This is a genomic window from Streptomyces sp. NPDC054757 (assembly GCF_053612185.1).
Genome location: NZ_JBSHBW010000048.1, coordinates 1 through 44,657, shown reverse-complemented (window position 1 = coordinate 44,657; position 44,657 = coordinate 1). Strand labels below are relative to the sequence as shown.

The 44,657-nt window shown below is 68.8% G+C and carries 43 protein-coding genes and 3 pseudogenes; 18 read left to right on the top strand and 28 right to left on the bottom strand.

Translation table 11 applies throughout. The annotated features are described in order from the left end of the window. Positions 1 to 161: 161 nt before the first annotated feature. The 8 genes from ACWGKJ_RS33625 to ACWGKJ_RS33590 all read right to left on the bottom strand — a co-directional run bounded on the left by ACWGKJ_RS33625 (position 162) and on the right by ACWGKJ_RS33590 (position 6,853). Complete coding sequence (locus tag ACWGKJ_RS33625) at positions 162 to 458, bottom strand: DUF4229 domain-containing protein (protein ID WP_385028414.1); 297 nt, start codon at positions 456 to 458, stop codon at positions 162 to 164. A gap of 169 nt (positions 459 to 627) precedes the next feature. Further along, complete coding sequence (locus ACWGKJ_RS33620; protein WP_385028411.1) at positions 628 to 1,152, bottom strand: GNAT family N-acetyltransferase; 525 nt, start codon at positions 1,150 to 1,152, stop codon at positions 628 to 630. Between the two features lie 79 nt (positions 1,153 to 1,231). Beyond that, complete coding sequence (gene mqnE, locus ACWGKJ_RS33615) at positions 1,232 to 2,410, bottom strand: aminofutalosine synthase MqnE (protein WP_385028408.1); 1,179 nt, start codon at positions 2,408 to 2,410, stop codon at positions 1,232 to 1,234. 138 nt (positions 2,411 to 2,548) lie between these two features. Further along, positions 2,549 to 3,004: an Lrp/AsnC family transcriptional regulator gene (locus ACWGKJ_RS33610; RefSeq protein ID WP_385028423.1), complete on the bottom strand. Its 456-nt coding sequence runs from the start codon at positions 3,002 to 3,004 to the stop codon at positions 2,549 to 2,551. A gap of 120 nt (positions 3,005 to 3,124) precedes the next feature. Continuing rightward, the gene (locus tag ACWGKJ_RS33605; RefSeq protein WP_385028405.1) at positions 3,125 to 3,838 is read right to left on the bottom strand and encodes a UbiX family flavin prenyltransferase; all 714 of its coding nucleotides are present in this window, start codon (positions 3,836 to 3,838) and stop codon (positions 3,125 to 3,127) included. A 50-nt stretch (positions 3,839 to 3,888) separates the two neighbouring features. Continuing rightward, complete coding sequence (locus tag ACWGKJ_RS33600; RefSeq protein ID WP_385028402.1) at positions 3,889 to 4,452, bottom strand: Uma2 family endonuclease; 564 nt, start codon at positions 4,450 to 4,452, stop codon at positions 3,889 to 3,891. Between the two features lie 44 nt (positions 4,453 to 4,496). Further along, positions 4,497 to 5,399, bottom strand: coding sequence for a menaquinone biosynthesis prenyltransferase MqnP (gene mqnP, locus ACWGKJ_RS33595; protein ID WP_385028399.1), 903 nt, complete (start codon positions 5,397 to 5,399; stop codon positions 4,497 to 4,499). Next, positions 5,396 to 6,853, bottom strand: a complete 1,458-nt coding sequence (locus ACWGKJ_RS33590; protein ID WP_385028396.1) for a menaquinone biosynthesis decarboxylase — start codon at positions 6,851 to 6,853, stop codon at positions 5,396 to 5,398. The genes mqnP and ACWGKJ_RS33590 overlap by 4 nt, the downstream gene beginning before the upstream one ends. Positions 6,854 to 7,020: 167 nt before the next feature. Between ACWGKJ_RS33590 and ACWGKJ_RS33585 the strand changes: the two genes are divergently transcribed. The 4 genes from ACWGKJ_RS33585 to ACWGKJ_RS33570 all read left to right on the top strand — a co-directional run bounded on the left by ACWGKJ_RS33585 (position 7,021) and on the right by ACWGKJ_RS33570 (position 11,745). Next, positions 7,021 to 7,413, top strand: coding sequence for a PLDc N-terminal domain-containing protein (locus ACWGKJ_RS33585; RefSeq protein WP_385028393.1), 393 nt, complete (start codon positions 7,021 to 7,023; stop codon positions 7,411 to 7,413). 71 nt (positions 7,414 to 7,484) lie between these two features. Then, complete coding sequence (locus ACWGKJ_RS33580; protein WP_385028390.1) at positions 7,485 to 7,952, top strand: nucleoside deaminase; 468 nt, start codon at positions 7,485 to 7,487, stop codon at positions 7,950 to 7,952. A 125-nt stretch (positions 7,953 to 8,077) separates the two neighbouring features. Next, positions 8,078 to 10,171 (top strand): hypothetical protein, encoded by a 2,094-nt coding sequence (locus tag ACWGKJ_RS33575; RefSeq protein ID WP_385028387.1) that lies wholly within the window; start codon positions 8,078 to 8,080, stop codon positions 10,169 to 10,171. Next, the gene (locus ACWGKJ_RS33570) at positions 10,168 to 11,745 is read left to right on the top strand and encodes a type 1 periplasmic-binding domain-containing protein (protein ID WP_385028384.1); all 1,578 of its coding nucleotides are present in this window, start codon (positions 10,168 to 10,170) and stop codon (positions 11,743 to 11,745) included. Before ACWGKJ_RS33575 ends, ACWGKJ_RS33570 begins: the two co-directional genes overlap by 4 nt. On the opposite strand, the gene ACWGKJ_RS33565 is transcribed toward ACWGKJ_RS33570, so the two are convergent. The 8 genes from ACWGKJ_RS33565 to hemL all read right to left on the bottom strand — a co-directional run bounded on the left by ACWGKJ_RS33565 (position 11,715) and on the right by hemL (position 20,180). Then, positions 11,715 to 12,359: an SRPBCC family protein gene (locus ACWGKJ_RS33565; RefSeq protein ID WP_385028381.1), complete on the bottom strand. Its 645-nt coding sequence runs from the start codon at positions 12,357 to 12,359 to the stop codon at positions 11,715 to 11,717. The two genes, ACWGKJ_RS33570 and ACWGKJ_RS33565, sit on opposite strands and share 31 nt — an antisense overlap. A gap of 122 nt (positions 12,360 to 12,481) precedes the next feature. Then, positions 12,482 to 13,558: a c-type cytochrome biogenesis protein CcsB gene (gene ccsB / locus ACWGKJ_RS33560; RefSeq protein WP_385028378.1), complete on the bottom strand. Its 1,077-nt coding sequence runs from the start codon at positions 13,556 to 13,558 to the stop codon at positions 12,482 to 12,484. Next, complete coding sequence (gene resB, locus ACWGKJ_RS33555) at positions 13,555 to 15,333, bottom strand: cytochrome c biogenesis protein ResB (protein ID WP_385028375.1); 1,779 nt, start codon at positions 15,331 to 15,333, stop codon at positions 13,555 to 13,557. The genes ccsB and resB overlap by 4 nt, the downstream gene beginning before the upstream one ends. A gap of 7 nt (positions 15,334 to 15,340) precedes the next feature. Beyond that, the gene (locus ACWGKJ_RS33550) at positions 15,341 to 16,114 is read right to left on the bottom strand and encodes a cytochrome c biogenesis CcdA family protein (RefSeq protein ID WP_385028372.1); all 774 of its coding nucleotides are present in this window, start codon (positions 16,112 to 16,114) and stop codon (positions 15,341 to 15,343) included. Between the two features lie 4 nt (positions 16,115 to 16,118). Continuing rightward, the gene (locus ACWGKJ_RS33545) at positions 16,119 to 16,739 is read right to left on the bottom strand and encodes a TlpA family protein disulfide reductase (RefSeq protein WP_385028369.1); all 621 of its coding nucleotides are present in this window, start codon (positions 16,737 to 16,739) and stop codon (positions 16,119 to 16,121) included. Between the two features lie 67 nt (positions 16,740 to 16,806). Then, complete coding sequence (locus ACWGKJ_RS33540; RefSeq protein ID WP_385028420.1) at positions 16,807 to 18,042, bottom strand: polysaccharide deacetylase family protein; 1,236 nt, start codon at positions 18,040 to 18,042, stop codon at positions 16,807 to 16,809. Positions 18,043 to 18,147: 105 nt separating this feature from the next. Continuing rightward, entirely contained in the window at positions 18,148 to 18,861 is a 714-nt protein-coding gene (locus tag ACWGKJ_RS33535; protein WP_385028366.1) for a histidine phosphatase family protein, read from the bottom strand. Further along, entirely contained in the window at positions 18,858 to 20,180 is a 1,323-nt protein-coding gene (hemL, locus tag ACWGKJ_RS33530; protein WP_385028363.1) for a glutamate-1-semialdehyde 2,1-aminomutase, read from the bottom strand. Before hemL ends, ACWGKJ_RS33535 begins: the two co-directional genes overlap by 4 nt. A gap of 116 nt (positions 20,181 to 20,296) precedes the next feature. Between hemL and ACWGKJ_RS33525 the strand changes: the two genes are divergently transcribed. After that, complete coding sequence (locus tag ACWGKJ_RS33525) at positions 20,297 to 20,866, top strand: hypothetical protein (RefSeq protein ID WP_385028417.1); 570 nt, start codon at positions 20,297 to 20,299, stop codon at positions 20,864 to 20,866. A 76-nt stretch (positions 20,867 to 20,942) separates the two neighbouring features. On the opposite strand, the pseudogene ACWGKJ_RS33520 reads toward ACWGKJ_RS33525, so the two are convergent. Next, positions 20,943 to 21,989 (bottom strand): annotated as a pseudogene (locus tag ACWGKJ_RS33520) (tyrosine-type recombinase/integrase); the annotation flags it as partial. 137 nt (positions 21,990 to 22,126) lie between these two features. On the opposite strand from ACWGKJ_RS33520, the gene ACWGKJ_RS33515 reads away from it, so the two are divergent. Then, entirely contained in the window at positions 22,127 to 22,579 is a 453-nt protein-coding gene (locus tag ACWGKJ_RS33515) for an ImmA/IrrE family metallo-endopeptidase (protein ID WP_385028360.1), read from the top strand. Positions 22,580 to 22,732: 153 nt separating this feature from the next. On the opposite strand, the gene ACWGKJ_RS33510 is transcribed toward ACWGKJ_RS33515, so the two are convergent. The 5 genes from ACWGKJ_RS33510 to ACWGKJ_RS33490 all read right to left on the bottom strand — a co-directional run bounded on the left by ACWGKJ_RS33510 (position 22,733) and on the right by ACWGKJ_RS33490 (position 27,304). Next, positions 22,733 to 23,170 carry an NUDIX hydrolase gene (locus tag ACWGKJ_RS33510; RefSeq protein ID WP_385028357.1) on the bottom strand — a complete coding sequence of 146 codons (438 nt, stop codon included), beginning with the start codon at positions 23,168 to 23,170 and terminating at the stop codon, positions 22,733 to 22,735. A gap of 30 nt (positions 23,171 to 23,200) precedes the next feature. Further along, positions 23,201 to 23,992, bottom strand: coding sequence for an SDR family NAD(P)-dependent oxidoreductase (locus ACWGKJ_RS33505; protein ID WP_385028354.1), 792 nt, complete (start codon positions 23,990 to 23,992; stop codon positions 23,201 to 23,203). Continuing rightward, positions 23,973 to 25,037, bottom strand: a complete 1,065-nt coding sequence (locus tag ACWGKJ_RS33500) for a hypothetical protein (protein WP_385028351.1) — start codon at positions 25,035 to 25,037, stop codon at positions 23,973 to 23,975. The genes ACWGKJ_RS33505 and ACWGKJ_RS33500 overlap by 20 nt, the downstream gene beginning before the upstream one ends. Before the next feature lie 50 nt (positions 25,038 to 25,087). Then, positions 25,088 to 26,995, bottom strand: coding sequence for a nucleotidyltransferase domain-containing protein (locus ACWGKJ_RS33495; protein ID WP_385028348.1), 1,908 nt, complete (start codon positions 26,993 to 26,995; stop codon positions 25,088 to 25,090). Between the two features lie 123 nt (positions 26,996 to 27,118). Then, positions 27,119 to 27,304 (bottom strand): hypothetical protein, encoded by a 186-nt coding sequence (locus ACWGKJ_RS33490; RefSeq protein WP_385028345.1) that lies wholly within the window; start codon positions 27,302 to 27,304, stop codon positions 27,119 to 27,121. A 564-nt stretch (positions 27,305 to 27,868) separates the two neighbouring features. Between ACWGKJ_RS33490 and ACWGKJ_RS33485 the strand changes: the two genes are divergently transcribed. Both ACWGKJ_RS33485 and ACWGKJ_RS33480 read left to right on the top strand, forming a co-directional pair. Further along, complete coding sequence (locus ACWGKJ_RS33485; RefSeq protein WP_385028343.1) at positions 27,869 to 28,894, top strand: tetratricopeptide repeat protein; 1,026 nt, start codon at positions 27,869 to 27,871, stop codon at positions 28,892 to 28,894. Between the two features lie 108 nt (positions 28,895 to 29,002). Further along, positions 29,003 to 29,977, top strand: a complete 975-nt coding sequence (locus tag ACWGKJ_RS33480) for a hypothetical protein (RefSeq protein WP_385028340.1) — start codon at positions 29,003 to 29,005, stop codon at positions 29,975 to 29,977. Positions 29,978 to 30,802: 825 nt separating this feature from the next. Here ACWGKJ_RS33480 and ACWGKJ_RS33475 read toward each other — a convergent pair. Beyond that, positions 30,803 to 32,026: a hypothetical protein gene (locus ACWGKJ_RS33475; protein WP_385028337.1), complete on the bottom strand. Its 1,224-nt coding sequence runs from the start codon at positions 32,024 to 32,026 to the stop codon at positions 30,803 to 30,805. 168 nt (positions 32,027 to 32,194) lie between these two features. On the opposite strand from ACWGKJ_RS33475, the gene ACWGKJ_RS33470 reads away from it, so the two are divergent. The 4 genes from ACWGKJ_RS33470 to ACWGKJ_RS33455 all read left to right on the top strand — a co-directional run bounded on the left by ACWGKJ_RS33470 (position 32,195) and on the right by ACWGKJ_RS33455 (position 36,088). Continuing rightward, positions 32,195 to 33,025 (top strand): AbiTii domain-containing protein, encoded by an 831-nt coding sequence (locus ACWGKJ_RS33470; RefSeq protein ID WP_385028334.1) that lies wholly within the window; start codon positions 32,195 to 32,197, stop codon positions 33,023 to 33,025. Further along, positions 33,022 to 33,354 carry an AbiTii domain-containing protein gene (locus ACWGKJ_RS33465; RefSeq protein WP_385028331.1) on the top strand — a complete coding sequence of 111 codons (333 nt, stop codon included), beginning with the start codon at positions 33,022 to 33,024 and terminating at the stop codon, positions 33,352 to 33,354. Before ACWGKJ_RS33470 ends, ACWGKJ_RS33465 begins: the two co-directional genes overlap by 4 nt. A gap of 95 nt (positions 33,355 to 33,449) precedes the next feature. Further along, entirely contained in the window at positions 33,450 to 35,183 is a 1,734-nt protein-coding gene (locus ACWGKJ_RS33460; protein ID WP_385028327.1) for a hypothetical protein, read from the top strand. Next, complete coding sequence (locus ACWGKJ_RS33455) at positions 35,180 to 36,088, top strand: hypothetical protein (RefSeq protein WP_385028324.1); 909 nt, start codon at positions 35,180 to 35,182, stop codon at positions 36,086 to 36,088. Before ACWGKJ_RS33460 ends, ACWGKJ_RS33455 begins: the two co-directional genes overlap by 4 nt. A 125-nt stretch (positions 36,089 to 36,213) precedes the next feature. On the opposite strand, the pseudogene ACWGKJ_RS33450 reads toward ACWGKJ_RS33455, so the two are convergent. From ACWGKJ_RS33450 to ACWGKJ_RS33440, 3 genes and pseudogenes are all read right to left on the bottom strand, one after another. Then, positions 36,214 to 36,342, bottom strand: a pseudogene (locus ACWGKJ_RS33450) (helix-turn-helix domain-containing protein); the annotation flags it as partial. Beyond that, positions 36,342 to 36,527 (bottom strand): annotated as a pseudogene (locus ACWGKJ_RS33445) (DUF2975 domain-containing protein); the annotation flags it as partial. The pseudogenes ACWGKJ_RS33450 and ACWGKJ_RS33445, both read right to left, overlap by 1 nt. A 74-nt stretch (positions 36,528 to 36,601) precedes the next feature. Further along, on the bottom strand, positions 36,602 to 37,783 hold the full coding sequence (locus ACWGKJ_RS33440; RefSeq protein ID WP_385028321.1) for a Nickel transporter NicT: 1,182 nt from the start codon (positions 37,781 to 37,783) through the stop codon (positions 36,602 to 36,604). Positions 37,784 to 38,363: 580 nt separating this feature from the next. Between ACWGKJ_RS33440 and ACWGKJ_RS33435 the strand changes: the two genes are divergently transcribed. Then, positions 38,364 to 39,788, top strand: a complete 1,425-nt coding sequence (locus ACWGKJ_RS33435; protein WP_385028318.1) for a molybdopterin-dependent oxidoreductase — start codon at positions 38,364 to 38,366, stop codon at positions 39,786 to 39,788. A 2-nt stretch (positions 39,789 to 39,790) separates the two neighbouring features. Then, positions 39,791 to 40,408: a hypothetical protein gene (locus tag ACWGKJ_RS33430; RefSeq protein ID WP_453315894.1), complete on the top strand. Its 618-nt coding sequence runs from the start codon at positions 39,791 to 39,793 to the stop codon at positions 40,406 to 40,408. 137 nt (positions 40,409 to 40,545) lie between these two features. Here ACWGKJ_RS33430 and ACWGKJ_RS33425 read toward each other — a convergent pair whose 3' ends face one another. Continuing rightward, positions 40,546 to 40,806 (bottom strand): hypothetical protein, encoded by a 261-nt coding sequence (locus ACWGKJ_RS33425; RefSeq protein WP_385034054.1) that lies wholly within the window; start codon positions 40,804 to 40,806, stop codon positions 40,546 to 40,548. 267 nt (positions 40,807 to 41,073) lie between these two features. Between ACWGKJ_RS33425 and ACWGKJ_RS33420 the strand changes: the two genes are divergently transcribed. Together ACWGKJ_RS33420 and ACWGKJ_RS33415 are read left to right on the top strand one after the other, a co-directional pair. Continuing rightward, a complete protein-coding gene (locus ACWGKJ_RS33420) occupies positions 41,074 to 41,937 on the top strand; it encodes an SDR family oxidoreductase (RefSeq protein WP_385034051.1) in 864 nt (287 codons plus the stop codon). A 74-nt stretch (positions 41,938 to 42,011) separates the two neighbouring features. Next, positions 42,012 to 42,770, top strand: a complete 759-nt coding sequence (locus ACWGKJ_RS33415) for a Mut7-C RNAse domain-containing protein (protein ID WP_385034048.1) — start codon at positions 42,012 to 42,014, stop codon at positions 42,768 to 42,770. Here the strand turns inward: ACWGKJ_RS33415 and ACWGKJ_RS33410 are convergent. Beyond that, entirely contained in the window at positions 42,739 to 43,221 is a 483-nt protein-coding gene (locus ACWGKJ_RS33410; RefSeq protein ID WP_385034046.1) for a MarR family winged helix-turn-helix transcriptional regulator, read from the bottom strand. The genes ACWGKJ_RS33415 and ACWGKJ_RS33410 overlap by 32 nt on opposite strands. A gap of 163 nt (positions 43,222 to 43,384) precedes the next feature. Here ACWGKJ_RS33410 and ACWGKJ_RS33405 point away from each other — a divergent pair, with 163 nt between their 5' ends. Together ACWGKJ_RS33405 and ACWGKJ_RS33400 are read left to right on the top strand one after the other, a co-directional pair. After that, positions 43,385 to 43,720: a YnfA family protein gene (locus tag ACWGKJ_RS33405; RefSeq protein WP_385034043.1), complete on the top strand. Its 336-nt coding sequence runs from the start codon at positions 43,385 to 43,387 to the stop codon at positions 43,718 to 43,720. A gap of 57 nt (positions 43,721 to 43,777) precedes the next feature. Next, positions 43,778 to 44,551, top strand: coding sequence for an SDR family NAD(P)-dependent oxidoreductase (locus ACWGKJ_RS33400; RefSeq protein ID WP_385034040.1), 774 nt, complete (start codon positions 43,778 to 43,780; stop codon positions 44,549 to 44,551). The last annotated feature ends 106 nt before the right edge of the window (positions 44,552 to 44,657 follow it).

Below are 44,657 nucleotides of genomic sequence, written 5' to 3'. Positions count from 1 at the left end.
CCGGAGCAGCTCGCTCCGGCCCGGGGTTCCCGGTCTGTGTGACGTAACTTACGGCGCCTGCCCACGCCTTGGGACAGGCGGCTGACAGGCGGCTGGGGACAGCGGCGGGGGCCTTCGGGGTGCGAGCCCAGCGGACGGCCCCGGACGGCGCCGGACGGTGCCTAGTGGGTGAGGCCGTCCTCCTGCGTGCGGTGGGCCTCCAGCCTGACCTTGGTCTGCTCGACCTTGTTGATCAGCTGCTCGGACATCTTGTCGCGCTGCTTGCGCAGCAGGACGAAGCTGAGCGGTGCGGAGATGACCAGCGCCAGCAGGATCGTCCAGATGAAGTTGGAGCCGCCGAGGCCCTTGGGGACGATGCCGAAGTGGACGAGGACCGCGCAGAAGACCAGGGACACCATGAAGATGACGATCCGCATCGCGGTGTAGCGAATGGTGGCACCCGGGTTGGCTACAGACACGACTGGGGCCTCTCTCTTCGTTCCGGCGGCAGCTGATCCTGCCGATCCCTGCCGATCCTGCCCGACAAGTGAAGCACGCCCCACTTGCGATCACTCCGGCCGGGTAGGGGTCGGGCGCGGCGGGGCGTGCATCGGGCGGGGCGGGGTCGGAGCGTCGGGCGCACCGGGATCAGAGCAGCGGCAGGTACATCATGATGTCGTCGCGGTCGTCACCGGGGGCGACACGGATCGCGTCCGGCACCCGGCCGACCTCCTTGTAGCCGCAGGACTCGTAGAAGCGGTCCACTCCGATGCCGCCCCGGCAGGTGAGCCGGATGCCCTCGATCCCTTCGAGGCTGCGGGCGGCGTCCGCCGCCGCGCTCATCAGGTCGCGTCCGTACCCCTTGCCCTGGTGGGAGGGGTGGACCATCACCGTGTAGAGCCAGATCCAGTGGCGCATCAGGCGGTGGGTGTTGAGGGTGAGGAACGCGGTGGCGGCGACCGTGCCGCTCGCGTCCCGGCCGACGAGCAGCCGGGTGCGGCCCTCGGTCATCGCGGTCAGGTGCTTGATCAGTTCCGGGCGGATGTCGTCGGGCGTGACCGGGGGTACGAAGCCGACCGCGCCGTCGGCGTTCGAGACATCCGTCCAGAGCCCGACCACTCCGTCCCGCAGCGTGGCGTCCATCCGCGGGTCCAGTTCAAACGTGAGGCTCATACGTCCAGCGTAGGAAAGCACGGAACCCCGGCCGTGGCCGGGGTTCCGTCGCGGGAGCGGGCGGGGCGGGGCGCCCGGCTCAGAAGCGCATCGGCTGCGGGGCGTCGCGGCGGGCCGGGTCCGGTCCGTCGAACTCGCGGACGATCTCGTACTGCGTGTTGCGCTCGACCGGGCGGAAGCCCGCGTCCCGGATGAGCTCCAGCAGGTCCTCACGGCCGAGCTTGTTCGGCGTGCCGTAGTTGTCGGCGTCGTGGGTGATCTTGTACTCGACCACCGAGCCGTCCATGTCGTCGGCGCCGTGCTGCAGCGCGAGCTGCGAGGTCTGGACGCCGTGCATGGGCCAGAAGACCTTGACGTGCGGGACGTTGTCGAAGAGCAGCCGGGAGACCGCGAAGGTCTTCAGCGACTCGGCGCCGGTCGCCATCGTGGTCCGCACCTGGAGCTTGTTGCGGATCTTGCCGTCCTTCATGTCCACGAAGTCGTGCTGGTAGCGCAGCGGGATGAAGACCTGGAAGCCGCCGGTCTCGTCCTGGAGTTCACGCAGCCGCAGGACGTGGTCGACGCGGTGGCGCGGCTCCTCGATGTGGCCGTACAGCATCGTCGCCGGGGTCTTCAGACCCTTCTCGTGGGCGAGGCGGTGGATGCGCGACCAGTCCTCCCAGTGGGTGGCGTGGTCGACGATGTGCTGCCGGACCTCCCAGTCGAAGATCTCGGCGCCGCCGCCGGTCAGCGATTCGAGACCGGCCTCGATCAGCTCGTCCAGGATCTCCGACGCGGAGAGCCCGGAGATCGTCTCGAAGTGGTGGATCTCGGTGGCGGTGAACGCCTTGAGGGCGACCTGCGGAAGGGCTTCCTTCAGCGCGCTGAGCGAGCGCGGGTAGTACCGCCAGGGCAGCGTCGGGTGCAGGCCGTTGACGATGTGCAGCTCGGTGAGGTTGTCGCCCTCCATCGCCTTGGCGAGGCGGACGGCCTCCTCGATGCGCATCGTGTACGCGTCCTTCTCGCCCGGCTTGCGCTGGAACGAGCAGTAGGCGCACGACGCGGTGCACACATTGGTCATGTTGAGGTGCCGGTTGACGTTGAAGTGGACCACGTCGCCGTTCTTGCGCGTACGCACCTCGTGGGCGAGGCCGCCGAGCCAGGCCAGGTCGTCCGTCTCGTAGAGCGCGACGCCGTCCTCGCGGGTCAGCCGCTCACCGGCCCGGACCTTTGCCTCGATCTCGCGCTTGAGGCCTACATCGTTGATCGACGCAGTCATGTGCGGCCGCCTCCCATATGCGTACGTAAACAACCAGCCAACCGTACTCCCCCGCCGGAACGGCGCCGGGACCCGGCTGGCACCCGGTGCCGGGGCCGGGGCCCGGTCCTGGGGTCGGCCCGGACCGGAGACCCCGGGTCAGCTCGGCTCGGGCAGCTCTCCGACGCGGTTCTCCCACTTGGTGGAGAGCACGACCGTGGTGCGGGTGCGGGAGACGCCCCGGGTGCCGCTGAGCCTGCGGATGGTGCGCTCCAGGCCGTCCACGTCGCCGACCCTGACCTTGAGCATGTACGAGTCGTCGCCCGCGATGAACCAGGCGTCCTCGATCTCGGCCAGGTCCTTGAGCCGGTGGGCGACGTCCTCGTGGTCGGCGGCGTCCGAGAGCGAGATGCCGATGAGGGCGGTCACCCCGAGGCCGAGGGACTTGGCGTCGACGGTGGCGCGGTAGCCGGTGATCACACCGGCCGCCTCAAGACGGTTGATGCGGTCGGTGACGCTGGGCCCGGAGAGTCCGACGAGCCGGCCCAGCTCGGCGTAGGAGGCCCTGCCGTTCTCCCGCAGCGCCTGAATGAGCTGCCTGTCCACCGCGTCCATACTGTTGAAGCCTTCCATTGTTCAGCAATATCGCGAGTCTACGTCTGGAATCTAAGGCACACAGGGAAAACACCCTGCGAATCTCCACTCAGTGGCGAGAGGCGGCAGAGCGCCGACGGACTAATCCGAGCCGTCCTCACGGGAGCCGCCGAGCTTGCCCTCCCAGCGGCGGTAAAGCGTGTGCGCCACCCCCGCCGCGTCGAGCGCCCGGCCGGCGACGAAGTCCACCAGGTCCTGGATGTGGGTCGCCCCCGCGTAGAACGCCGGGGAGGCGGGCAGCACCACGGCGCCCGCCTCGTCCAGGGTCACCAGATGGCGCAGCGTCTGGCCGTTGAGCGGGGTCTCCCGTACGGCGACCACCAGCGGGCGCCGCTCCTTGAGCGTCACGCTCGCCGCCCGCTGGAGCAGGTCCTTGGAGAGCCCGAGCGCGACGCCCGCCACACAGGCGGTGGACGCCGGGACGACAATCATGCCCTTGACCGGGTACGAACCGGAGGAAGGACCGGCGGCCAGATCCCCGGCGGCCCAGTGCCGTACGGCTCCGGTCCCCTCCGCGAAGAGGGCCGGGTCCACCGCGAAGGTGTCCGGCTTCCCGTCCGCGCCCCTGGCCAGCCAGGCCCGCAGGTCCTGTTGCCAGTGCCCGTCGCGGAAGGCGATCCCGGTCTCGTCGAGCAGGGTCAGCCGGGACGACCTGCTGACCACCAGATCCACGGCCTCACCCGCGTCGAGCAGCCCGCGGAGCACGGCCGCCGCGTAGGGCGTACCGGACGCCCCTGAGACCCCGACGATCCACGGCCGCCGCGGCTGCTGACTGTGTACCTTCACGTGCGCCACGTGTCCGAGCCTATCCGGGGCGGCCCGGCCGGCCGGAGACGGGAGGCGGGTCAGGTGTGCTTGGGGTCCACCGGGAGCGCGCCGGTGTCGACGGTGAGGCGGCCGAGCGGGGTCCGTACCGTCACCGCCTCGCCGTACGGGATGATGTCCCGGCCGATATAGCCGTCCGGGCCCGGGTTCCAGAGCGTCACGCAGTGCGCCTTGTACGGATCGAAGATCAGGTAGTTGGCAATGCCCCGCCCGGCGTAGGCCCTGTCCTTGACCTCGTAGTCGTTGCGCACGCTGCTCGGTGAGACGACTTCGACGGCCACTTCGATCAGGTCGGGTGAGTAGGAACCGCGGTTCTCGTCGACCTCGGCCTGGGGGATCACCGCGATGTCCGGGCAGAACTCGTTGTCGGCGTCGAAAGGGAAAATAACGTCGCTGACGAATCCCCATTTCTCCGGCACCTGGGTCTCCAGCGCATTCCACACACGCCGGATCGTCTTGGCGTGGAATGCCGGCACCGGACTCATCACGATGTTGCCCTCGACGATCTCCGTCCGGTAGCCCGGGAACATGTCCTCGAACCGGATGAGCCGCGAGTGCAGGCGTTCGGTCTCCGAAAGCGTCACGTCGGCCTCCCCGTCCCCGCATCCGATGCCAGGTCGCACCGTACTCAGACCGTCAGGCCCCGCACCAGCAGATCTATCAAGGCGCACACGAACAGGGCGATCCCGATGAAGCCGTTGACCGAGAAGAAGGCGCGGTTCAGCCGGGAGAGGTCGTGCGGCTTCACGACGTTGTGCTCGTAGACGAAGGCCACCGCGACGATCACCAGGCCGGCCCAGAAGAACGCCCCGGCGTCCGTCGCCACCGCGTACCAGACGAGGAGCGCGGTCGTCACCGCGTGGCAGGCGCGGGCGCCGTGCAGGGCGGCCGGGATGCCGAAGCGGGCGGGGACCGACTTCACCCCGTGGGCGCGGTCCGCCTTGACGTCCTGGCAGCCGAAGATCAGGTCGAAGCCGCCGATCCAGATACCCACGGCCAGGCCGAGGATGACCGCGTCCCAGGACCACTCGCCGGTGATCGCCAGCCAGGCGCCGACCGGGCCGATGGCCTGGGCCAGACCGAGGATCGCGTGCGGGAAGTTGGTGAAGCGCTTCCCGTACGGATAGACCACCATCGGGATGACCGCGATGGGCGCCAGTGCCAGGCAGAGCGGGTTCAGCGCGGCGGCCGCGCCCAGGAAGACGACGACCGCGACCAGCGCGCCCGTCCAGGCCGACCTCACGGAGACCGCGCCGGTGACCAGTTCGCGCGACGCGGTGCGCGGGTTACGGGCGTCGATCTCCCGGTCGATGATGCGGTTGCAGGCCATCGCGAAGGTGCGCAGCCCCACCATCGCGACGGTCACCAGGAGCAGCCGCCCCCAGTGGATGTTGCCGTCAAGGCGGTACATCGCGGTCAGTGCGGCGATGTACGCGAAGGGCAGCGCGAAGACCGAGTGCTCGATCATCACCAGGCGCAGGAACGCCTTGGTCCTGCCCGGCTGCGGCAGCGCGGCGGCGGATGCGCTCACAGGCCGTACTCCTTCCAGCGCTTGGTCACCCGGTCGGCGACCGCGGGGTCGGACCGCACCATCTCGGGCCACCCGCCGTCCCGGGTGTAGCCCTCCTCGGGCCACTTCCGGGTGGCGTCGATACCGGCTTTGCCACCCCAGAACTGCTGGTAGGAGGCGTGGTCGAGATGGTCGACCGGGCCTTCGGCGACGGTCAGGTCACGTGCGTAGTCCGTGTTGCCGAGGGCCCGCCAGGACACCTCGTGCAGATCGTGCACATCGCAGTCGGCGTCCACCACGACGATCAGTTTGGTGAGCGACATCATGTGGGCGCCCCAGACGGCGTGCATCACCTTCTGGGCGTGCTTCGGGTACTTCTTGTCGATCGAGACGATCGCGCAGTTGTGGAAGCCGCCCGACTCGGGCAGGTGGTAGTCCACGATGTCCGGGATGATGATCTTGAGCAGCGGCAGGAAGAAGCGTTCCGTCGCGCGGCCCAGCGGGCCGTCCTCGGTCGGCGGGCGGCCGACGACGATCGACTGGAGCAGCGGACGGCGGCGCATCGTGACGCAGTCGATCGTCAGTGCGGGGAACGGTTCCTGCGGGGTGTAGAAGCCGGTGTGGTCGCCGAACGGCCCCTCGGGCAGCGTCTCGCCGGGCTCCAGCCACCCCTCCAGGACGACTTCCGCCTGCGCGGGCACCTGGAGCGGGACCGTCCGGCAGTCGACCATCTCGATCCGCTTGCCCTGGACGAAGCCGGCGAAGAGGTACTCGTCGATGTCCTCGGGGAGCGGCGCAGTCGAGGCGTACGTCACCGCGGGCGGCGCGCCGAAGGCGATGGCGACGGGCAGCCGCTCGCCCCTGCGCTCGGCCACCGCGTAGTGGTTGCGGCTGTCCTTGTGGATCTGCCAGTGCATCCCGATGGTGCGCTTGTCGTGGCGCTGCAGCCGGTAGAGCCCGAGGTTGCGGACGCCGGTCTCCGGGTGCTTGGTGTGGGTGAGCCCCAGATTGAAGAAGGAGCCGCCGTCCTCGGGCCAGGTGAAGAGCGCGGGCAGCCGGTCGAGGTCCACGTCGTCGCCGGTGAGGACCACCTCCTGCACGGGGGCGGCCTCGGGCTTCACCTTCTTCGGCGGTACGTGGACCATCGAGCCCAGCTTGCCGAAGGCCTCCCGTACGCCGACGAAACCCTGCGGCAGCTCGGGCTTGAGCAGTCCGCCGATCCGGTCGCTGATCTCGTCGTACGAGCTGAGGCCGAGGGCCTTGAGCAGCCGGCGGTCGGTGCCGAACACATTCATCGCCAGGGGCATCGACGCGCCCTTGACGTTCTCGAAGAGGAGGGCGGGGCCGCCCGCCTTGTTGACGCGGTCGACGATCTCCCCGACCTCCAGATGGGGGTCGACCTCGACCTTGATGCGCTTGAGGTCGCCGTCGCGCTCCAGCGCCCTGAGCAGCGAGCGAAGATCGTCGTAAGCCATGCGGTCCAGTCTGTCATCCCCGGCGGTGCGGCCGGTCCCCACCACCGGTCCGCGCCAGGGGCCTGCCGCTCGCGCCCCAGCGGCTGGCTGTACCGGACCGCTACCCTGTGGCCGTCATCGGGACGTTGCGGACGTCTCGCAGCCTTCCCCTGGGGGATCGTTCGGCCATGCTCAGGTATCTGCCCTTTCTGCTGGTCCTGGCGGTGTGGATCTACGCCTTCATCGACTGCCTGAACACGCCCGAGGAGGAGGTCCGCGGTCTGCCCAAGGTCATCTGGGTCCTGATCATCCTGCTCTTCGGCGAGGTGCTGGTCGGCCCGGTCGCCTGGATCGTGGCGGGCCGCAACCGGCGGGGACCCGCCGGAGCGGGCCCGGCGGGCGGCGGACGGCGGCGCGACGGGCGGGCCGGCTGGACGGCGCCCGACGACAATCCGGAGTTCCTCGACAGCCTGCGCGCGGAGCACCGCACGGACGAGTCGCTGCTCAAGGACTGGGAGGCGGACCTGCGCCGCCGCGAGAACGAGCTGCGCCGCCGTGAGAGCGGCGAGGACGCGAACTGAACGGAACGCGGCCAACGGACGGGCAGTTGAACGGCCGGGGCCGGGCGGTGGAAGAGAGAACGGGGCGCTCCATGGATGAGACAGGGCCGGACCGCGAAGAGGCGCGGCGGTGGCTGGCCACGGCGGTGGCCGAGGCGCGGGCCGGGCTCGCCGAGGGCGGTATCCCGATCGGGGCCGCGCTGTACGGGGCGGACGGGGCGCTGCTCGGGCGCGGGCACAACCGGCGCGTCCAGGACGGCGATCCGTCGACCCACGCGGAGACCTCCGCCTTCCGGGCCGCGGGGCGGCAGCGGTCGTACCGGGGTACGACCATGGTCACCACCCTCTCCCCCTGCTGGTACTGCAGCGGTCTGGTCCGGCAGTTCGGGATCTCCCGGCTGGTGGTCGGTGAGGCCGCCACCTTCCACGGGGGCCACGACTGGCTCGCGGAGCACGGGGTGGAGGTGCTCGTCCTCGACGACGCCGAATGCACCGCGCTGATGCGGGAGTTCATCGCCCGGAACCCGGCGCTCTGGAACGAGGACATCGGCGAGGAGTGACACCGGCAGAAGGTGAGGGGAGCCCTCCGCTTCCGGCCCGCCGAAAGCCCATGCCCATCCCAACCCTCCCTCGGTAAGCTGATGTTGACGCAGTGAAAGCTGCGCCCTTCGGCGTGGGAGGTGCTGTGGACAGGGAGTTGTACGCACGGGGCGGTCTCCTCCACGGTCTCGCGCCACGGCTCGTAGGTCTGCCGCCGCACGGATTCCAGCAGACACCCGTCGAGGCGTTCGGGGGCCGCCGTGACGACCTGCCGGTGGTCGTCCTCACCGGTGGACGCGGCATGGGCAAGACCGTCGTACTCAAACAGCTCCGCACCAACTACCGCGGCCGCACCCCCGTCGCCCTCATCGACTGCGAGCACCCGGACTTCGCCGCGCTGCCCTCGGGGCACCGGCGCGCCCCCTTCTGGTCGCCGGTCACCGAGGCGCTCTCGGTGCTCGGGGAGCAGCTCGGACCGGCCGTGCGGGGCGCGGGCGCCATCGAGTTCCCGCGGCTGGCCGCCGGTCTGGTGGCCATCGCCTCCACCGGGTGGGACCCGAACAACAGCCAGCAGGTGCACGACGAGGCGCTGCGGCTCGGGATGCTCGTCGAGTCGGGGGCACGGCTCAAAGGTCTGGGCAAGGGCTGGCTCGTCAAGATCACGGCGAAGTTCGCCGCACTGTGGACGGGTGCGCCGCCCGGCCTCGACGTCATCGTGGAGACCACCGTCGAGTCGCTGCTCGAAGACCTCTTCGACCGGGGCCAGCGCGCCGCGGCCAACTGGTACGGCGACTACCCGGGCGCCGGCGGCCAGGCCAAACGCGGGCTGAACCTGCTCGCCCTGCAGTTCCACCGCCAGCGCGACAGCGACGCCCGCGCGCTCGCCGAGCGCCATCTCGTGGGCGCGCTCCGCGCCGATCTGCGCGCCGCCTACCAGGGGATGGGGCGGCTGCGCCGGGTCGGCAGGCCGCTGGTGCTGCTCGACAACGTCCAGGCACCGCTGGGCCGCAGGCTCCTGGAGCCGGTGCTGCGCGACCGGGCGGCGGGCCACCTCGACCAGGTCGTCTTCATGGCCACGCTGCGCGGGCACGACCATCCGGCGCTGCACTCGGCCGAGCGGTGTCTGCTGCCCGAGGTCACCCACGCCACGCCCTGGACCCGGGGCACCGAGGTCGCGTCGGGCGCGCTCACCGTACAGCTGACGGAGCTGGCCCCCGAGCATGTGAGCCAGCTCCTCGACCGCGAGGACCCGGGGATGCTGACCCCGCCGCTGTTGGCCCGCTCCGTCCACCGGCTGACCGGCGGGCGCCCGCTCGGGGCGGCCCTGCTGACGAAGGCCGCGGGGCAGGCCGCCCAGCTGGCCGGGCCCACCGTGCCGGTCGACAGCGGGCTCGACGACCTCACCCCCGGCGCGCTGCTCTCGCTGCCGGTGGCGCTGCGCGAGGACGAGCCGGGCCGCCCGACCGCGACCGAGCTGCTCCAGCAGCTGGTCCCGCCGGCCAGGCTCGACCGGCTCGCGGTGCTGGCCGCTGCGCACAGCACGGCCGACGCCGAAGTGCTCGCCGCCGCCCGGCTCGACCACGACGGCGGCCGGGCCGGTGTGCTGCCGATGCGCGATCTGCTGGCCGAGGAGTGCTGGCCGGAGGCGCCCGGCCACTTCGTCGGCGACCCGTTCCTGCGCGCCCTGCTGCTGCACCGGCTGCGCCACCCCACCGGGGAGGCGGCGTCGGCCTCCGGACTCTGGCGCGAGGTCCAGGAGACGATGCGCGACCTCTGCGCGGACCGGGCCCCGCTCCGCCTCCACCACGAGCTGGCGCTCGGCGACACCGGGGGCGCCGTCGCGCATCTGCGGGACACCTTCCGCGAGGCCGACGCCGCCGCCTGGCTCGACGAGCTGCGCTTCATCGCGTCGGCGCCGTACTTCGCGGAGCACGACGTACGGCGCGCGGTGGCGCTGGGGCGGACCGACTCCGAGCAGCGGCCGCCGGAGGGCACCGACCGCGTGTTCCATCTGCGGATCCGCCGGCTGCTGCACTGCGTCTGGCAGTTGACCGATCTGCTGGCCCTGCCGGACGAGGGGCTCACGGAGAAGATGGGCGACGAGCTGGCCCAGCTCTCGGCGCTGCATCCGACCGGCAACGAAGTGCTCTGGCACGCCTCCAGGACCTGGCCGACGGCCGTCCGGGAGTGGCGGAGCCCGGACCGTACCGCTAGCGACCCAGGGGGCGTCACGCCGTGAGCAACAGGTTCCGCGAGTTCTTCTGGTACACGGGTCTGCGGCGCATCCTCACCTCGGTGGTGGTCCTGGTCCTGCTCGCCGGTGCGGGCATCGCCGCGTACGCCCTCTACACCCCGGACCTGCACTGCGCGAAGGGCGTCGACCGCCCCGAGCAGGGGGCGGAGTGCATAGGTGTCAACGGCGACGGTTACGACTTCGGGCGGCCGGCCCTGCGCGAGGTGGCGCAGGCCATCGCCCGGGAGAACAGGACGCTCAAGAAGGGCCAGTACGCGACGGTGGCCCTGCTGCTGCCGCTGACCTCGACGGACAGCGACATGGCGAACAAGGTGCTGCACGAGGCGCAGGGCGCGTTCGTCGAGCAGTACCGCGCCAACCACGACGACAACGACCAGGTGCCGAAGATCCGGCTGGTCCTCGCCAACACCGGTGTCGGCAGCGCCCAGTGGGCCCCCACGGTGCACGAGCTCAAAGGCATGACCGGCGCCCCCGACCATCTGCGCGCCGTCTCCGGGGTGGCGACCAGCAGCGACGACACGCGCGACGCGGTGAAGGAGCTGACCGACAGTCATATCCCGGTGATCGGCACCACCATCACGGCCGACGACATCTCCAACGGCCCCAAGGGCATCCCCTACCCGGGGCTCGCCCGGGTCTCGCCGACCAACAAGGACGAGGCCGACGCGCTGAAGAACTTCGCCGACATCGACCCGAAGAAGACGCTCCTGGTGCGCGACACCCACCCCGGCGACCACTACACGGAGACGCTGCGGGCCGCCTTCAACGGCATGCTGGCGGGCGCGCCGTACGAGGACCGGGTGTACACCTCGCCGCCCGACCAGTCCGAGGACGGCTCGACGGCGAACACGTTCGCGCAGATCACCGACGCGATCTGCTCGGCCCGCCAGGTGAACACGATCCTCTTCGCCGGGCGCCACACCCAGCTGCGGCAGTTCGTGAACGCGCTGGGCAACCGGATCTGCGTACGGACGAAGTTCACCATCCTCACCGGTGACGAGGGTTCGTACCTGGGCTACGACACCAAGCTCAACAAGCAGGCGCTGAAGCCGAAGAAGGGCGCCGAGCCGGTCATCGTCCAGTACGCGGCGCTGGCCCACCCGGGCTCCTGGGTCAAGGCGACCGACCCCGGTATGCCCGCGACCGGCGGCAGCCCGGCCGACTACGCGGCCTTCACCCGGGCGGTCGCCACGGCTTCGGGCAAGGGCGTCGGGCCGATCGGTCCGATCGACGACGCCTCGCTCGCGGACGGCCAGGCGATCATCGCGTACGACGGGATGGCGACCGCGGTCACCGGGATCCGCCGGGCCAGGGCGAGCAGCAGCACCCTGCCGGACATCGAGGACGTCGGCGCCGTCTGGTCGAAGCTGCAGGGGCCGCTGCGGGTGAACGGCGCGAGCGGCTGGATCTGCCTGGACAACTACGGCAACCCGTACGACAAGGCCGTGGCCATCGTGCAGCTGACGCAGACCGGGACCCAGGAGTTCGTGAAGCTGGCCTGGCCTGCGAAGACGAAGAAGCCGCCGGCTCAGGAGTGCCTGCCGCCGCGCGGCCGGTAGGCGGCCCGCAGCTCCTGGCGCCGCTCGGGGTTCCCGGCGGGCGCGGCCGGCCTGTCGGGTCCATCCGGTCCATCCGGTCCGCCTGATCCGCCTGATCCGTCCGGTCCGTCCGGTCCGTCCGCCGGGAGGCCGGGGCGGCCCGCGAGCGCGTCGTGCAGCAGCTCGAAGTGCTCGTGCCAGCAGGCCAGCGCCTCGGGGCAGCGGGCTTCGGGGCCGGTGAACTCGTGGGTGAAGCGCACCACGGTCGCCTCGGCCCCGACGGACTCCAGATGGAACCGGATCCGGCCGTGCCCGGCGAAGGTGTACTCGACGACCTGCTCACCGTCCCAGGCGGTGACCGTCCCGGCGGCCTGCTCCGGTACGCCGGTCCCGGTGGCCGCGTCCGGTACGCCGGTCCCGGTGGCCGCGTCCGGTACGCCGGGGCCGCGCAGGGTGATCCGGCCGCCGAGCCGCGACTCGAAGACGTCGGCGGCGGCGAGCCACTGCCGCAGCCCCACCGGGGTGGCCACCTCGCCCCACACCCGGGCCGCCGCGTACGGCAGGTAAAGGGCGAACCGCAGGGTGTGGGTGTCCCCGTGGCTGGTGCTCGTGCCGTGTGCGATCGCCTCGGTCATGGTTCAAGCCTCGCCCCGGGAAGGGGGTTCCACACCGGAAGAGGGCCGGTTCACCGACGTGTGTCGGGAACCGGCCCTCTTCCGGTGGCTGCCGGAAACAGCCGCTGTCGGACCAGTCGCTGTCAGACTCCGGCGTAGGAGTGCATACCGTTGATGAAGATGTTCACGCCGTAGTAGTTCCAGATCCAGCAGGCGAAGGCGAAGAGCGCCAGATAGGCGGCCTTGCGGCCCTTCCAGCCCGCCGTGGCGCGGGCGTGCAGATAGCAGGCGTAGACGACCCAGGTGATGAACGACCAGGTCTCCTTGGGGTCCCAGCCCCAGTAGGTGCCCCAGGCGTCACCGGCCCAGATGGCGCCCGCGATGATCGTGAACGTCCAGAGCGGGAAGACCGCGGCGTTGATCCGGTACGCGAACTTGTCCAGCGAGGCGGCCGACGGCAGCCGCGAGAGCACCGAGTCGGCGAACGCGCCCGGCTTACCGCCACGGGCGATCTTGGCCTCGTAGTGGTCCCGGAAGAGGTAGAGCGCGGTGCCGACGAAGCCCATGTAGAACATGGCGCCGCAGATGATCGCCGTCGAGACGTGGATCCACAGCCAGTACGAGTGCAGCGCGGGGACGAGCTGGTCGCTCTTGGTGTAGAGGACCGTGGTGGCGACACCGAGGTCGAGCAGGACCGTGGTGACGAGGGCGAGCCCCAGCCAGCGGACGTTCTTCTTGACGACGAGCAGGATCAGGTACGCGGCGACCGCCACCGATGAGAAGGTGATCGAGAACTCGTACATGTTGCCCCACGGCGCCCGCTGCACCGACATGGCGCGGGCCACCACCCCGCCGGCCTCCACGAGGAAGCCGAGGACGGTCAGCGAGATCGCCATCCGCCCGTACAGGTCGCCCTTCTCGCTGCCGCCCGCGGCGCCGGGGCCGTCCGGGACGTCGCGGGAACCGGCCGCGGACCTGGTGACGACCTTCGGCCGTTCCAGTACGGCGGTGCCGCCGCCCTGCTTCTTGACCTGCACCGCGGGGGCGGCGGCCGTGGCCGAGGTCAGTGCGGCCGCCGTACGGCCCACCTTGCTGCGGGCGCCGAAGGTCCACTCCGCGATGTGCGCGAAGAAGGCCAGGGTGTAGACGGCCATCGACGAATAGATGAGCACATTGCTGATGTGCGCCAGGTTCTCATTGGTTGCGGCGGCGAGATTCACTTCTCGGCCCCTTCGGGTGTCTCTGCGGATGCAGCGGAGTCAGGCGCCGACGGCGCCACTGAATGGAGCGTTGCGGCCAGATCGGCCAGCTCCTCGGGGAGCTTCGCGGATTCGCTCCGGCCGAGACCGGCCATCTCCACGACGGTCACGCCGTCCTCTCCCCGTACGGCACGGACCCAGATCCGGCGGCGCTGGATGAACAGCGATCCGGCGAGGCCCGCGATGGCCGCCAGCGCGCCGACCAGCGCGAAGCCGTTGCCGGGCTGGTGCGAGATCTTGAAGCTGGCCCACTGCTTGACGCCGAGGAACTGGATCGAGCCCTCGCCGTTCGGCAGCTTCATCGTCTCGCCCGGCAGCAGCAGCTTGGCGAGCTTCTTGCCCTTGCTGTCCTTGTACTGCTTCATATGGTCCGAGTTGAGCTGGTACACGCTCTGCGGCAGCCCCGAGTTGACCCCGAGGTCGCCGTGGAAGCCGGAGACGGCCATCACCGGGAAGTCGAGCCCCGGGTAGGTGGAGAACATCGTGCCCTTGCCCTTGCCGGCGTAGGTCGGCACGAACATGGTCTGGAAGCCGAGCTGTTCCTTCTTGCCCGCCGCGTTGCGGTAGCCGTCCATCACCTTGATCGCGCCGGTCGACGTGGCGTTGGAGTCGAGGGGCAGCAGCGGCACCGCGTCGCGGTAGATCTCCTTGCCCTTGGCGTCCTTGACGGCGACGACCGGGGCGTAGCCGTGCGAGACCAGGAAGACCTTGGAGCCGTCGACCTCAAGGGGCGTGTTGACCTTGATGACGGCCTTCTTGTCCTTGCCCTGCGGGCCGTCGGAGTAGGTCACATGGGCTTCGTACTTGCGGGGGGTGCCGCGGTTGGGCCCGTTCTTCTCGTACGTCCCGATGAACTTGTCCAGCGTGAAGCTGAACGGCGCGAGATTCTCGGGGTCGAAGAGGGTGCCGGCCTTGAAGTCGTCGTACTGCGTGAGGGTGTTGGAGAAGCCGTCGCCGTCGACGACCAGCTTGCCGCCCTCGGACTTCCACAGCTGGCCGCTGGCGAAGGCGACCAGGAGCACGATCAGGGCGATGTGGAAGAGCAGGTTCCCGGTCTCGCGCAGAAAGCCCTTCTCCGCCGCGACCTCGCCGTCGCGGGGGGAGTGCGCACGGAAGCGGCGCTTCCTGAGCATGGTGAGCGCGGCGTCCCTGACGGCCTCGGGCTCGGACTCAGTACGCCAGGTCGTGTACGCGGGCAGCCGGGTCAGCCGCTTGGGGGCGCCCGGCGGGCGTCCGCGCAGCTGGCCGACGAACTGCCAGGTGCGGGGCACGATGCAGCCGATGAGCGAGATGAACAGCAGGATGTAGATCGCCGAGAACCAGACCGAGCTGTAGACGTGGAACAGTCCCAGCTTGTCGTAGACCGGCGCGAGCACATCGTGCTTGGCCTTGAAGTCGGTGACCTTCAGCTCGTCGATGCTCGTCTGCGGGATCAGTGAGCCGGGGATGGCTCCCAGGGACAGCAGGAGCAGCAGGAGCAGCGCGACCCGCATGGAGGTCAGCTGCCGCCAGAACCAGCGGATCCACCCGATGACACCCATGGCGGGGAGGGTGGAGACCGGGTCTTCCTTCGGCGCGGTGGAGAGCTGCGACCCGGCGGCGCCGAGGTCGGTCTCGCCCGCGCCGCCGGTGGTGTCCGGTTCCGCGCCGTCCGGGCTCCCGGACTCCGGGTCGGCCGCCTCCGGATTCGTGGCGCCCGGATTCATGGCGTCCGTCGTTTCTGTCGTCTTGCTCATGTGGAACTCAGATCCCCACCGTGTAGCCGGATGACCAGACCTGCATCTCCTGGATGATGCGGTCCCAGGCGCCGGTCACGAGCAGCAGTCCGGTCACGATCATCATGATCCCGCCGATGCGCATCACCCAGGCGTAGTGCTTCTTGACCCAGCCGAAGGCGCCGAGCGCCTTGCGGAAGGCCACCGCCGCGAGCACGAACGGCACCCCGAGACCGAGGCAGTACGCGACGGTCAGTATGGCGCCGCGGCCGGCTGTGCCCTGCTGCGAAGCGAGCAGCTCCACGGAGGACAGCGTCGGTCCGAGGCAGGGCGTCCAGCCGATGCCGAAGAGCGCACCGAGCAGCGGGGCCCCGGCCAGGCCGGTCACCGGCCGCTTGTGCAGCCGGAACTCCCGCTGGGTGAGCCAGGGCATCATGCCCATGAAGAAGATCCCGAGCAGGATCATCAGCGCGCCCAGCACCTTGCTGAGGATGCCCTGGTAGGCGAGGAGTTTGCTCCCGAAGAAGCCGAAGAGCGCGCCGCCCGAGACGAACACAGCGGTGAAGCCGAGGACGAACAGCGCCGCCCCGGCCGCCATCCGGCCCCGTCTGGCCTGCGCGAGGTCCGAACCGCTGACCCCGGTGACGTAACTCAGATAGCCGGGGACCAGCGGCAGGACACACGGCGAGAAGAAGGAGATCAGACCGCCCAGTACGGCGATGGGCAGCGCGACCAGCAGGGCACCGTCGTAGACGGTGCCGCCGATGCCGGATTCGGCGGCCAGCGTGACGAGCGCGCTCACCGGATCACTTCTCCGTGATCAGCGGGTCGATCATCTTGCGCAGCGTGTCCTCTTCGACCCCGCCCGCCTTCCGGGCCGCGATCTTCCCTTCGCGGTCGAGCACGACCGTGGAGGGGATCGACTGCGGGTTCAGACTGCCCGCGGGGAAGCGGAGCAGCAGCTTGCCGGTGGGGTCGTAGAGGCTCGGGTACGGGACGCCGTAGTTCTTCTCGAACGCCCTGGCCGGGCCGGTGGACGTGTCACGGGTGTTGATCCCGACGAACTCCACGCCCTTGGCCTTGAGGTCCTTGGAGACCTTGGCCAGGTTCCCGGCCTCGGCGCGGCAGGGCGGGCACCAGGAGCCCCAGACGTTCAGCACGACGATCTTGCCCTTGCCGGCCCGGCCGACATCGAGCGTCCTGCCGTCGACGGTCTTGCCGGAGAGGTCGGGCGCGGTCTGGCGCCCGCCCTTCGCGGCGGTGACAATGCCACTGCTGCTCGTCACATAGCGGGAGCCCTGGGAACTGCTCACCTTGGCGCCGGATCCGCACGCCGACAGAGCGAGCGCGGAGACCGCGACCACTGCGCCCAGCTGGGCGGCGCGGCGGACTTCGGTACGTCGGCGGAGGGGGCGCGTAAGAGCCATGTGAAAAGTTTCGCATGGCCGTTTCCCGGATCTTGGGCACCCCCCTCACTGCCCGGAAAGCCCGATGTCAAGCAGCCTTAAGGAAACTGTTCCAGCCGCCGGCCGGCCGCTGCCCGACTTCGAGGGAGCGGAGCTTGTCGAGCACCGCGGGGTCCTGCACATCGAGCCAGTCGCAGAACTGCCGGAAGGAGACGAGCCGTACGTCGGGACGGCCGGCGATCTTCTTCATCGCTTCCTCGACGGCGTCCATGTAGATACCGCCGTTCCACTCCTCGAAGTGATTGCCGATGTACATGGGGGCACGGTTCGATTCGTACGCCCTCTTGAATCCGGCGAAATACGAATCGGCGGCCTGCTTGCGCCAGTACGCGTAATGCGACGTCATGCCCTTGGTCGAATTCTTCGACTGGTTGGCGAGCATGTTGTAGTCCATCGAGAGCACCTCGAAGGTGTGCCCGGGGAACGGGATCTGCTGGAGCGGGAGGTCCCAGAGCCCACCGCGCTTGACAGGCCAGGTCTGCATGCCGCCGGGCGAGCTGGCGTCGTAGCGCCAGCCGAGCTTCTTCGCCGTCGGGATCAGGTTGTCCTGGCCGAGCAGGCACGGGGCGCGGCTGCCGATGAGTTCCTTGCGGTAGTCGAAAGGCAGCGGCGGCTCATCGTGCCACCCGGTGTTCGTCCGCCATTCGGTGACGAACGAGACGGCCTGGTCGATCTCGCTCTGCCACTGCTCGGGGGTCCAGTGCGCGACCGAGCCCGAAGTGGTGCCGCAGAAATGCCCGTTGAAGTGGGTCCCGATCTCATGGCCGTCGAGCCATGCCTGCCGGGTGTACTTCATGGTCGCCTTGATGTGCTCATCGCTGAGATAACCGATGGCCGAGGCGCCGACCGGGTTGTTCGGCGGCCGGTACAGCTCTTTCTTCGACTCGGGCAGCAGATAGAGCCCGGAGAGGAAGAACGTCATTCCCGCCTGGTGCTCCTTGGCGAGCTTCAGGAATCGCGGGAAAAGGCCGTTTCCGACCTCACCCGCGCCGTCCCAGGAGAAAATCACGAACTGCGGCGGGGTCTGCCCCGGCTCCAGCCTGACCGGCTTGGCCGGCTGGTTCGGCTGGAGGCCGGTATCGGCGGTCGACCCGTCCCCGATCAGATGGACCGGGCCCTTTTTCGGGCTGGCACCGGCACCCTGACTGCCCTTTTCCTTACTGCCGCCCGTGGACTTGCCACCGGAGCCGCAGCCCGCCAGCCCTGCCGCGGCCGCAGCCCCGGCTCCCAGTCCCAGCAGGCCCCTCCTGCTCATGTTGCGCATCGCGTCACCCATCTGTTGCGTCGTCCGGCGGCCCATACAAGCGCGCAACCGGTCAGATGATGGGATTAACGTGACGGTTCCGCCCAACCAGTACGATTTTTCACTCTAGGCGCCGAACGCCTTTGCCTTCCCTTTGGCAGGCTTTGCCCCGGACAGGAGATGGGACGGCACCAGGTCCCTCGCCGGTTCCGTGTAACCGACGGAGACGATCCTGTCCCCCTGGTACGTGAAGGTCGTCAGCGAGGCGAGCGTGCACTGCCGCTTACGGGGGTCGTGCCAGAGGCGCCGCCGCTCCACGAAGCTCCGTACCGTCCAGATCGGCAGCTGGTGGCTGACACAGACCGCCTCGTGGCCGCGCGCGGCGTCCCGCGCGGAGTTCAGCGCGCCCATCATCCGGACGACCTGGTCCACGTACGGCTCGCCCCAGGACGGGCGGAACGGGTTGGTGAGGTACTTCCAGTTCGCCGGCCTGGACAGGGCGCCGTCGCCGACGCCGAACGTCTTGCCCTCGAAGATGTTCGCGGCCTCGACGAGCCGGGGGTCCGTGGCGAGTTCGAGACCGTGCGAGGTGGCGACCGGGGCACCGGTCTCCTGCGCGCGCTCCAGCGGGGACGCCACGACATAGGTGATGTCACGGCCCGCGAGGTGCTCGGCGACCCGGTCGGCCATCTTCCGGCCCAGCTCGGAGAGGTGGTAGCCGGGCCTCCTCCCGTACAGCACGCCCTCGGGGTTGTGCACCTCACCATGGCGCATCAGATGCACGACAGTGATCTCGCTGCTTCTGTCCTTGCTGCTTCTGTCCTTGCTGCTGTCGCTCATGCGGACACCTCGGCGGCGGCTCGGGCGGCGGCGGGCAGGGCGGCGGCGATGCGCTCCACCGCCCGCTCGTCGTGGGCGGTCGATACGAACCAGCACTCGAAGGCCGACGGCGGGAGATAGACACCCTGCGCCAGCATCGAGTGGAAGAAGGGGGTGAAGCGGAAGGCGTCCTGCGCCTTGGCGTCCTCGTAGTTCCGGACAGGGCCGTCGGTGAAGAAGACGGAGAACATATTGCTCGCCGTCTGGATGGTGTGCGCGACACCCTCCTTGCTGAGCGCCGCGGTGACCAGCCCCTGGATCTCCCGGGAGACCGCGTCGATCTTCTCGTACGCGGCGTCGTCGAGCAGCCGCAGCTGCGCGAGCCCGGCGGCGGTGGCGACCGGGTTCCCGGAGAGCGTGCCCGCCTGGTAGACGGGACCGCCGGGCGCCAGACACGCCATGACGTCCGCGCGTCCACCGAACGCGGCGGCCGGGAAGCCGCCGCCCATGACCTTGCCGAAGGTCATGAGGTCGGGCCGGACCCCGTCGACGCCGTACCAGCCGGCCTTCGAGGTACGGAAGCCGGTCATCACCTCGTCCGAGATGTACAGCGCGCCGTCCGCGGCGCAGAGCTCCTTGAGCCCGGCGTTGAACCCGTCGACGGGCGGAACCAGACCCATGTTCCCGGCGGACGCCTCGGTGATGACGCAGGCGATCTCGCCGGGGTGGGCGGCGAAGGCCAGGCGTACGGCGTCCAGGTCGTTGTACGGCAGGACGATGGTGTCGCCGGCCTGGGCGCCGGTCACCCCCGGGGTGTCGGGGAGCCCGAGCGTCGCCACGCCGGACCCGGCGGCGGCCAGCAGCGCGTCCACATGGCCGTGGTAGCAGCCGGCGAACTTCACCACCTTGGCGCGGCCGGTGAAACCGCGGGCGAGCCGGATGGCCGACATGGTCGCCTCGGTGCCCGACGACACCAGACGCACCTGCTCGACGGGCTCGATACGGGCGACGATCTCCTCGGCGAGTGCGACCTCGCCCTCCCCCGGCGTACCGAAGGAGGTGCCGCGCGCGACGGCGGCCTGCACGGCGGCGATGACCTCGGGGTGCGAGTGCCCGAGGATCATCGGGCCCCACGAGCACACGAGGTCGACGTACTCGCGCCCGTCGGCGTCGGTCAGATAGGGGCCAGTACCGGACACCATGAACCGGGGCGAACCGCCCACGGCACCGAAGGCGCGAACCGGGGAGTTCACCCCGCCAGGGGTCACAAGGGACGCGCGGTCGAAGAGCGTCTGCGAAACTGGGGCTTCGTATTCGTACGGATAGCTCACACAAGCCATGGTGTCAGAGGCGCGGACGGTCTTGCGGACAGGTGTTTCACCGCGCATCCGTGGGGGAGGTCTCTGACACGATGATCGGGTTGCGCGGCGGGGGCCGCGAGTGGTCGGGTGGAGATATGCATCGCGGTGGCGGACTGGGCGAGGGGACCGATGACCTGGGTCCCGAGCCTGCCCGAAGGGGTAAACACCGACGAGAGGCAGAGGCACGGGCACAGGCCGGGAGAGCGGGAAGCAGGAGTGGTGGGCTTGTGGGCGTGACCTACAAGTACTTCGGCGCGCCCAATGGGGCGACAGCGGCCCGGGTGCCGGTGACCATGCGTCCCGAGGAGCTGGGCGGCGACGAGCTCGGCATGGGCGGCATGTTCACGAAGATAAAGCCGGAGACGATGGCCGCCATGGTCCTCACCGGCATCCAGGGCATCCCGCTGGGCAAGGTCCCGCCCCTGGAACTGGTCGTGCTGCACCCCGACTACGCGGTGGTGAAGCTCCCCATGACGGTGATCGACCCGCTGCGCGGGGTCGGCGAGGAATCGGTCGGCGCCGCTGCCTTCATATGGTCGACGGTCCCGGACCGCGGCGGCCCCCGGGACGCGTTCAACGCGTACCAACTGCTGCACGAGTGGCAGGACTTCTCCCACCGGCTGCATGACGCGGGGCATCAGGCTTACTGTCTGGTGTGGCCTTGAGCCGGGGTTTCTTGCGTGGAGGGCGGGGCTTTCGGTCTCCGCCCTCGTCATGTACCGGATGTACCGGTAGGGGCCGTCAGGCGGCCAGGGCACATTGAAGGCACATGGGTTTTGGCGGGGGCACTGATGTGCCCTGAGCCTTCGGCGCACCGCCGCCCTCTCTCGCCTCGGCTTCGGTGAAGGCGTCGTCGATCGCGTTGCGGGTCCGAGTCTCGCTGGACGGCAACAGGTGCGTGTACGTGCGCAGCGTGAAGCCGGGGCCCGAGTGACCCAGGAACTCGGAGAGCGCCTTGATGCTCTCCCCCGCGTCCAGGAGCACGGAGGCGTACGCGTGCCGGAGGGCGTGCATGCCGTCTTCCGGAGCCGCCTGAAAGTACCTCGCACCGAGCTCGCGGGGAGGGATTACACCGGCGGCGGCCAAGGCCAGCTTCCAGGCACCCATGTTGAAGACGCTGCGGTTGTAGGCCCGGCTCTTGTCATCGACGAAGAGGAGGCGGACGGTCTTCGGTTCGCCGTCCGCCTTGGCCCAAGGCAGGGTGACGGCGACAGGCGGGAACGTCTTCATGTGGGCCTTGAGGGCAGCGGCAAGTTGAGCCGGCAGGGGCACTGAGCGGATCTTATTGCCCTTGGGCAGGGCGAAGACGGCCTTCGTGCCGACGAGCCGCACCTGGCGGTTGACGTGGACCCAGCCGCCCTTGAAGTCAATGTCCTCGACAGCGAAGCCGAATACCTCGCCCTGCCGCATGCCACAGCCGAAGGCGAGCTTGCCGCCGGCCTGGAACCGTTTCGGGAGTCCGGCGATGACGGCACGCACGCGCTCCAGTGACCAAGGGGTGATCTTCTTCTTGGTCACGGTCGGTAGCTTGACCGACTTCGCCTTGCAGGGGTTCTTCGGCAGCAGCCCGTCCTCGACGGCCATGCCGAGGATGCTGGAGAGGATGTCGAAGATGCCCTCGATCGTCGACGCTTCGAGGCCGCTGTCCTGAAGCGTGCGGATCCACCCCTGGATGATCGAGGGCTGGTTGAGAGACCGCAGCTCGCGCTGACCGAGGTGCTCAACGATGTGGTTCCGGACCGTCGCCTCGTAGCGGAGCGCGGTCGTCGGTCCCACGGCGTTCGCGTCGCCAGCGATCCCTCTGCCGCGAGCGTGGACGCCTTCTCCACCCGGGCAGCCCGGCCGCTCGTCGTTCTGACCGCCGCCCGGGCCGACGACATCTACCGGAGCACCGGTTCACGGCTGCCCATGAGCTGGGCCACCTTGTGCTTCACGCCGATGCCACCGGTGACAGCCGTCAGGAGAAGGAGGCGGATGCCTTCGCCGCCGAATTCCTGACCCCCCAGGACAGCATCCTGCCGTTCCTGCCGGGGCGAATGGATCTTGCACGCCTGGCCGAGCTAAGGGGCGTCTGGGGAGTCTCCCTCCACTCGCTTGTCTACCGATGCCGCGAGCTGGGGCTGATCTCCGACGCGACTGCCAGCCGGACGTATCAGCGTCTACGCGCTCTCGACGGCCAGCCGGGCTTCACCGCCGAATCCGTCTCGGACTTCCCCGGTGAACGGCCTTCGCTGCTTCGGCAAGCCTTCGAGCTGGCTGCCAAGGAGGCGGGCCTATCGGTTTCCCAACTGGCTCATGAGCTGGCGTGGACAAGCGGGAGAGTGCAGGACCTGCTGGGCGTTCAGGAACAGAGGCCGGTGCTCCGGCTGGTCCAGTAGCAGCGTCGTTCGACCTGAGTAGCCGTGGGGCACGGTCGTTTCCCGATGCTGCTGTCAAGAGTCTCCAGCGCCAAGCCAACAACACGTAGCGATGTCATCAGGGCCGACTCACCTCGGAGTCGGCCCTGATGACCTGCTGACGCACTCGGAGGTTCAGAGCGATGCCTCGACTCCGAGGCTTCCGGCCCTGATGGCTCCTCGTAGGACGTGGACGATGTCCTCGGGCTTGAGGTCGATACCGTCGAGACCCGCCAGGGTCAGCGGGATCTCCTCCAGCGCGTACTCACCGCGGCCTTCGGTGCTGAACTCGGGACCGGTGCGGTCGTCGAAGGACCAGGTCGCGATGCGGGCGAGGTAGAAGAGCTGACGCTCGTCGTCGGACTCCATCGTGTGGAGCAGACGGATGATGTCGGCCTTTCCCGCGATCTCCTCGTGGATCTCGCGGTGGAGGGCGGCCTCGCGTGACTCATCGGTGGGCTCGACGCCGCCGCCGGGCAGGACCCAGTACTCGGGGATGCCGGGCCTGGTGCGGCGGATGACCAGCATCGTGTGGTCGCGGGTGACGAGGACGGCACGGACTCGTTCGATCATTTCGTTGGGTCTCCTTGCTTGTTGACGTTCTCAGTGGAGCAGCCAGCCACCATCGACGTGGACGGACTGCCCCGTAATGAACGAGGCGGAGGGGCCTACGAGAAACGCCACCAGGGCGGCAACGTCCTCGGGGCGGCCACGGCGCGGGACGCACTGGCGCTTGATCTGGTCCTCCGGCCGCGCACGGTGCCGGGCGGGGAGGGCGTTCTCGGCCTCTACCTGGATGGCGCCGGGCATGACGGTGTTGACGCAGATCCCGAACGGACCCAGTTCGCGGGCGAGGGAGCGGGTCAGTCCCAGCAGCCCGGCCTTCGCGGTGCTGTATGCGACGAGGTTCGTTCGGCCGGCGCGGGCGTTGACGCTGCCGATGTTCACGATCCGGCCCCAGCGGCGTTCGATCATGCCGGGGGTGAATGCGTGGCAGGTGCGGTAGTGGGCGGTGAGGTTCACGTCGAGGGAGTAGTTCCAGGCGGTCTCGTCGGTGTCCTGCCAGGCGACGCGGGGGTAGGAACCGGCGTTGTTCACCAGGATGTCGACGGGTCCGATCTCGGCGCGGACGAGGTCGGCCATGGTCCGAGCGGAGCCCGGATCGGTCAGGTCGGCGTTCACCGCGATCCCAGGGCTGCCCGCGCGTTCGAAGGCGGCGAGGAGGGCGTGGGCGTCGGGGTCTTGGCCGAGGTGGTTGACCGCCACGGTTGCTCCGGCGGCCGCGAGCGTCCGTCCGATCTCGGCGCCGATGCCGGTGGCTCCGCCTGTGACGAGGGCGGTGCGCCCCTGGAGGGGCCGACTCTGGAGAGGACTCTCAAGCAGTGGCAGGGACATTGCCGCTCCGTTCGCCGGGGTGGGGGTGAGAGGCCGGTGTAGTGGTGAAGAAGGTGTCAAGGGTCATGTGCGGGTCCTGGCTCTCGGCGAGTTTGATCAGAACGAGCAGAAGGTCGTGTCCGGTGAGCCGGGAGGGCGGGATGACGCCGAGGACGCGCAGGGCGAGAAAGGCACGGATCTCCTCCATGCCGCCGCTGCTCTCGATGCGGAGGCCGTCCAGGGCACGAGTGATGGCCGCAGCGCGGCCGGGGCTGGTGTTCCAGGAGTATCGGACATCGATGTGGCGACTGCTCCTGTGCAGTTCCAGGTGCTCGATGCGAGGGCGGGCCAGAGGCGGCAGGGCAAGGCGGAGGGTGCGGGCGTACACGTCGGGCTGGTAGCGGGGGACGAGCCAGCCGCCCAGGGCCACCAGGTACCAGAGCAGGTTGGCGGCCTCGCCCGCGACGGTGTTGCGCCCGGCGTACTCGAAGTCGAGCCAGCACAGCGGGTCGGCGATGTTGGGTTCGGTGGGGTCGCCCTGCGTCAGGCCGGCGCGCAGGCGGCGGTCAGGGGCCAGCGCGTCACGGAGGCGCTCGATGGCGTCGGCGACATCCAGCGTCAGCGGTCTGCCGTTGGCGGTGAGGGTGAAGTCGGCCAGTTCCCGGACGGTGAGGGTGGTATCGGTGTGGGGCAGAGCGATGGGCAGGTCGCGGCGCAGGTACCAGCGGTCCAGCCGTCCCCGGGGGCGGATGCGGTCGAGGTAGAGGTCCGGTACGCACTCGGCCAGTGGCATGTGCTTCCCGGTCTCCTCGGCCGCCGCCCGCAGGTCGGCGCAGACGCCGTCCACGAGGCGGGTCAGGCGGGGCTGGACGGCCGGGTCTCGGTCGGCTAGGGCGATCACGTCGCCCAGGAGAAGGTCGCACCGACCGGAAGCGAAGACATCCTCGTAGACGAGGATTTGCCTGTCCGGTAACGCGATCTGCCCGCGGAGGGCCGGAACCGCGACGCGAGAGGCGAGCCGCGCACGCCCCTTCGCCTCGTTCTCGGCCTGCTCGCGAGTAGCCACCGGCTTGTGGAAGATACCCGTTGCTGCCGTGGCCCACCTGCCCGTCGCGCTCACCGCGTCTCTCCAGGAAGAGTGTTCAGCCATTCCTGGAGAACGAGGAGCGCGAGCGCTTCGGCAGCGAGCGGCTCGGTGCGAGCGGTGGTGACCAAGCTCGTGTCCTGCCGTATGGCGTCGAGGAGGACGGTGAGGGCGTCGCTGTCGGAGGGGCACTCGATTCCCTTGAAGCGGAGCTGGATCTTCGCGAGCAACGCGGTGACCTTGTAGAGGGCGCGGAGGTCGGGGCTGCCCTTGAGGAATTGGCGGCGGATCTCGATGGCGGCCTGAATACCGTCGCTCAGGCTTGCTGCGATGTCGGTGGCCGCGTCCGGAGCGGGCAGAGACAGACCGGGGGTGGACCACAAGGGGACCAGCGACCCGCTACCGATGAGAGCGAGGACGTGAAGGAGTCGAGAGGTGATGGCGCCGGCCCGGCACTCGGCACGGGTCAGTACGGTGATGCCCAGCTTGACCCCGCCGAGTTCGGTCTCCAGATCCGCGAGGATCTGGCGCATCTCGTCGAGGGAGGAAGTGTCGGCGACGACGAGGACGTCGAGGTCACTCCAGCCGTGCTGGTACTTGCCCCGGGCGCCGCTGCCGGTGACGGCCAGCAGATCGATCAACGGGCGGAGGCCGGTGGTGCGGTCGATGAATTCGGCCAGATAGGACTCCAGGTTCACGGGGAGTCCGAGCGCGTTGACCGGCATGGTCGAGGGCTCGTGTTCCGGCCAGCGTCGATCGAGCGCAATGCGGTCCAACCGCCGCTCCAGCTCCAGGCGCGGTCCGTCGTTGCTGATTACCTCATGGGCGATCGAGACGATCTTGTCCGCGCCTCGTGCGCATTTGGTGAGGTCGCGGTCGACGACGTCCTGGGAGCCAGCAGTACCTCGCCGGGTGCGGGTGGCCTCGGAGGCGTCCAGGTACGCGATGGTGAGCTGGAGCCCGAGCATCCGGGCGAGTTCGGCGGTCGAGTCGAAGTCGTGCAGCGACTCGATGCTGACGGAGTCGAGGAAGTGATGGGCCTGGCAGAAGCGGTCCAGCGAGTCCACGATCAACTCGGCCTGCACGACTGGACCCAGTCGGTACGGGTCGCCGATTCCGGCGCGGCTGGCGGAGTTCTCGATGAGATACCCGATCTTGAGGCGGGCGTGGCCGTGCTGGGTGCGCAGATACTCGCCAGCCGTGCTCTTGCCGCTCTCCGACATCCCGCCCAGCGCGGTGACGTGCACTCCGGCCAGGGCACGGTCTGGCACCTCCGGGTGCAGCGGTGCCAGAAGCCGTCGTACCTCGTCCTGGACAGCGACGGTCGGCCGATCTCCAATGCGTATGGCCATGGGGAAGCGCCCCTCGTCGACGAGGCGGTTGATCTGCTCATGGAGGTGGCGTTGGTAGGCCGCGTAGACGTCGGTGACGGACACCTCGTGGGCCAGGCTCCGGCGGGCACCTTCCTCCGGATCCTCGCAGTGCAGGAGGACGAGGGCGTGCTCGTCCTCCTCGGCGGCCCGCAGGTCGGTCTCGTACGGGGCCAGCAGGATCCGGGCCCGGTCCGTGGCCTGCGCGGCGTCCAGATCCTCCCGTACGGCGACCGTCGCGGCGACGGACGCCTCCAGCATCGGGATGCCCCGGTCCAGCAGGCGCACGGGTGCGGAGAAGGGGAGGCGGGAGCGTTCGAGGTAGGAGGTGGCGAGGACGTCGGCGACCTCCTCCACCGCGCCGGTCTCGAACCACCAGCGAGCCATGCCGTCGGCCTTGATGACGTTCCAACGGGGGTCGTAGCGGTCGAGTGGGCCTGCTGAGGTCGCGGCCGGGCCCATGCGCCGGGCGAGGATTCCGATCTGCTTGGTCTTCCCGGTGTTGTCGGGGCCGCTGAACGCGACCGACACGGGGAGGGGATACGTGTCGCTGTCGTACGGACTGGACATCGGCTTCCCTTCACGGGTGATGCGGAAAAAGGGGGGTAACGTCGGTGAGGCATCGTGGATGGCCTGCGGCAAACGAGGTGGGCTCCGACCCCGGCCGGGGAGGACAGCCCGAGGCCGAAGGGTCTATACGGTTCCGTCGGCCGACGGAACGTCCTCAACGCTGAGCGTCGGCTGCGCCGACGGGGCCGGCGCGGAGGAGTGCTCGGTGTGGGCCAGAAGGCCGACCGCGACGAGTCCGGAGGCCGTGCCGAGGGCCCAGATCCAGCTCAGGACTGTCGCCAGCGGGTCGGATAAGGGGGAACGGCTCACCGCGTCGCCTCGCGTACGACAGGGTTCCGAGCGGCACTGGGCCGTCGCGTGGAAGGGATCGTGCGGGTCCGTGCGCTGTCCGTGGGCATCTCCGCCATCGGGTCCTCTCACGTGTTCGGGCAGGCACCAATAGGCCCTGAACAGGGCCTATTCGAGCCATTCGGAGATTTGCGGGGTGATGTTCAGTGAACGACGGGCCGCGCTCCCGGGACAGGGCCCAGGATGTAGTCCTGCGTAATCCCGCGTAATCCAGGTGGGGAGGGTGACGGGGTGCCGAGGAACCCGGCCATCGCGGAACTGATCAAGCGGGCCTGCCAAGAACGAGGCTGGGGACCCTCGGAGTTGGCGCGTGCTCTCGGCCTAGCCGAATGCGGTGACCCGCGCCGCCTGCAGCGACAGCACGCCCGGCGGTGGATAGAAGGCGAACGAACCCCAGGCCACTGGTGGCCCTACATCGCGCAGGTGCTGGCACTGGATCCCGAGGCGATCAACCTCCCGGAGCCCACGCCTGCGGCACCCCACACAGATACCGTTGCATCAGTCCTGCACCTGGGAAGGAGCGACGTGGAACGCCGGGAGTTCATCCTCGCCTCCAGCGGATACGCGCTGTCCGCACTCGGCCTGCCCGACATGGACAGCATCACTCGCCGGACCAAGACCGCCCTTCCCGGAGCCGTCCGCGTCGGCCAGGGCGAGGTGGCCGCCGTACGCCACATGGTCAAGGCACTCGGCGACTCGGCCTCCGAACTCGGTGGGGGGCATGCCCGTCACCTGGCTGTCCGCTACCTCACCCAGGACGTCGCACCTTGGCTGGAGGGCCGCTTCACCGAAGCCACCGGCCGCGACCTGTTCGCCGCGACCTCACAGCTCGTCCACCTCGCCGGCTGGATGGCACAGGACGAAGGCGACACCCCCGAACTGCGCGGGCTCGCCCAGCGCTACTACGCGCATTCCTTCCGCTTGGCCGCCGAGGCCGGCGATCCGGAACTGTCAGCAACAGCTCTCCGCGGCCTCGCCGTTCAGTGCGTCGACCTCGGCTATCGCGCCGAAGCCGTCCAGCTCGGCGAAGCCTGCGTGGAGTACGGTCACCAGCTCATCAACCCGCGAGCCGTCGCCTATTACGAGGCCACCCTCGCCAACGCCGCCGCCCAGGACGACGACCGACGCATGGCCACCAAGCACCTCGCCCTGTCCGAGGCCGCCATCGGTAAGCCGACCGCCGCAGCCGGCGACTCCTGGGCTGCCCACTACTCCCCCGGCCGATGGGCCCACGAATCCGGCATGATCCTTTCTCGCCTCGGCGACCTCGACGCCGCCGAGGAACACCTCCACCTCGCCCTCGACATCCACGGCCTCGACCGCCGCCGCACCCGAGCCATCGTCCTCGCCGACCTCGGCGGCGTGCGCCTGCGCCAAAGCGACGTCGAAGGAGCCATGGCCACCTGGCGCGACTTCCTCGACTGCGCCGACGGCATCCGCTCGGTCAAGGTCCAGGCCGCCCTTCAGGACATGCGGGTCCGTCTGCGCCGGTACAGCGGCGTCCCGGAGGCCCAGGCGCTCCGCGAGCAAGCGGCTCGCTTCTCCGATTGAACTAGAACCCATTGCCATCTTCAGTTTCTACACCCCCCCTTCGATTGTCAGTGGTGACTGCTAGCGTTCTCCTGACGCTGGCGCCACGCGGCGCCTAAGGGGGATGAAATGGCAGAGTCCGTCGAGCACGCCTTTCTGTCTGATACTGCGCTGGACGTAATTAAGGAAGCTTCAAAATCTCAGCTGTTTGGGTGCAAAGAGTCGGGCCGTAAGCGGTTCGATTTTTCGTGCGACTTGATCAGGGATTGGGCAAGGGTAGTTTCTGGTCAGACCCTATGGAGGCATGACCGAGATGGCATCGACAAGGACTTGAGGACCCTGCTGACGGATTCCGAGACCGCAGCTGCAGTGTACGTAGCGCGAGACACTGTGGCCACGCGCGGCCGCGTCGAGGAGGTCATTCGTGACTATAGGAATTCTCCGCTGCGCCCGAACCTCTCAAAGTTGAGGATTTTTTGGGTTCCGGCAGACTTTGATGCAGATAGTGATGAAGGGCGGAAGGTGGTTCGTGGGGGACTCCGCCATGAAATCCATCGTGACTTGCTGTTGACTGTTGCACTGGGGGGCCTCTCGAGTATTGATGTCCGGGAGTTCTCCAGGTCGGGGCGAGTCGGGTGCTCGCCGTGGCTCCTGGCCCAGATTGCAAAGGATGGCTACGTTGGGAATTACACGCATGCATCCAAGCGCTACGGGATAGGAGTGCCAGCGCTGAAGGAGGAACTCCTTCGCCTCGAACTGACTGGAATGTTGTCGCGTGAAGTAGGCGATCATGGGTTGATCGGTGTTACCGAAAAGGGGCGCGCAATGCTGGACATCTGCGCCCACCTTCACGCGTATCTATCCGGCTCGGCTTCAGGAAGCGATGAGCTGCTCTATATCTGCAGCCTTCTCGGCATCGATTTTTCGGAAATCAACTCGAATGGGCAGAGGGTGAATTTCGATTTCTATCAGAATAATCAGGAGAATCTCCATCCCGTGGCTCGGGCGGGAAACTCCACGCTCATCCTGAATTCTCTTTACTGGACTTCGCAGTATGGGGAGATCGAATGGCCGCTTCCTCGGTATGGGCTCTTGCCTGGCTGATGGGATCCTGGGACTCCTGCAGCCTCGCGCGGGGTGCCGACCCAGGAGTGGGAGTTTGCGCCAGCCCTCTGCTGAACCGACCCCTTGCACGTGCAACCCCGGGACATCCAGTCTGTAACAGCAGCTCCTCACCAACTTCTTGATGCGAGCGAGGCGGCACCCTGGACACTACGGTCGGGGTGCGCTCCAGCCGTGCCTGCGCTGGATTTTACCGACGGGGTACTTCCCCAGAACGACGTCGACCGTGAACCCCAGCGTCGTATGCGCTTGAGCGATGCGTGAGCGGACGTTCCGGCACGGCCTGGTTTCGTCCGGACCGCGTGGTACCGGACAGCCCGTCCGACCAGGCCGTTCCGGACGGAGCAGCATCGGCCGACATCACCCACCCGCCCCTGACCAGGACTTTAAATCCATTGGATGTCGGTTCGATTCCCACAGGTTTACCGGACTGAACCGCAGGAAAACGTTCTGGCTCACGGCTTCTTTCGTTCACGGGGTGTCGGAGGACCAGGGTCGCCGTCGCCGCTGCGTCGCGCAGGCACTGGAGAAGAACCGCAGTTGCCGGGAGACCCAGCTGTCCGACCGCGGGAAGCGAGATGTAACGGAAGGCCAGCCGGTCAGGAGCTGAATAACGACGCGTGGTCCGGTGTGGGCAGAGACGGCCAGTTCATTGAGGACCGTGACGTCGATGCGGTTCGCCTGCAGATGGTGAAAGGCGAGTTCGCCGACAACGGTGAGGACCTCTCACCGAAGATGCCGCATCGCCGTCTGGCTCCTCATGGGCCGTCAACTGCCAGAAATGTTTACCGCTTGTTGGCCAGCAGGTCAATCGGCATGGAGCATCCTTTGTTGCAAAGCATCGCCTACAGCCGAAACGGCCTCGCTCAGTCGACGGAACACCTTGGCGGGGAGAGCGAGCCGTCTGATACCTCGCTCAAGCGGCTCGCGCATATGGCGCTCGCAGACGACGAAATCCGCGTACCCGGCCGCACAGGACAGATAGATCATGTCCGTAAGGTCGTTCCTCCTCCAGTGCGTGCCCTTGTTGAGGTGCCGGTTGTGAAGCATCTCGCGGTAGAGCCCCGATGCAGGCAAGGCACCGAAGCCCTTCATGGGCTGCTTCTCAGCCCACTGCTGGAGTGCTTGCGGGGACACTCCCGCCGCGCGTGCTCCCTCTGCCAGTTCGCGCTTGAAGTCATCGAGGAGGAGGACGTCAATCGATCGACGCTTCTGCTGCGCGTCCCGATCCTGAACGTCGAGCCAGTCACTGAACCGCTGATTCGCCTCTGCCCACCCGGTGTCAGGACCGAGCTCGAGATGTTCAGCGTCGAGCATGGCGTCGATGTAGCTGCTTGCAGACGTCAGGGACACCAACCGGAAGGCGTCGTCGGCCGAGAAATCCGACGACGGCGTGTACGGCGTCACACCGCGCGACGGCGCGTGGAGCGCGTTCGGGGCCAGTGTGAACACGGAAGACGCTCGGGCGCTGTCGGCCTCGCCCTTCCAACAACGGAACATCTCAAGGATCTCGTCTTCACGCACCTGCAAGGGATCTCGCATCTGCCAGCCTCTACTCAGCTGCAGAATGGTCAGGCCAAGGTTGTACCGCTTGTCCGACACCGACCACTTGGCCGTCTCGTAGTAGTGGCCCGCTGAGGCCGGCATGACAATCCGCCTGTTCCGAACCCACTCCGCCAACTGCTCAGCAGCTGAGCGGTCTTCTCCGCTCACCGCGTCTCCACCTTGCAGAGCCTCGCTGACGGGACGCCACATGTTCTGGTCCAGGTACACGACAAGTCGGTTGTCCAGCTCGTCAGTTGAACCACGAACAGGCAGTTCGAAAGCGATGTCGTCACCGTTGCTTGTGACAGCAAGCAAGCCACGCATGGGCGGCGAATAGTGCATTCGATCCAAAAGGCTTGTATCAGCAAACATCGGGTGAGTCAGGGGTTCCCTGGCTTCCTTGTTGTCTGAACGCGTCAGAACCACCGAGGACGTCTCGCGGTCGATGGTCATCATCACGATGAAGGGATCGCTCTTCTGGTTCATCACAGCATCGTGCAGGCGCGACACCAGCACGTCCAAGTGCTTTGCCGGCGCCACACAGGCGGGCCGCTGCCATCGCGGCGACGGACCCATGCGAGCAAGCCTCAGGTAGCCAGCCCAACGCAGTGCAGTCGACAGGTGTTGTCAGTGGGGCAGTGCAGACTGGACGCCGTGACGACACCCGACGTCCGCGGGCTGGAACAGCTTGAGCGCACTGTCCTGGACGAGACCGCCTCCCTCGCGTCCGCCCTCCGGCGCTGCCTGATGCTCGCTGGTTACGCCCGCCACGAGGAGCTACGCGCATGGGCGCTCAAAGAGCTGGAGGGGTACGCACCGACCGATGAGCTGCCCTCGTACCGGAAAGTGCCGGCCGCGCTGGAAGTTACGGTCGATCTCTACCTCCCGGGTCAGATCATTCGAGGCAACACCCAACGGATCAGCCCGAACCAGCTTCCCGAGCACGCTCGTGATCGCGGCATCGGAGAGAGCGCACCGATCCGGCAAGGGGTCCGGGAACTTGAAGCACTCGTCGCCCACGGTGAGAGAGCATTGCACCTGAGCCCGCCCGGCTCGGCCGACTACGTCCTGCTGATGACACGGGAGCAACACCAGCAGGGAAACGAGGGCTCCCACATCACGTCCTTGCACTGGAACATCTCCCTCGCCAGCATCGCGGGCACCCTCGATCACGTCAGAACCCGTCTTACCCAGTTCGTCGCGGAAGTGAGGGCAGCCATGCCTCCCGGTCAGCAGAACCCCAACCCCGACCAGATCGACTCGGCCGCGCAGCAGGCCCTCAACGTCACGGGAGGCGACGGATCAACCTTCAACATCGTCGCGCCGAACGCGAAGGCGGACCGCGGCGGCACCGCGAGCGCCAACGTCAATGAGCCCGCGCCCACGACTCCCCAGCCCTGGTGGCACCGCACCTCGGTCGTCTGGGGCGCCATCGCGGCAGTAGGTACGGTCGCCGGCGTCATCGCCACAGTGGTCGTGAAGTGAGACTCCGCCGGAGCCGCCTCGACCGGCTGGAGGACGATGTCCTCGACGAGAGACGTCCACTCGCCCCGACCCTGCGCCAGGTGATCGCCCTGGGCGGGCACGCCCACTCCGAGCCACTGAGGGCCTGGGCCCTACGTGAACTCCAAGGCTACGAGGGCACCAACATTCCGGTTCCCGAGTATCGGCGCATCACAGCGCCTCTGGTCATGGACGGCCTTGCCGGGATGTACAAGTTCCGGGAGCAGCCGGTCAGCATGTTCGACCTCCCGGACTTCGCCCGTGAGGCGCGGCAACGGGCGCGGGACTCGGCCTGTACGAAGTACTCCTGAGCCATCTCCTCGACGCCCAGCGCGCTGCCCCGTATCCCTACGGCGGGTGGATGCTGTCCGGGGGTCTCAGTTTCAGCTCCACATACATACCCGACTTGCACACCGTGCTCGCCACCTGGCTGCCGGCCCCTCTGGGCAGCCTGGACCTCAGCTTCACCCAACCCAGCCTGGACACCAACCTCCACCTGGCCTGGGGTGCCATCGGAGCGCTCGGCGCCGGGCTGCTGCTGCGGGGCCGTGGCTGGCGGCGCCTGTTCGGACTGCTGCCCATCGCCTACGCAATGGGCCACCACACACTCGTCAACTACACCGGCCGCCGCGACGCCCATCCACCCGGCTGGACGAGCTCCCTGCTCGGCACGGCCGACGACCTGGTGACCTACGCGCCTCTGATCTGCCTGGCCATCGCCATGGCCCTGGACTTCGCCCAGCTGCAGCGCAGCAAGCACGCCATGCCCGCCATCCTCCTGAACGCGGAACGCACCGGGAACGCCGCCATCGGCCCCCTGACCACGTTCGGTGCACGGTGCCTGCCGTGGACGGCGCTGATCGCGCTGCGCTTCGCCCGCATGCGCAGATCCCTCCTCTACGCCGCCGGCCGCACCGACCCCGTACGCCTTGAACCGCTGCACGCCGCAGTCGCAGACACGGCCGCACGGATCGACGCAGTCAACCAGGACAAGGAATGGGATGCGGGGCGAATACGGGCCTACCTCAAGGGAACCCGCCCCAGACGCCCGTGGCGACGGCGCTGGCCGCTCCTGGCCGTTCCCGTCATCTTGATGCTGCCTTCTCTGCTCTTCCTGGCCCTTGGCTCATTCACCGCCACCAAGGGCCTCCAGAAACGCTTCACCACCGGTTCCGGCCCAACGTTGCTGATGTGGTTCGGCATAGCCGCACTCATCTGGGCCCTCATCCAGCTGGCGCTCTTGCTGCGGGCCTGGCGGACCACTTCGCGGCAGCCCCTCGCCGAGCCTCAAGCCGTGGTGAGGCTACGTGTGTTCACCGCCGTCGGTTCCATTCTCACCACGGGCCTGCTCCTCGCAGCTCGCTATCGCGGCACCCCCTTGAACGGTCACGTCACCGATTCCCTCGCGATGCTGCTTGCGGCTCTGGAAAACCTCGAACTGTATGCGGGCATAGCCCTCACCATCCTCGCCCTCGCCGCCCTGATCATGCTCTTCCCACCCGGCGGCCTCGTGCTTGCCGGCGGCGGAATCCTGGCCGGCGCCGCGTCGGTGGAAGCTGCACAGGCCGCAGCCCTTGGCACAGCAGGGGTGCTCTTGATGGCACAAGGCGCCCATGGGGCCGATGGTGGTGGTGAAGGCGGTCAGTCTTCGGGCTCGTCGGGCTCAGCCGACGCGTCTGCCGGCTCCGGCCCCGGCAAAGGTCCCTGGCAGGCACCCGACGACATCAAAGGGCCGGCAGCCGGTAAGCAGTTGCGATTCCCGAATTCCCGGCACACCGTATCCGGCTCGAAAAGCGGTGAAGTCAAGGAGAGTAACAGCGTTATCCTGCGGGGACAGGAGCGGGAGGTCGCACAAGACGTCAGCGATATAGCGCAGGGCAAGGCGAAGTACATCAAAGACACCGACCGCTACGAAGTCAATGGACGCACCTACGGCGTTGAGCCAAGCGGAACGGTCTACCCAGACAGCGGGCCAGGTATCGCCAAACTCGACAGAAACGAATACGCGGCGCTTCAACAGGTCACCAAGGCAAAGGGAGACATTTCCGCCGCTCCTCAGCTCACCAGAAATCCACGTTTCACAAACAATCCAGAAGCCGTCCAAAAGGCGTTGAAGATCTACAACGGGATCTACCCATGACCTACAACTTGATCGCTACCGAAACGGCCACCCCTGATCGCCTGGCTCCCGCCCTGTGCTCCGCTCTGGGCGTAGCCGCCGGGGATGTCGACGTCGCGGATGCCGATGGTGACGCCGACGTACGGAACTGGGAGGCGCTGGTCCTCTGCGACTACAAGGCGGTCCGTGGCGACCTTGCCTGGTCACTGGATATCTACGTCCAAGATCAGCTGTCGCAGAGGCCCTCGGAGGCGGAGATGGCGTCGCGGCTTGCTTCCGCCACCGGCGCCGCGGTCCTCTTCCCCGCCGAGTCGGATCCGCCGAGCGCGTACTGGGCCGCCACCCCGGAAGGCCGCTTCACACGTGCCCGCCTACTCGTCTCGGACGATGACTACAACTACAGCGTCGACGCTGTCGAGGAATACGTCACGCAACTGCCTTCGGCCGAGGTCACGCTCATCCCGGAAGTCGTCCCGGAGCTGCCCATCGCCACACCGCGCAGGGACGCCTTCGTGGCACAACTGCGGGCTTCCGCAGTCATCGAAGCCGACTTGCAGGGTCCGGCATCGCCGGACGAGCCCGGCAGTGTTGCGTGGGAGGCATGGACCGGGCTGGGCGCCTGGGAGAAGCTCGTCAACCACATGGCAAGCGGCTGGGAGGGCTCAGGATGGTGCCCCCCCGATCTGTACCGACGACGTCTCGAAGCCCGGGACGACCTCGAAAACCTCCCCCGGCGACTACCACCTGCTGCAGCGGCGAGCCTCCAGGCAGCCCTGCAGCAACTGGACGCCGCCTTCACCTCGCTCACCGTCGAGGACTACCAGGGAGCACTCATCCAGCAACTGCTCCGTGAGGCAGACGCACCCAAACGGCGGGGCTGGTGGTGGCACCGTCGCCCCGAACCGCTGCCGTGGTACCGGGCGTAGTCGTGTTCAAAGGGGCCTCGCGGCAGCCGAGCAGATGCAGGGCGAGCGTCGGTACTGACAGTTCTCCTGACGGGGCTCCTGGCTGCAGAGCAGCCGTATTACGGGACCCACCCGAGCCGACAGCAGATGACCTTCAATCCGTTTATCTTGAGTACCGCCAGGTTGGCGGGTGTGATCCCTACACGGTCTGCGAGTTCACCCACGGACATCTTCCGCCTGGCCGGCATCACATCGATGTCGACGGCAATCGGCATCAGATCACCTCGTCCAGCTCGGCCCTCATCTGCGCCGCTTCGACGTCACGGGCGACGGCCTGGGCGAGCAGCATCCGCAGCACGAGCACGACGAGCGCGACTCCCAGGATGGCCACGCCGATCCCTCCCATGATGAGGGTGACGCCCGGGTCGTCCCGCTGGCCGGGCGCGTTCAGGGCCGTGACCGGGTCGTCCCTGAGGTCGGCCGGTCCGGGTGCCGTCCGGCCGGGCACGCTGCCCGTCGGGGAGGGAGCCTCCGTCAGTCCCTGCCGGTCGGCTGTGGTGTGAGGTTCGCGGACCACTTCTCCTCGATGCGCCCGTAGCGCCACACGAGGAGGGCGATCAGCCAGGAGAGGACGAACAGGCCGACGATGCCGTAGCCGGCGTAGTCGAGGTTGATGTCCGCGATCGCGGCAAGCGGGCCGGAGGTGATGTTCGCCTGGTCGGTGAGGACGCCGATCAGCTCGATGGTGCCGATGATCAGCGCGACAGCCACCGAGATGGACGTGATGGTGATGTTGTAGAAGACCTTGCGGACCGGCTTCGCGAAGGCCCAGCCGTACGCCGCGTTCATGAAGACCCCGTCGACCGTGTCCATCAGGCACATACCGGCGGCGAACAGGATCGGCAGGACGAGGATGGAGTAGAAGGGGAGGCTGAAGGCGGCCGCGCCGCCCGCCAGGACCAGCAGGCCCACCTCGGTCGCGGTGTCGAAGCCGAGGCCGAAGAGCACACCGATCGGGTAGATGTGCCAGGCCTTGCGCACGGACTTGGTCAGGCTGTTCAGGAAGCGGTTCATCAGGCCGCGCTTGTTGAGCTGCTCCTCAAGCTCCTGCTCGTCGAAGTGGCCGCTGCGCATCTTCCGGAAGATCTTGATGATGCCGATCAGTACGGCGAGGTTGAGGATGCCGAGGACCCACAGGAACACACCGGAGACGGATGCGCCGATGATCCCGGTCGCCGAGTGCAGACCCGAGTCGTCGTCCTCGACCTGTCCCACCAGCGCCTTCACACCGACCGAAAGCAGGAAGGACAGGGCGAACACGATCGTCGAGTGGCCGAGCGAGAACCAGAAACCGACCGAGAGCGGCCTGCGCTCCCGTGCCGTTCCGCGCGCCTCGCGCTCGACGTTGTCGGCCAGGAGCTTCCTGGTGGTGTTGTCCACGGCCGCGATGTGGTCGGCGTCGAAGGCGTGGCGCAGACCGAAGGTGTAGGCGAGCACCCCCACCCCGACATTGAAGACCGGGTGGTCACCGCCCAGGTGGTAGTGCTTGGGGACGACGAGACCGAACAGCACCCCGAACCCCACCACGTGCAGCAGCACGATGAACCCCAGCATCCCGCCCAGGGAACGCCAGTCGCCCCGGGTGAGCGATTGACGGAACCGCCCCAGGCGTTCGGACAGTGACGGCTCCGGCTCTGCACTTATGTCGGCACTCAAGGCCTCTCCCCAGCTCGCATATCAACAAAAAACACGGAGACCGTAGTCCTGCCTGCACTCTTATCGCAAGAGACTTGCAATAGGCATGACCTTGCAGGTGGGGATGGGGGGCGGTTCTGCGTTGCTGCGGTTGCTGCCGGGGTGTACGTGGCTTGGGGAGTGGCCGGGGATGCGCTTGGATCTGCTGAGCTGAGCGGCTTCGGAGCTCAGACCTCGGACCTCGGTCCTCAGCGCTCGGCTCTCGTTCCTCGGCCCTCAGGCGTCAGCCCTCAGGCGTTGTCCAGCGCACGTCGGGCGATGGCCTCGCGCAGTTGCGGGGTCTGGGCCTGGATCAGATGGAACTGGGCCTCCCGGGCCAGTCGCCCCACGGCTGCGTACGGTCGGTTCACTCTCCCCCACCCCCGCCTCACTCACCTCCCCCGCACCCGCCACGGGCACGCCCACCCGAGCACCCGGTGTGGCCCGGGACATGCCCCTGCCCGCGGAACCGGGGCCCGGCACTGCGCCGTGCGGCTGACGTACGGCCGCCGGTCGACCGCGTACGCCGGGGCGGCGCGGCAAACGGCCCGAGGATCGGCGGATGGCCAGGAAATCCCGGACCACGGGTCCGGCAACCGATCCGCAGGGGCGACCGCAGGGGGCGGGTCCAGCGGCCCTTCCCGCCTTCTGGCGCGGTCGGGTCCGTCCCGCTCTCCGGCGCGTTCCAGGCCGTCCCGCCCTCCGGCGCGGTCTTATCGGTCCAGCTCTCCGGCACAGTCCGATCCGTCCCGCCTTCTGGCGCAGTCCGATCCGCGGCCCCTGGCTGACGGGGGTCCTCGGTCTGGTCCTGCTGTTCGGCATCACGGTTCTCTTCGTCACCGGGCTGCTCTCGTACGCCGCCTACAACCCCCGCCTGGGCGCGCTCAACGACAAGACGCCGGGCAAGGGGCTGCTCGGCTTCTATCTGTTCACCTGGCCCACCCGCCCCTCCTGGCTCTACCGCCTCACCCAGGGCGTCCATGTCACCCTCGGTGTGGTCCTCATCCCGGTGCTGCTCGCCAAACTGTGGTCGGTCGTCCCGAAGCTCTTCACCTGGCCGCCCGTGCGCTCCCCCGCCCACGCCGTGGAGCGCCTCTCGCTGGTCCTGCTGGTCGGCGGTGTCCTCTTCGAGTTCGCCACCGGAGTGCTCAACATCCAGCTCGACTACGTCTTCCCCGGCTCCTTCTACACCCTGCACTTCTACGGCGCCTGGGTGTTCATGGCCGCTTTCGCCGCCCATGTGGTGCTGCGGCTCGGGCGGATGTGGCGGGCGGTCCGCTCCCCAGCCCTGCGCTCGGTCCTGGCCACCGACACGGCGCACACCGAACCGGAGCCACCCGATCCGTACGGGCTGGTCGCTTCCGCCCCGGCCCGCCCGACCGTCAGCCGACGCGGCGCCATCGGCCTCGTCGGCGCCGGGTCGCTGGCGCTGCTTGCCGTCACCGCGGGCCAGAGCATCGGGGGCGCCCTGCGCCGCACCGCGCTGCTCGCCCCGCACAACCGCGACCCGCGGCCGGGCCCGAACGGCTTCCAGATCAACAAGAGCGCGCAGGCCCTCGGCATCACCGCATCCGACATCGGCCCCGGCTGGCGCCTGGAGATCCACGGGAGCCACCGGCAGCACACCTTCACCTACGTGCAGTTGCTCGCCATGGAACAGCACACGGCCCGGCTGCCGATCGCCTGCGTCGAAGGCTGGTCCACGGACGACCAGGGCTGGTCGGGGCTACGGCTCTCCGACCTCGCCGCACTCGCCGGCACTCCGCACGCCGACAGCGTCCTGGTCGAGTCCGTACAACGCCAGGGCGCCTTCCGCACCGTGCTCCTGGCGGGCAACCAGATCCGCGACCCGCTCTCGCTGCTCGCCCTGTACGTCAACGGAGCGCCGCTCTCCGCCGATCACGGCCACCCCGCCCGCATCATCGTTCCCGCCAATCCCGGCGTGAACAACACCAAATGGGTCCGCCGCCTCACCTTCCGGATGTGAGCATGAGCCGCTTCTCGCGCCGTTACGGTGCCCACCCCGTCCATCTGCTCGTCATGGCCTGCTGCTTCACCGTCGCCGGGTACGCCGCGGTGGAGCTCCTCAGGGAGCGCCCCGTCGTCGTCGCCGTCTGGTTCATCGGCGCAGCGCTGCTGCACGATCTGGTGCTGCTGCCCGTCTACAGCGCCGCGGACCGCACGGCCCAGGCGGCACTCCCACCGCGGGGGCGCCGTCCGGTGTGGCGTGGCGGGGCGGAGGGGTCTGCCGGGGCGGGGGCCGAACATCCGGTGGGGCACGGTGGGGCGACGCGGGTGGGGGCCGAACGTCCGGAGCAGCGTGGCGGGGCGACGCGGGTGGCCGGGGTGGGGACGCGGGCTGCGGGTACCCGGTGGATCCTCTACCTCCGCGCACCGGTCGCGCTGTCGGCCCTGCTGTTGCTGGTCTGGTTCCCACTGATCCTGCGCAGGTCGGCCCCGTACCACCAGGACACCGGCCTCTCGGACCGCGTCTATCTCGACCGCTGGCTGCTGATCACCGCAGGGCTGTTCGCCGCCTCCGCGCTCGCCGCCCTGGTCACCGCGGCGCGGCGGCGCCGCCGCGCCCGGCGGCCCGCCTCCGGCTGACCGGGGGCTCCGGCTGACCGGGGGGAGGAGACAACGGCGCGGGGGCCAGTGACGCACAACGGCCGGTTCCCGGGGGCAGATGCTCCCGGGAACCGGCCGTTACGTCACCGGGGCGGAATGGACCCGCCGAACCGGATTCAGCTGCTGAGGAATTCGTTGCCCGCCTTCAGGGCGTCGCCGCCGGCCTTGGCCGCTCCCTTCACGGCGTGCACCTTCTTGCCGACGTGGTCTCCGAGGACTCCCTTGGCGATGGGCTGGGCCTGCTCGCCGACGGCGGCCGTGGTCTGGGCCGCGTCGCTGATCGTGCCCCCGAGGTCATTGGCCTGGGCGACGGGAGCGAAGGCGGCGAGCAGGGCGGATCCGGCGGCGGCAGTGGTGAGGATTCGACGTACGTTCATGCCCGGGGTAACGCGCGGAGGCGCCCGAAGGCACGCCTCCGTCAGCGGATCGCCCCGAGTGCCCACCGGCCCCACCCGCACGGGGGCCTCATCCGGCTCATTAACTGCGTGACACAGATTCTGTGCGGCACCTAGTATCGCGGAGAGCGCCACCGAGCACGGAACACGGAACACAGAGCACAACAGAGCACAGAAGACAGAAGACAGAAGACAGAAGACAGAGCAGGCAACGGCAACGCACAGAGCCCACCGCCGAAAGGACCCCTCATGACCGTCCTCGTCACCGGAAGCCGAGGCAAGGTCGGCACCGCCCTCATCCCGCTGCTGCGCGGCAACGGGACCGAGGTGCGGGCCGCATCGGCCGCCCCCGGAGACCTCTCGCTGCCCGACGGGGTGACAGCCGTACGGTGCGACCTCCACGACCCCGCCACCTTCCCGGCCGCACTCGACGGGGCCGACGCCGTCTTCCTCTACGCGGAGCCCTCCCGGATCGACGCGTTCGTCCAGCAGGCCGAGGCCGCGGGCGTCCGGCACATCGTGCTGCTCTCCTCCAGCTCCGTGCTCGGCCCCCACGCGTCCGAGAGCGCGATCGCCCGCACCCATCTCACCGTCGAACAGGCCCTGGCCGCCTCGTCCATCGGAACGACAGTCCTGCGGCCCGGCGCCTTCGCGGGCAACGCGCTCCAGTGGAAGTGGGCCCTGCGGTCCGCCGGCGTCATCGACCTCCCGTACCCGGGCAGTTACTCCGATCCGATCCACGAACGGGACATCGCCGATTCCGCGTACGCCGCCCTCACCGACCCCTCGGTGCGCGGCGGGGCGTACCACCTGACCGGACCGCAGTCGCTCACCTTCACCGAGCAGATCGCCACCATCGAAGCCGCGACCGGCCGCACCATCCCGTTCCGGCGTGTCAGCCCCGAAGCGTGGAAGGAGTCGGTCAGCGCCCATCTGCCCGCCACGGTCGCGGACTCCCTGCTGCGCTACTGGGCCGCGTCCGACGGCGTCCCCACGGCCGTCACCGACCAGGTGCGGTCACTCACCGGCCACCCGGCACACACCTTCGCCACCTGGGCCACCGAGAACGCGGCAGCCTTCACCGTGGCACCCACAGCCCCCGACACCATCTGACCCCATCTGACCCCATCTGACAGGCGGACCGGAAATCTCCGGCCCGCCCCCCGCCCCGATGACATCCTGACACCGTGAACGGACCGGAGATCCACCTCGAAGTCGCCCCCGGACTGCGCCTCTTCCTCCCAGCGGAGCGGCGCAGGGAGAACAAGGGACGACGTACGGACCTGATCACCGACGGCTCGTCGACCCTCGGCCATGTCGTCGAGTCGGCCGGCATTCCGCTGACCGAGGTGGGCCGGCTGGTCGTGGACGGCCGGCCCGTACCGTTCTCGCACATCCCGCGCTCGGGAGAGACCGTCGAGGTGTACGCGGTGGAGCGCCCCCAGCGGGTGCCGGGCGCCCCGCTGCGCTTTCTGCTCGACGTCCATCTCGGCACGCTGGCCCGCCGGTTGCGGCTGCTCGGCGTCGACACCGCGTACTTCAGCGAGGACATCGGGGACCCCGCACTCGCCACCTACTCGGCGGAGCACCGGCGCGTCCTGCTCTCCCGCGACCGGGGCCTGCTGCGGCGGCGCGAGCTGTGGGCCGGGGCGTACGTCTACAGCGACCAGCCCGACCAGCAACTCCGCGACGTACTGGGCAGGTTCGCCCCCGCCCTCGCCCCGTGGACCCGGTGCAGCGCCTGCAACGGCGAGCTGGCGCCCGCGTCCAAGGACAGCGTGCGCGGCCGGATCGAGGGCGGCACCGAGCGCTCCCACGACGTCTTCGCCCAGTGCGTCGCCTGTGGACGGGTGTACTGGCGCGGCGCGCACCACCACCGCCTGGAGGCGATCGTGGCGGACGCGCTGCGGGAGTTCAGCCCAGCTCCCCGCTCCGCAGACGGCTGATCTGCTGCGCGCTCATCGCCACGGTCCGCCGCATATGCTCGGTGAGCAGGGCGATCTCGCGGTCGTCGTACGCGTCGAACAGGGCGGACCAGGCGCCGTCGAGCCGCGCCCACACCGCCCCGAACTCGGCCATCCGCGCGGGCACCGTCACCACAAGGACCTTCCGCCGGTCGCCGGTGTCGCGCTGCCGCCGCACATAGCCCGCACGCTCCAGCCGGTCGACGAGCCGGGTGGCCGATCCGGTGGTGAGCCCGGTCAGCTCCGCGATCCGGCCCGTGGTGACCGGGCCCGCTTCGAGACTCAGCAGATTGAGGCACTGCACATCGGTGGGGTGCAGCCGCAGATGATCGGCGAGAGCCTGGTTGAACAGGGCGTACGCGGCCATGTACCGGCGGGAGGTGGCACCCAGCTCGGCCATCAGCACGCTGCGCGGCGCCGTCTTCTGCGTCATGCGGAGAGCGTACGACGCAGCACCCGGAGGGCCAGGACGGGCGGGACACGGAGGACCGGGACGCGGCCGGCCCGCACACGGTGACCATTACACCGAGGACCCGAGGACCCGAGGGCCAGGACGTGCGGGGCAAGCACCCGGAGGATCATGCCAGGCTGCCCCCATGCTGATCCTCCGCTCCGCCGCCCTCTTCGTACTCGCCGCGCTCTTCGAGATCGGCGGCGCCTGGCTGGTCTGGCAGGGAGTGCGGGAGAACAGGGGCTGGATCTGGATCGGCGGCGGTGTCATCGCGCTCGGTATCTACGGCTTCGTGGCGACGCTCCAGCCCGACGGCGAGTTCGGCAGGATCCTCGCCGCGTACGGCGGGATCTTCGTCGCGGGCTCGATCGTCTGGGCCATGGTCGCCGACGGATACCGGCCGGACCGCTGGGACGTGACCGGCGCACTGATCTGTCTGGCCGGGATGGCCGTGATCATGTACGCCCCGCGCGGCCGCTGAGACCGGCATATCCTGGGCACCGCCTCCCGTACGCCTCCCCTCCCGAGGAGCCCCGCCATGACCCCGCCGCCCGCAGCCACCAACCGCATCGCCGTCGTCACCGGAGCGAGCAGCGGCATCGGTGCGGCCACCGCACGGCAGCTCGCAGCGGCGGGCTACCGGGTCGTGCTCACCGCCCGCCGCAAGGACCGCATCGAGGCCGTGGCCGCGGAGATCAACGCGGCGGGCCACCAGGCCACCTCGTACGCCCTGGATGTCACCGACCGCGCGGCCGTCGAGGAGTTCGCCACCGCGTTCCCCACCATCGGCGTCCTGGTCAACAACGCGGGCGGCGCGCTCGGCGCGGACCCGGTGGCCACCGGCGACCCGGCGGACTGGCGCCGGATGTACGAGACGAACGTCATCGGCACCCTCAACCTCACCCAGACCCTCCTCCCCGCCCTGACCGCGAGCGGCGACGGCACCATCGTGATCGTCTCGTCCACGGCGGGCCACGGGGCGTACGAGGGCGGCGGGGGCTATGTGGCGGCGAAGAACGGCGCCCGTGTGCTCGCCGAGACGCTCCGCCTGGAGATCGTGGGCCACCCGGTGCGGGTGATCGAGATCGCCCCCGGCATGGTCAAGACCGAGGAGTTCGCCACCACCCGCTTCGGCGGCGACGAGGAGAAGGCCGCCAAGGTCTACGCGGGCGTGGCCGAACCCCTGGTCGCGGAGGACGTGGCGGAGGCCATCACCTGGACGGTGACCCGCCCCAGCCACGTCAACATCGACCTGCTGGTGGTCCGCCCCCGCGCCCAGGCGTCCAACACCAAGGTCCACAGGGAGCTGTGACGGCGGCGCGGCCCGTCGACGGGCCGCGCCGCCCCCGGCGCCGCCCGTCACACACACGCTCTGCGTGATCCGGGCGACGCCCTCGACCCGGTCTCGCGGGCGGGCG

Excerpts from the sequence above, each read along its gene's own strand:
- ACWGKJ_RS33510 (WP_385028357.1), bottom strand. The coding sequence starts at position 23,170 with ATGATCGAACGAGTCCGTGCCGTCCTCGTCACCCGCGACCACACGATG.
- ACWGKJ_RS33400 (WP_385034040.1), top strand. The coding sequence starts at position 43,778 with ATGACCCCGCCGCCCGCAGCCACCAACCGCATCGCCGTCGTCACCGGA.
- mqnE (WP_385028408.1), bottom strand. The coding sequence starts at position 2,410 with ATGACTGCGTCGATCAACGATGTAGGCCTCAAGCGCGAGATCGAGGCA.
- ACWGKJ_RS33435 (WP_385028318.1), top strand. The coding sequence starts at position 38,364 with ATGGCCAGGAAATCCCGGACCACGGGTCCGGCAACCGATCCGCAGGGG.
- ACWGKJ_RS33565 (WP_385028381.1), bottom strand. The coding sequence starts at position 12,359 with ATGACCGAGGCGATCGCACACGGCACGAGCACCAGCCACGGGGACACC.
- ACWGKJ_RS33540 (WP_385028420.1), bottom strand. The coding sequence starts at position 18,042 with ATGCGCAACATGAGCAGGAGGGGCCTGCTGGGACTGGGAGCCGGGGCT.
- ACWGKJ_RS33610 (WP_385028423.1), bottom strand. The coding sequence starts at position 3,004 with ATGGACGCGGTGGACAGGCAGCTCATTCAGGCGCTGCGGGAGAACGGC.
- ACWGKJ_RS33585 (WP_385028393.1), top strand. The coding sequence starts at position 7,021 with ATGCTCAGGTATCTGCCCTTTCTGCTGGTCCTGGCGGTGTGGATCTAC.
- ACWGKJ_RS33480 (WP_385028340.1), top strand. The coding sequence starts at position 29,003 with ATGGCAGAGTCCGTCGAGCACGCCTTTCTGTCTGATACTGCGCTGGAC.
- ACWGKJ_RS33535 (WP_385028366.1), bottom strand. The coding sequence starts at position 18,861 with ATGAGCGACAGCAGCAAGGACAGAAGCAGCAAGGACAGAAGCAGCGAG.
- ACWGKJ_RS33405 (WP_385034043.1), top strand. The coding sequence starts at position 43,385 with ATGCTGATCCTCCGCTCCGCCGCCCTCTTCGTACTCGCCGCGCTCTTC.
- ACWGKJ_RS33590 (WP_385028396.1), bottom strand. The coding sequence starts at position 6,853 with ATGGCTTACGACGATCTTCGCTCGCTGCTCAGGGCGCTGGAGCGCGAC.
- ACWGKJ_RS33620 (WP_385028411.1), bottom strand. The coding sequence starts at position 1,152 with ATGAGCCTCACGTTTGAACTGGACCCGCGGATGGACGCCACGCTGCGG.
- resB (WP_385028375.1), bottom strand. The coding sequence starts at position 15,333 with ATGAGCAAGACGACAGAAACGACGGACGCCATGAATCCGGGCGCCACG.
- ACWGKJ_RS33525 (WP_385028417.1), top strand. The coding sequence starts at position 20,297 with ATGCATCGCGGTGGCGGACTGGGCGAGGGGACCGATGACCTGGGTCCC.
- ACWGKJ_RS33410 (WP_385034046.1), bottom strand. The coding sequence starts at position 43,221 with ATGACGCAGAAGACGGCGCCGCGCAGCGTGCTGATGGCCGAGCTGGGT.
- ACWGKJ_RS33505 (WP_385028354.1), bottom strand. The coding sequence starts at position 23,992 with ATGTCCCTGCCACTGCTTGAGAGTCCTCTCCAGAGTCGGCCCCTCCAG.
- ACWGKJ_RS33475 (WP_385028337.1), bottom strand. The coding sequence starts at position 32,026 with ATGAACCAGAAGAGCGATCCCTTCATCGTGATGATGACCATCGACCGC.
- ACWGKJ_RS33455 (WP_385028324.1), top strand. The coding sequence starts at position 35,180 with ATGACCTACAACTTGATCGCTACCGAAACGGCCACCCCTGATCGCCTG.
- ACWGKJ_RS33420 (WP_385034051.1), top strand. The coding sequence starts at position 41,074 with ATGACCGTCCTCGTCACCGGAAGCCGAGGCAAGGTCGGCACCGCCCTC.
- ACWGKJ_RS33580 (WP_385028390.1), top strand. The coding sequence starts at position 7,485 with ATGGATGAGACAGGGCCGGACCGCGAAGAGGCGCGGCGGTGGCTGGCC.
- ACWGKJ_RS33425 (WP_385034054.1), bottom strand. The coding sequence starts at position 40,806 with ATGAACGTACGTCGAATCCTCACCACTGCCGCCGCCGGATCCGCCCTG.
- ACWGKJ_RS33430 (WP_453315894.1), top strand. The coding sequence starts at position 39,791 with ATGAGCCGCTTCTCGCGCCGTTACGGTGCCCACCCCGTCCATCTGCTC.
- ACWGKJ_RS33545 (WP_385028369.1), bottom strand. The coding sequence starts at position 16,739 with ATGGCTCTTACGCGCCCCCTCCGCCGACGTACCGAAGTCCGCCGCGCC.
- hemL (WP_385028363.1), bottom strand. The coding sequence starts at position 20,180 with ATGGCTTGTGTGAGCTATCCGTACGAATACGAAGCCCCAGTTTCGCAG.
- ACWGKJ_RS33495 (WP_385028348.1), bottom strand. The coding sequence starts at position 26,995 with ATGTCCAGTCCGTACGACAGCGACACGTATCCCCTCCCCGTGTCGGTC.